The 57671-nt window shown below is 33.1% G+C and carries 51 protein-coding genes, 4 tRNA genes and 1 pseudogene (2 of these 56 cut by a window edge); 14 read left to right on the forward strand and 42 right to left on the reverse strand.

The window, feature by feature from the left end:
• From J3U09_RS02630 to J3U09_RS02645, 4 genes are all read right to left on the reverse strand, one after another.
• A protein-coding gene (locus J3U09_RS02630; RefSeq protein WP_267357019.1) for a UDP-2,3-diacylglucosamine diphosphatase crosses the window boundary here: on the reverse strand, positions 1–614 show its 5' portion. Its footprint begins 139 nt before the window's first position; 614 of the gene's 753 nt are visible here — the first part of the coding sequence; it begins with the start codon at positions 612–614; the stop codon falls past the left edge of the window.
• On the reverse strand, positions 607–1098 hold the full coding sequence (ppiB, locus tag J3U09_RS02635) for a peptidylprolyl isomerase B (protein ID WP_065562573.1): 492 nt from the start codon (positions 1096–1098) through the stop codon (positions 607–609). The genes J3U09_RS02630 and ppiB overlap by 8 nt, the downstream gene beginning before the upstream one ends.
• A 67-nt stretch (positions 1099–1165) precedes the next feature.
• On the reverse strand, positions 1166–2017 hold the full coding sequence (folD, locus tag J3U09_RS02640) for a bifunctional methylenetetrahydrofolate dehydrogenase/methenyltetrahydrofolate cyclohydrolase FolD (RefSeq protein WP_267331346.1): 852 nt from the start codon (positions 2015–2017) through the stop codon (positions 1166–1168).
• Between the two features lie 63 nt (positions 2018–2080).
• On the reverse strand, positions 2081–2773 hold the full coding sequence (locus J3U09_RS02645) for a DUF2884 family protein (RefSeq protein ID WP_267331345.1): 693 nt from the start codon (positions 2771–2773) through the stop codon (positions 2081–2083).
• A gap of 278 nt (positions 2774–3051) precedes the next feature.
• Here J3U09_RS02645 and J3U09_RS02650 point away from each other — a divergent pair, with 278 nt between their 5' ends.
• Positions 3052–3318, forward strand: coding sequence for a GrxA family glutaredoxin (locus J3U09_RS02650; RefSeq protein WP_065562576.1), 267 nt, complete (start codon positions 3052–3054; stop codon positions 3316–3318).
• 46 nt (positions 3319–3364) lie between these two features.
• Here the strand turns inward: J3U09_RS02650 and tsaB are convergent, their stop codons facing one another.
• The 3 genes from tsaB to rfaD all read right to left on the reverse strand — a co-directional run bounded on the left by tsaB (position 3365) and on the right by rfaD (position 7211).
• A complete protein-coding gene (gene tsaB / locus J3U09_RS02655; RefSeq protein WP_065734603.1) occupies positions 3365–4045 on the reverse strand; it encodes a tRNA (adenosine(37)-N6)-threonylcarbamoyltransferase complex dimerization subunit type 1 TsaB in 681 nt (226 codons plus the stop codon).
• On the reverse strand, positions 4042–5970 hold the full coding sequence (locus J3U09_RS02660; RefSeq protein WP_267357020.1) for an ATP-dependent DNA helicase: 1929 nt from the start codon (positions 5968–5970) through the stop codon (positions 4042–4044). Before J3U09_RS02660 ends, tsaB begins: the two co-directional genes overlap by 4 nt.
• A 314-nt stretch (positions 5971–6284) precedes the next feature.
• Positions 6285–7211, reverse strand: a complete 927-nt coding sequence (gene rfaD / locus J3U09_RS02665; protein WP_267357021.1) for an ADP-glyceromanno-heptose 6-epimerase — start codon at positions 7209–7211, stop codon at positions 6285–6287.
• 203 nt (positions 7212–7414) lie between these two features.
• Here rfaD and J3U09_RS02670 point away from each other — a divergent pair, with 203 nt between their 5' ends.
• Positions 7415–8503: a glycosyltransferase family 9 protein gene (locus J3U09_RS02670; RefSeq protein WP_267352701.1), complete on the forward strand. Its 1089-nt coding sequence runs from the start codon at positions 7415–7417 to the stop codon at positions 8501–8503.
• Between the two features lie 60 nt (positions 8504–8563).
• Here J3U09_RS02670 and J3U09_RS02675 read toward each other — a convergent pair whose 3' ends face one another.
• The 12 genes from J3U09_RS02675 to J3U09_RS02730 form a co-directional block, all read right to left on the reverse strand.
• Entirely contained in the window at positions 8564–9493 is a 930-nt protein-coding gene (locus J3U09_RS02675; RefSeq protein WP_267337497.1) for a hypothetical protein, read from the reverse strand.
• Positions 9480–10451 carry a glycosyltransferase family 8 protein gene (locus tag J3U09_RS02680; protein WP_267357022.1) on the reverse strand — a complete coding sequence of 324 codons (972 nt, stop codon included), beginning with the start codon at positions 10449–10451 and terminating at the stop codon, positions 9480–9482. Before J3U09_RS02680 ends, J3U09_RS02675 begins: the two co-directional genes overlap by 14 nt.
• A gap of 151 nt (positions 10452–10602) precedes the next feature.
• Complete coding sequence (gene msbA / locus J3U09_RS02685) at positions 10603–12372, reverse strand: lipid A ABC transporter ATP-binding protein/permease MsbA (protein WP_267357023.1); 1770 nt, start codon at positions 12370–12372, stop codon at positions 10603–10605.
• A 28-nt stretch (positions 12373–12400) separates the two neighbouring features.
• The gene (gene msbA / locus J3U09_RS02690; RefSeq protein WP_267357025.1) at positions 12401–14137 is read right to left on the reverse strand and encodes a lipid A export permease/ATP-binding protein MsbA; all 1737 of its coding nucleotides are present in this window, start codon (positions 14135–14137) and stop codon (positions 12401–12403) included.
• Positions 14138–14328: 191 nt separating this feature from the next.
• Positions 14329–15807, reverse strand: a complete 1479-nt coding sequence (rfaE1, locus tag J3U09_RS02695) for a D-glycero-beta-D-manno-heptose-7-phosphate kinase (protein WP_267357027.1) — start codon at positions 15805–15807, stop codon at positions 14329–14331.
• Positions 15808–15827: 20 nt separating this feature from the next.
• Positions 15828–17021 (reverse strand): glycosyltransferase family 9 protein, encoded by a 1194-nt coding sequence (locus J3U09_RS02700; RefSeq protein WP_267357029.1) that lies wholly within the window; start codon positions 17019–17021, stop codon positions 15828–15830.
• A gap of 250 nt (positions 17022–17271) precedes the next feature.
• The gene (locus tag J3U09_RS02705) at positions 17272–18465 is read right to left on the reverse strand and encodes a glycosyltransferase family 9 protein (RefSeq protein WP_267357031.1); all 1194 of its coding nucleotides are present in this window, start codon (positions 18463–18465) and stop codon (positions 17272–17274) included.
• Positions 18466–18930: 465 nt separating this feature from the next.
• Positions 18931–19950, reverse strand: a complete 1020-nt coding sequence (locus tag J3U09_RS02710) for a glycosyltransferase family 9 protein (protein ID WP_267357033.1) — start codon at positions 19948–19950, stop codon at positions 18931–18933.
• A 189-nt stretch (positions 19951–20139) separates the two neighbouring features.
• The gene (locus J3U09_RS02715) at positions 20140–21411 is read right to left on the reverse strand and encodes a sigma 54-interacting transcriptional regulator (RefSeq protein ID WP_267357035.1); all 1272 of its coding nucleotides are present in this window, start codon (positions 21409–21411) and stop codon (positions 20140–20142) included.
• Complete coding sequence (gene nagZ, locus J3U09_RS02720) at positions 21371–22417, reverse strand: beta-N-acetylhexosaminidase (protein WP_267357037.1); 1047 nt, start codon at positions 22415–22417, stop codon at positions 21371–21373. The genes J3U09_RS02715 and nagZ overlap by 41 nt, the downstream gene beginning before the upstream one ends.
• A complete protein-coding gene (locus J3U09_RS02725) occupies positions 22417–23022 on the reverse strand; it encodes a penicillin-binding protein activator LpoB (RefSeq protein WP_267357039.1) in 606 nt (201 codons plus the stop codon). Before J3U09_RS02725 ends, nagZ begins: the two co-directional genes overlap by 1 nt.
• Positions 23023–23027: 5 nt before the next feature.
• On the reverse strand, positions 23028–23375 hold the full coding sequence (locus J3U09_RS02730) for an HIT domain-containing protein (protein WP_267357041.1): 348 nt from the start codon (positions 23373–23375) through the stop codon (positions 23028–23030).
• A 358-nt stretch (positions 23376–23733) separates the two neighbouring features.
• On the opposite strand from J3U09_RS02730, the gene rpsF reads away from it, so the two are divergent.
• The 4 genes from rpsF to rplI are packed head-to-tail and all read left to right on the forward strand — an operon-like array spanning position 23734 to position 25116.
• The gene (gene rpsF / locus J3U09_RS02735) at positions 23734–24117 is read left to right on the forward strand and encodes a 30S ribosomal protein S6 (RefSeq protein ID WP_034882519.1); all 384 of its coding nucleotides are present in this window, start codon (positions 23734–23736) and stop codon (positions 24115–24117) included.
• Entirely contained in the window at positions 24101–24412 is a 312-nt protein-coding gene (gene priB / locus J3U09_RS02740) for a primosomal replication protein N (protein WP_065563076.1), read from the forward strand. The genes rpsF and priB overlap by 17 nt, the downstream gene beginning before the upstream one ends.
• 4 nt (positions 24413–24416) lie before the next feature.
• Positions 24417–24644 (forward strand): 30S ribosomal protein S18, encoded by a 228-nt coding sequence (gene rpsR, locus J3U09_RS02745; protein ID WP_025314965.1) that lies wholly within the window; start codon positions 24417–24419, stop codon positions 24642–24644.
• 22 nt (positions 24645–24666) lie between these two features.
• The gene (gene rplI, locus J3U09_RS02750) at positions 24667–25116 is read left to right on the forward strand and encodes a 50S ribosomal protein L9 (protein ID WP_065563077.1); all 450 of its coding nucleotides are present in this window, start codon (positions 24667–24669) and stop codon (positions 25114–25116) included.
• A 117-nt stretch (positions 25117–25233) separates the two neighbouring features.
• On the opposite strand, the gene celB is transcribed toward rplI, so the two are convergent.
• From celB to J3U09_RS02805, 11 genes and pseudogenes are all read right to left on the reverse strand, one after another.
• Positions 25234–26583 carry a PTS cellobiose transporter subunit IIC gene (gene celB / locus J3U09_RS02755; RefSeq protein WP_267337484.1) on the reverse strand — a complete coding sequence of 450 codons (1350 nt, stop codon included), beginning with the start codon at positions 26581–26583 and terminating at the stop codon, positions 25234–25236.
• A 14-nt stretch (positions 26584–26597) separates the two neighbouring features.
• Positions 26598–27095, reverse strand: a complete 498-nt coding sequence (locus J3U09_RS02760) for a hypothetical protein (protein ID WP_267357043.1) — start codon at positions 27093–27095, stop codon at positions 26598–26600.
• A gap of 11 nt (positions 27096–27106) precedes the next feature.
• On the reverse strand, positions 27107–27448 hold the full coding sequence (locus J3U09_RS02765) for a PTS cellobiose transporter subunit IIA (RefSeq protein WP_065563080.1): 342 nt from the start codon (positions 27446–27448) through the stop codon (positions 27107–27109).
• Positions 27449–27450: 2 nt separating this feature from the next.
• On the reverse strand, positions 27451–29454 hold the full coding sequence (locus tag J3U09_RS02770; RefSeq protein WP_267357045.1) for a BglG family transcription antiterminator: 2004 nt from the start codon (positions 29452–29454) through the stop codon (positions 27451–27453).
• A gap of 133 nt (positions 29455–29587) precedes the next feature.
• Positions 29588–29905 (reverse strand): PTS cellobiose transporter subunit IIB, encoded by a 318-nt coding sequence (locus J3U09_RS02775; RefSeq protein ID WP_065563107.1) that lies wholly within the window; start codon positions 29903–29905, stop codon positions 29588–29590.
• A 25-nt stretch (positions 29906–29930) separates the two neighbouring features.
• A complete protein-coding gene (locus J3U09_RS02780; protein WP_267357047.1) occupies positions 29931–31361 on the reverse strand; it encodes a 6-phospho-beta-glucosidase in 1431 nt (476 codons plus the stop codon).
• A gap of 176 nt (positions 31362–31537) precedes the next feature.
• A pseudogene (locus J3U09_RS10960) lies at positions 31538–31810 on the reverse strand (YciI family protein).
• Between the two features lie 122 nt (positions 31811–31932).
• A complete protein-coding gene (locus tag J3U09_RS02790) occupies positions 31933–32160 on the reverse strand; it encodes a ChaB family protein (protein WP_065563083.1) in 228 nt (75 codons plus the stop codon).
• Positions 32161–32580: 420 nt separating this feature from the next.
• Positions 32581–33576: an MDR family oxidoreductase gene (locus J3U09_RS02795; RefSeq protein ID WP_267357048.1), complete on the reverse strand. Its 996-nt coding sequence runs from the start codon at positions 33574–33576 to the stop codon at positions 32581–32583.
• Between the two features lie 157 nt (positions 33577–33733).
• Positions 33734–34966 (reverse strand): serine/threonine transporter SstT, encoded by a 1233-nt coding sequence (sstT, locus tag J3U09_RS02800; RefSeq protein ID WP_267357050.1) that lies wholly within the window; start codon positions 34964–34966, stop codon positions 33734–33736.
• A gap of 204 nt (positions 34967–35170) precedes the next feature.
• The gene (locus J3U09_RS02805; RefSeq protein ID WP_267357052.1) at positions 35171–39550 is read right to left on the reverse strand and encodes an autotransporter outer membrane beta-barrel domain-containing protein; all 4380 of its coding nucleotides are present in this window, start codon (positions 39548–39550) and stop codon (positions 35171–35173) included.
• 593 nt (positions 39551–40143) lie between these two features.
• On the opposite strand from J3U09_RS02805, the gene J3U09_RS02810 reads away from it, so the two are divergent.
• The 4 genes from J3U09_RS02810 (at position 40144) to J3U09_RS02825 (ending at position 47733) form a co-directional block, all read left to right on the forward strand.
• Positions 40144–43509: a DUF6138 family protein gene (locus tag J3U09_RS02810; protein WP_267357054.1), complete on the forward strand. Its 3366-nt coding sequence runs from the start codon at positions 40144–40146 to the stop codon at positions 43507–43509.
• Between the two features lie 251 nt (positions 43510–43760).
• On the forward strand, positions 43761–44912 hold the full coding sequence (locus J3U09_RS02815; RefSeq protein ID WP_267330167.1) for a hypothetical protein: 1152 nt from the start codon (positions 43761–43763) through the stop codon (positions 44910–44912).
• A complete protein-coding gene (locus tag J3U09_RS02820) occupies positions 44912–46282 on the forward strand; it encodes a DUF6384 family protein (RefSeq protein WP_267357056.1) in 1371 nt (456 codons plus the stop codon). Before J3U09_RS02815 ends, J3U09_RS02820 begins: the two co-directional genes overlap by 1 nt.
• On the forward strand, positions 46276–47733 hold the full coding sequence (locus J3U09_RS02825; protein WP_267357058.1) for a hypothetical protein: 1458 nt from the start codon (positions 46276–46278) through the stop codon (positions 47731–47733). The genes J3U09_RS02820 and J3U09_RS02825 overlap by 7 nt, the downstream gene beginning before the upstream one ends.
• A gap of 62 nt (positions 47734–47795) precedes the next feature.
• Here J3U09_RS02825 and J3U09_RS02830 read toward each other — a convergent pair.
• From J3U09_RS02830 to J3U09_RS02845, 4 genes are all read right to left on the reverse strand, one after another.
• Positions 47796–47871: transfer RNA gene (locus J3U09_RS02830), tRNA-Gly, on the reverse strand.
• A 71-nt stretch (positions 47872–47942) separates the two neighbouring features.
• Positions 47943–48200, reverse strand: coding sequence for a DUF1145 domain-containing protein (locus J3U09_RS02835; protein ID WP_065563094.1), 258 nt, complete (start codon positions 48198–48200; stop codon positions 47943–47945).
• Positions 48200–48757, reverse strand: a complete 558-nt coding sequence (gene rsmD / locus J3U09_RS02840) for a 16S rRNA (guanine(966)-N(2))-methyltransferase RsmD (protein WP_267357060.1) — start codon at positions 48755–48757, stop codon at positions 48200–48202. The genes J3U09_RS02835 and rsmD overlap by 1 nt, the downstream gene beginning before the upstream one ends.
• A 13-nt stretch (positions 48758–48770) precedes the next feature.
• Positions 48771–51311, reverse strand: a complete 2541-nt coding sequence (locus tag J3U09_RS02845) for a penicillin-binding protein 1A (RefSeq protein WP_220224982.1) — start codon at positions 51309–51311, stop codon at positions 48771–48773.
• A gap of 448 nt (positions 51312–51759) precedes the next feature.
• Between J3U09_RS02845 and J3U09_RS02850 the strand changes: the two genes are divergently transcribed.
• Positions 51760–52167: a protein YgfX gene (locus J3U09_RS02850; protein ID WP_267337469.1), complete on the forward strand. Its 408-nt coding sequence runs from the start codon at positions 51760–51762 to the stop codon at positions 52165–52167.
• Between the two features lie 28 nt (positions 52168–52195).
• Here the strand turns inward: J3U09_RS02850 and tusA are convergent, their stop codons facing one another.
• The 6 genes from tusA to J3U09_RS02880 form a co-directional block, all read right to left on the reverse strand.
• Positions 52196–52426, reverse strand: a complete 231-nt coding sequence (gene tusA, locus J3U09_RS02855; protein ID WP_065563097.1) for a sulfurtransferase TusA — start codon at positions 52424–52426, stop codon at positions 52196–52198.
• Positions 52427–52436: 10 nt separating this feature from the next.
• Complete coding sequence (locus tag J3U09_RS02860; protein WP_065734362.1) at positions 52437–53243, reverse strand: Cof-type HAD-IIB family hydrolase; 807 nt, start codon at positions 53241–53243, stop codon at positions 52437–52439.
• Between the two features lie 116 nt (positions 53244–53359).
• Entirely contained in the window at positions 53360–54664 is a 1305-nt protein-coding gene (locus J3U09_RS02865; RefSeq protein WP_267357062.1) for a secretin N-terminal domain-containing protein, read from the reverse strand.
• Positions 54665–54693: 29 nt separating this feature from the next.
• The gene (locus J3U09_RS02870; protein ID WP_267330162.1) at positions 54694–55047 is read right to left on the reverse strand and encodes a hypothetical protein; all 354 of its coding nucleotides are present in this window, start codon (positions 55045–55047) and stop codon (positions 54694–54696) included.
• The gene (locus tag J3U09_RS02875) at positions 55044–55517 is read right to left on the reverse strand and encodes a hypothetical protein (RefSeq protein ID WP_267330161.1); all 474 of its coding nucleotides are present in this window, start codon (positions 55515–55517) and stop codon (positions 55044–55046) included. Before J3U09_RS02875 ends, J3U09_RS02870 begins: the two co-directional genes overlap by 4 nt.
• On the reverse strand, positions 55510–56409 hold the full coding sequence (locus tag J3U09_RS02880; protein ID WP_267330160.1) for a PilN domain-containing protein: 900 nt from the start codon (positions 56407–56409) through the stop codon (positions 55510–55512). The genes J3U09_RS02875 and J3U09_RS02880 overlap by 8 nt, the downstream gene beginning before the upstream one ends.
• 194 nt (positions 56410–56603) lie before the next feature.
• Between J3U09_RS02880 and J3U09_RS02885 the strand changes: the two genes are divergently transcribed.
• From J3U09_RS02885 to J3U09_RS02895, 3 genes are all read left to right on the forward strand, one after another.
• Positions 56604–56679, forward strand: a tRNA-Val gene (locus J3U09_RS02885).
• A 33-nt stretch (positions 56680–56712) separates the two neighbouring features.
• Positions 56713–56788: transfer RNA gene (locus J3U09_RS02890), tRNA-Val, on the forward strand.
• Between the two features lie 17 nt (positions 56789–56805).
• Positions 56806–56881: transfer RNA gene (locus J3U09_RS02895), tRNA-Lys, on the forward strand.
• A 225-nt stretch (positions 56882–57106) separates the two neighbouring features.
• Here the strand turns inward: J3U09_RS02895 and J3U09_RS02900 are convergent.
• Together J3U09_RS02900 and J3U09_RS02905 are read right to left on the reverse strand one after the other, a co-directional pair.
• Entirely contained in the window at positions 57107–57307 is a 201-nt protein-coding gene (locus J3U09_RS02900) for a hypothetical protein (protein ID WP_267357064.1), read from the reverse strand.
• Positions 57308–57342: 35 nt separating this feature from the next.
• Positions 57343–57671, reverse strand: the 3' portion of a protein-coding gene (locus J3U09_RS02905; protein WP_416379869.1) for a LysE/ArgO family amino acid transporter. 295 nt of this gene lie beyond the right edge of the window; only the last 329 of its 624 coding nucleotides appear in the window; the start codon falls outside the window, past its right edge — the gene reads right to left on this strand; its stop codon occupies positions 57343–57345.

Here is a 57671-nt window from a genome sequence, read left to right on the forward strand (position 1 = left end):
TTATGAGTATGGCCATGAACCATTATATTGGCATTATTCTCAATCATCATATCAATCACTGCTTGTGGATTTACATCCATGATAGTTTCTGATTTTATTTGATTATGCTGACTACTCTCTTTTCGTAATTTCGCCGCAATTTTTAATCGAATAAATAATGGTAAGAATAAAAATAACTTTTGTAGCCACTTTTTATGCATGATTTTTCGGAATTTTTGGTATTGATGATCATCAATACAAAGCAGGTCGCCATGTAAAAAAACAATATTTTTATCCTGATTGACTAAACAATTAATATCGCCTAGTAAGGTCATATCACATCGCTTAGCATAGTCTTTACCAATCAGAAAATCACGATTACCGTGGACAAAAAACTTTTTAATTTGCTTTGAGGATAACTCATTTAAAGCATCCGAAATCTGTTTGTGTAGTGTTGAATCAACATCATCCCCCACCCAATAGTCAAACAAATCCCCTAGAATATAGAGTTCACAGCCATTAGGTAATTGTTTAAGAAATGACAAAAAGCCTGCTGTAATATCAAAATGATGTGCAGCAGGCTCGTTTTCACCGAGGTGAATATCTGCGATAAAAAAGCGAACAGGATTATTCAACCGTTACACTCTTAATCACGACATCTTCAACTGGCACATCAGAATGCATTCCATTACGGCCAGTTTTAACGGCTTTGATCTTATCGACAACATCCATGCCATCCACAACTTCTGCAAATACGCAGTAACCAAAACCATTAATATCAGAAGAACGATAATTTAAATAATCATTATCAACGACATTAATAAAGAATTGAGCCGTCGCGGAATGAGGATCACTTGTACGTGCCATAGCTAAAGTACCACGACTATTTTTTAGACCATTAGCAGCCTCATTTTTGATTGGAGCCTTAGTTTTTTTCTGTTTCATACCTGGTTCAAATCCACCACCTTGAATCATAAAATTATTAATCACTCGATGGAATATAGTGTTGTCATAGAAACCTTCTTTACAATATTCAACAAAATTTTTGACTGTTTCAGGAGCTTTATCATCAAAAGTATTGATCTTAATATCACCTAAAGAAGTATGAAATATAATCATAAGATGTCCTTATTTTCATTTTTTAATTCATAAAAATCATAATACAAATCTGTCTATTATCTTAGACTTACTCGCTTAATCTTTCACATGCCTCTAATGTATTACTCATTAGCATTGCAACCGTCATTGGCCCTACTCCACCAGGTACAGGTGTGATCCAACCGGCATGTTGGCTAGCAATATCGAATTCTACATCTCCAACAAGTTTGCCATCAGGTAAACGGTTAATTCCAACATCAATTACGATAGCACCAGGTTTGATCCATTCTCCCTTAACATAGTTAGGGATTCCAACACCCGCAACAACAATATCAGCATTACGAACATGCTTTTCTAAATCAATAGTTCTGCTATGAGTAATCGTTGTGGTACAACCTAATAACAATAATTCTAACGCCATAGGACGTCCAACAATGCTCGATGCACCTACAACTGTTGCGTTTAAGCCAGATAAATTAATGCCAGTTGATTCTAACATTTTAACAACACCATACGGCGTGCATGGGCGTAATATCGGATCGCGTTGTAATAAATGACCAATATTATAAGGATGAAAACCATCAACATCTTTACGAGGATCGATACGCTCTAACACTTTTGTCTTATCAATGTTATCTGGTAATGGAAGCTGAACTAAGATGCCATGAACATCAGCTCGTTGATTTAATTCATCGATCAACGCTAATAATGCCTCAGTGGTTGAAGATGGATAATCATAAGCAAAAGAAGCAAAGCCGACATCGTCACAAGCTTTTTGCTTATTTTTAACATAAATTTTAGAAGCGGGATCAGAGCCAACTTGTATAACAGCTAGCCCTGGAACAGATAAACCTTGTTCAGTCCGGGATTTTACCTTTTTGGCTATTTCGTTACGTATTTGCTGCGCTAACGCTTTACCATCAATTATTTTTGCAGTCATAAGCGATTACTTCTTTTACCCAATGAATGGGGTATTCTCGCAAAAGTTTTTATTATTGTCTATTCACTTATCGGTTGATTGACTAAGTTCTGTTAAAATCTGTTGATATTGTTTGTCTATATCAGTAATTACCGAACAAATATGTGAATCGAATGCTTTAAGTTTAGGTTTTTGAGCTTTCCATTCATTTTTTGAGATATCTTTGATGGCACCGAAGTTTTTAAAGAAGTTAAATTCTAAAATACTTCCCCCCACAACATTATAAAAAATACGTTCGCCGATATCTTGTCCATCTTTTTTTAATTTATTAAAGTTTTGGTAATAAAATTTTGTTGTTCCATTTTCAGTAATAATTGAACGATGTAGCAATTTAACTAATCGTTTATATAATTTATTTAATTCGCCATGTAGTTCTCGGTCATCACTTAATTTTCTTGTTATTGCTAGATCGAAAGCAACTTTTACTTCCAATAATAAATCTAATGATTGTTGTTCTAGTTGTGGTAATTGTGATCTTAGACTTTTTTGAAATTCATTGAGATTTTTACGTAATTGAGGGCTAGCTGATATTGTTTTCTTATTAAGTATTACTTTGCCATCATTCTTGATCGATAAATCATTCGACTTATTTACGATTTGGATGTTGTCTTTATTTATCACTATATCGTAATTGGGTTTTACAGCACACTCTTTTTGTGCCGCAAACACTGTTATTGATAAGGTTAATGAAAAAATAACTATTAATTTTTTTAGCATTTTGACATCCATTTAATGGTTGAAATTTAAATTATAGCGAGTAATATCAAATTAGCATCAATTTAAAGAATTAAAAAACCCCGTTCCTCAACTTTTTTAATAAAAAAAGCTATAAAATAATCAATTAATCATTTAAATGATTAAAACGTATACCTTACACGCTATGCGGATGTAATATCAATAGATATAATCTATTATATCAACTAGATTTATCTACTTTTTTTTATTCAAAACTAAAGTATAGTAATTTTATTCAATTTAACTCATAGAGGTGAAATATGTACGCTGTTATTTTTGGACGTCAAGGATGTCCATATTGTGTGCGAGCTAAAGAGCTTGCCGAGAAGTTATCTCAAGAACGTGATGATTTTTCATATCGATATGTAGATATAAATGCAGAAGGTATTACCAAGGAAGATCTTTCTAAAAGTGTTGGTAAACCGGTTGAAACCGTACCACAAATTTTTATTGATGAAAAACCAATTGGTGGCTGTACTGATTTTGAAGCATATGCCAAAGCTAATTTGGGATTATTTCAAGACTAAATACTTTTTCACATCAAATACAGATAAACCATTTCGGTGGTTTATCTTAACGCCCCGGCAATTTTTGCCATGTAACTTCATTACGCAAATAAGTTGGCTCGACATCTTCAACTTTAACCACTTCATTTCTTAACCATTTTTGATGAGCGATAACCACCAAATCTTGTGCTTCTGGTAAGAATACTTCACTAGGCTTAGTTCCTGTTAACATTTCAGGATAAGTTTGCCAACCCGTACCTGCTGAGTAATAATCATTGTGACTTTTTTGAATTTTATTTATTACATTTTCAGGTTTGACGACACATTCTGGAATGATCGTTTGCCAATTTTGGTTTTGATACTCATATTGTCCTAAATAGACTTCGCCCATTCTAGCATCTATCGCAGGTATGACTTTCTTTGCCTCTGTTTTCCTATAAGCGCCTTGCGCTAGGGTCATCAAAGTTGAGACACCTATCATCGGTTTATCAATTCCTAATGCTAATCCTTGAGCTACACCAATACCTATTCTTACTCCAGTAAAGCTACCAGGACCTTGAGCAAAAGCAATAGCATCAAGTTGTGAAAGCGTGCAACCTGATTGACTTAAAATTTTATCAACCATTGGTAAGATCTTTTTAGTATGATCACGTGCCGAAATCATAAAATCATGAGTGATTTCATTTTGAAAAAATAGAGCTACGGAACAAGCTTCTGTCGAAGTATCAATGGCTAAAATAGTACTCATTTGGTTTCCAGATTATCTGATTGGTTGTTAGATAATAAAAAATTGATTACCTTGTTAACATCTCGGGTTCTTGGCGATGGTGGTAAACTATTTATAAACGTTGCCCCATAAGGTCGCATAACTAATCTATTATCGCAAATAATAATTGCTCCTCGATCATTATGATGACGGATTAATCGCCCAACACCTTGTTTTAAGGTAATAACGGCTTCAGGTAATTGCACTTCATTAAAGGCATCGCCACCTTGCATTTGGCAATCTTCCATTCTCGCTTTCATTAAGGGATCATCTGGTGAGGTAAACGGTAATTTATCTATAATAACACAAGATAAAGTATCTCCCCTAACATCAATCCCTTCCCAAAAACTGCTCGTTGCGATTAATAGTGCATTACCACTTTCAATAAACTGTTCAAGAAGTTTTGATTTGCTTGTTTCACCTTGAACTAAAACCGGTAACTCGGTATGTAAGCGAAAATGTTCAGCTAATGCATTCATCATTGCATAAGATGTACAAAGGAAAAAACAACGCCCTTTGTTTGCCTCAATAACCGGTAATAAAATATTGACAAGTTTTTCAGCATTGCCTCTTTCATTTGGTGATGGTATATAACGTGGTACACACAAAATAGTCTGATTGATATAATCAAATGGGCTTTCTAAAATTAATGATTCTGCATTAGTTAAACCTAAACGTTTGGTAAAGTAATCTAATTGATTATCAACTGATAATGTTGCTGATGTGAAAATCCAGGCACCTTTACGCTGGATTAATAATTCCTCAAATTTTTCCGTTACCGACAATGGAGTTAATGCAAAGAGGAAAGAGCTGTATGAACTTTCATACCAATAACTGAAACCTGGTACATGAGTTTCGGACAATTTTTTTAATAATTGCTGGTATTGGTTAACTCGATCATAACAATTATCTAAAGTTGTGGATCGCCCTATCGCTAATAACAGAACTTCTTTGCAAAAATCAAGCGCATCAAATAAATAAGATAATTCTTGTTTAATATTGGTTTGATTAAATAGATAACGAAGATTTCCTTTATTATTTTGCTGGCTTATCAACAATCTTAAATCTTGGGTACATTTTTGTAGTTTATCAGCACACTGCTGGAGTTGTGACATGTCTTTGACTTCTGTTCGATAAGCCAAATTTATCTCTTTAGCTAAGTCGAACAGTTGTCGACTTGTTAACTGCTCACCAAAATAGTGACACGCAAGATCAGGAAGTTGATGCGCTTCATCAAATATCATCACATCAGCTTTAGGAATTAGTTCACCAAATCCGGTATCTTTCACAACAACATCAGCTAAAAATAGATGATGATTAACAACAACAATATCAGCGTTCATGGCTCTTTTACGAGCTTTAACCACATAACAATCGTTGTAATGTTCACAATCACTACCCAAACAATTATCATTTGTGCTAGTTAAAATTGGCCAAATTGGATTATCTTCGGTAACAGTTGTACATTTACTAATGTCACCATCTTTTGTTTTGATTGACCAATTTTTAACCCGAACCAGATCAGTTCGTAAATTCTTCTCTAAATCTACGGCAGCAGCATATTGATGATACATGCGCTCTAAACAGAGATAATTAGCTCGACCTTTAAGAAGTGAAATTTTACCAGTATAGTTTAAAGCTTTTTTGATAATGGGTAAGTCTTTACTATATAACTGTTCTTGTAAATTCTTGGAGCCTGTTGAGATTATTGCTTTTTTCTCACTGCGTAATGCAGGAACTAAATATGCAAAGGTTTTACCCGTTCCAGTACCCGCTTCGACCACCAATGACTTTTGAGCATTTATTGCTTCAGTGACCTTATTTGCCATATGTCTTTGTGGTTCTCTAGCAACAAAACCATCTATAGCTGTCGCAAGCAAACCATTTTCTGCAAAATCATTAATCACTTAAAATGCACCTAATTAGAAGATAAGCCCAATTTTTTATTCATACTTGAAAAATTATTTAGGAATAATTTGATATGAAGAAAATAGTATTTTCATAAAAAAGAGATGAATTTATTATATTGGAATTGAACAACCAGTAACTTAAATAATCGATATACTATAACAATTATTTACAAGCAGCACTAGATAATATTATAAACTTAAGAAAAATCGCTTCATCACCCCCTCCCTTAATGTTGTGACAATAAAAAGGTTTATTAAGGGAGGATGTTGTTAAAATGATTAAAAATGCTATGGCCCAAAAAGCATAAACTTTATTGGTTATTTAACCATTTCATGTATTCGGTAGTACCTTCAGTCACCGATTTGAATTGAATCGGACAACCTGAATTTCTAAATTTTGTTAAATCAGCTTGCGTAAAACGTTGGTAACGTCCTTCTAAATGTTCAGGGAAAGGTATATACTCAATTTCACCTTTTTTATGATAGTGAAGTACCGCATCGGCAACTGTTTGGAATGATTCTGCTTTGCCGGTTCCACAGTTATAAATGCCTGATACTTTATTTTCCCAAAACCATAAATTGACATCAACCACATCTTCCACATAAATAAAATCACGTTTGAAAGTATCACTTCCGGCGAATAATTTAAGTTTTTCGCCTTTGTGAAGCTGTTCATTAAGATGATATGCAACGCTTGCCATACTACCTTTGTGTGTTTCACGAGGCCCATAAACATTAAAATAGCGAAAACCACATACTTGTGATTTAGCCGTTGGTAATACTTGTCTTACGTATTGATCAAATAAAAATTTAGAATACCCATATACATTCAACGGTTTTTCATAAGCTCTATCTTCGATAAAGTTGTCGCTACGACCACCATAAGTTGCAGCAGAAGAAGCATATAAAAATGGTATATCAAGTTCTAAACAGTAGTGTAGTAGATCTTTAGAATATTGATAATTGTTTTCCATCATAAATTTGCCATCCCACTCAGTCGTTGAGGAACATGCACCTTGATGAAAAATGACATCAATATTTAAATTTTCATTGGATAAAATGGCGACAATAAAATCATCTTTATCCATATAGTCAGCAATATCGAGATCAACAAGATTAGAAAATTTTGTCCCATCCTTTAAGTCATCAACAACAAGGATATCTTTACATCCTTTTTTATTTAGACCTCTTACAATATTACTACCAATAAATCCTGCTCCACCGGTCACAACAATCATAATAATTACCTTTTTAATTAATGAATAAAGATATTATATTGTATAATATCGTTATTTTCGAGTGTTCTTATTCAATCAGATTTAAATATTCTTTATTTGTTTTTCATAATTTAAAAAACATTTTATCTTATTAATGGTTATGTTTTACTGATACAAATTTTGGTACAATAAAAAAAGTAAGACAAAACAATTAGACCTAGCCGATGCTTAAAAAAATTATCAATACAATTAGCAAATTAAACAGAAAACGAAATTATTTATTCAAAAATGTAAAACTTTTTATTTTGTCCTTTAAGCTGAAAAGGTCTCAATTAGATTTATCAAAAATAGATAAAGTCACCATTCAAGCATGTAAAAATGGACTTGGCGATGCTGTTATCATATCAGGACTGCCTAATATTCTCGCCACTCACGGTTTTGAAGTGACAGTGCTGACAAAAAAATCCAATGCTTTTTTATTTGAATCTAATCCTTATGTCAGTCAAGTTATTTGTCTTGACAGACCATTAACCAAATCACAGATTCGTGTTTTAAAATCTTTAGAATGCGATCTATTTATTGATCCAAACAATAGAACCAGTTATTCCAATTGGATTTTTAAGATCATTAAGAAAATAAAACCTAAACATACTATTGGCTTTAACTATCCCAATTGTTACCGTGTATATGACTCAATCATCACCTATACGGATTTTAGTGCACATTTTAGTCAAAGATTTAGATATATTTTAAATAGAATTAATATACAAACAAGCGAAAATGATTACAAATATGATCTTCATTATTCCAATGAATATGATTTACAAGTTGAAGAGCTTTTATCTAATTATCTATCTAAAAAAATCTGTATTTTTAATCCTTATGCATCCTCAGATCGCCGAAGTTTTTCAAGCAAACAGGCACAAGATATCATAGATCTTATGTCGAGTTACCCCAATATAGTAACCATTGTCGTTGGTTTGCCAGATAAAATCAGTAAATTACATCCATCACCAAATATAGTAATTAATCCACTCAATCATTTTTTTCATGCTGCGTCGTTAATTAAACATTGTGATTTTGTTATTTCAGTTGATACCTCTATTGTACATCTTGCCAATGCTTATAATAAACCTTTAATTAGTGTTTATAGTTCTGAGATTGATACTTTTGATCCCCGATATAAAAATAACGATGTGTATAAACCTAATTATGAAAATGCAATACAGATCATTGCACCCGAAAACTCAGCCCAAAATTTAGATATAATGAACTTAAAGCACTATATAGATCAGCTGACAATAAATCTTTAAATCAGATTTCACTTAAAAAATATTATTGTCATGAAGTTTATATAGCGTAAGCTTACTCATTTATAATGAATTAAAAACATCGTTATAAGCCTGTTTTTCGAAAATATCCGTATCAAGAGCACTATCTAAAGACATATTTTTAACCTCTACTTTTAACGCTTTCATGACAGAACTTGCGTGCTCAAAAGCAGGGAGAATATTTTTTTCAAAATCAGATGCTAATTGTGAATAGGTGATATTGTCTGGTGTTTCATAAAATCGAGGTAAATGGAAATTATTTAAATCAACACCAGCTAAATAAAGTTGGTTAAAACCTAAGTAAACGGCTATTTGAAGCGCCCAATAAACAACAGTTTTAGCCGGAAATACGCCATTGACAATATTTGTCTCAAAGGCTAACGGCTCATGTTCCCGATGATCATTATGATAGAAGTAAATACTTTTATTTCGGGTAGGATCTTTTTCAATTTCAGTCAATGTTTGGATCGGTTGATAAGTCAGTTTGAACGCATCTTCAATTAACGCTACTTTACAACAGATGGATTGGTTACCGAAAAGGTTTATGATTTTCACTAAACCATCCACTTGCAAAAATAAGAGAAGATCTGGGTTAGCAATAATTTGTTCTACAATCTCAGGTCGTTGAGAAAAAAAGTGAATATCCGTGATAACATAAAAATTAAAGTTTATCTTGTCCTTTAGACAATATGAGCCATTTACCCCTAAAGTCAAAACCGATGGAGAGTGTTTAAACGTTATTTGATTAATGGATGGTCCAGAAGCAACCATGACTAATTGACCAGTAAAGGCATGTTTTAATGATTTAAGATCGATGATAGGAATAGTGATCCCTTTATAAGCAAAATCGACTATTTGGCCACAGTCCCCACGACAGATTTTGACATGAGGCCAACGTTTACGGTTATGTTTATAACGCTTAGAATGCGTTAGTCGATAGATTACTTTAAACAATTCATCACTTAATTTCATTTTGATTAACTTTATTTTTGTTTTTAAGTTTAATATACATCAATGCATATTTTAAGGCTTTTAATGCATGTCCACTTTTAAAGAATTTTTTTGCATAGACTCGACAATCAGTGGGTCTCATTTTATCTTGATAGTTGTCTAAATCACTATCTCGCCAAGGTGTAAAATGTTTATAAAAAAGATACCAATTCTGGGCAGCACCCACATGCTCATGGTACCAAGGTTTTCTCGCTCCCGTAAAATGAATAAAGTAAGGTAAATTTTTTTCAGTTTCAAAAAACTTATCTTTATTTTTTTCGTTAATCCATGTGAATAAGTAGTTCCAACTAGGATCAACGATTAACACATCATTTTGTAATACCATGTTAAGCGCATCTTGATCAGGATAACGCAACTGACCTTTATGCGATAATAAAAGCGTATTTACTTTATCTTCGGTGTTAAAATCATTCCAATTTTTTACATTAATGTATAAAAAACCTGAATTAAAATAATGTGTAGTCGACAAGTTTAATCGTTGAATATTTTTAGAAATGTTTTCATTATTTAATGAATCAATACCGGCCGCACACACGACATTATCGATGTCTATATTATTTATTGCAGATATATCTTTGAAACAAAGGATGTCAGCATCTAAATAGATTAATTTATCCACTTTTCCATTTAATAACCGCGGGACAAGTAGTCGAATAAACATGGAACGATTAAGATGCTTTATCGCATGTTCGTTATCATATTTGTCCAAACATGCTTTAGGTATAGGATAGACGATAATATCTGAGCTTAAACGACTCAATTGATCAATATCGTCTTGTTCGACATCATAAAGAAAAACATGAAATTTTAACGCATTGTTCAAATTGTTAAAATAGATTGATTGAATAGCTATCGCTACATATTTTAAGTAATTTTTATCTGAGCAAAAAGCGATGTTAATCGTATTATGTTTATTCATCTAAATTATTTCCATGATGCACCATTTACTACAAATAATATTTTTAAATTAAATATCTTGCAATTATTCTTTTTACCCTCAAAAATCCAATAGTAGCGACTTTTCCGGTTTGACTAATACAGCTTTTGATTATAGTTTGCGTTCACTTAATTTATTGGAATTGTTTACCTGTATATAAATTAAAGTATATTCCTTTTTTCTCTAATAAAGCTGCGTGATTACCTTGCTCGATAATATGTCCATCATCAATGACTAGAATCTCATCGGCATTTTCAATCGTTGAGAGTCGATGTGCAATCACTAAAGATGTTCGGCCTTTTTGTAATTCATCCAATGCTTTTTGGATGGCACGTTCAGATTCCGTGTCTAATGCAGAAGTCGCTTCATCTAAGATTAAAATCGGGTTGTCACGCAATAATGCTCTTGCAATAGCAATACGCTGGCGTTGGCCGCCGGATAATAATACACCACTTTCTCCGACTTTGGTGTCAAAACCATTTTCAAAATTCATGATAAAATCATAAGCGAAAGCCTTTTTAGCTGCTGCTTCTATTTCAGCTTGGGAATACTGATCAAGTCGACCATACGCAATATTATTGGCAATGGTATCATTAAACAGAAAAACATTTTGCGAGACTAATCCAATTTGATTCCTTAAACAAAACAGGGTTAAGTCTTGAATGTTATGTCCGTCAATCAATATTTCGCCTTCAGAAATATCATAAAAACGTGTCAGTAAATTTGTGATCGTTGTTTTCCCTGAACCCGAACGCCCAACAAAAGCCACAGTTTTTCCTGCCGAAACAGTAAAGCTAATATCTTGGATCGCAAGTTGTTGTCGGGTTTCATAACCAAAACTGACATGTTTAAATTCGATATCCCCTTTTACACGCTCAATGTTGAGCTTACCCGAGTCTTTTTCGACAGGTTGTTCCAAAATAGAAAATAGTGTTTGACATGCCGCCATACCTTTTTGAAAACTCGCATTCACACTGGTCAAACTTTTAATAGGTTGCATAAGTGCAACTAAGGAAGAAAAAACAACCGTAAACTCACCCGCTGTGATATTTAAATCCGGATTACTTGCCGTTAATAAGACAAAAGCAATTGCAAATGAGATAACTAACTGAACAATTGGGGTAGAGAGCGCTGAAATAGAGACAAGTCTCATACCGTCACGACGAAACTTATTACTTATTTTAACAAAATTGTTCGACTCTTCATCTTGAGCACCAAATACAATGATCTCACGATGGCCTTTTAACATTTGTTCAACAGACATAGTGACATTACCCATTGAATTTTGCATGTTTTTAGCTAATCGTCGGAATTTCACAGAAATAAACGTAATTAAACCAATAACAATGGGAGTAATGATGATCAGTGACAATGATAATTGCCAACTGTTATAGAACATCGTATAAAATAATCCACAAATGAATGCCGATTCACGAATAATAATAATTAAAGCATCGGATGATGACGAGGCTACCTGATCGGTATCATAAGTTATACGAGACAATAATCGACCATTCGAATTTTGATCGTAATAACTAACCGGCGCATCGACAAAATGGTTAAATAACCTTTGTCTAATCCGCATGACAATTTTTCCAGAGATAAATGCTAACGAAACCGAATAGCCGTAGTTAGCGATACCTCGTAATAAAACCAACCCAAAAATATAGAGGGGAGCCATAAGTAAAAAACTTTTATCACCATCACTAAACCCTCTATCTAAAAGGGGTTTTAATATTGCAATGAGTGATGTATCGGCAAATGCACTTAAGAAAAGTAATAATACAGAGACAAATAAAATGAGTTTATGCTCAATAATATATGGCCACAGTTTCAAAAACGTTTGCCATGTTGATGAATCTTTATCGAGATCATGCTTTTCTTGTTGATGTTTTTTAGTCATATTGTTCTTCATAAATAAATTAATGATATTACGCATTAAATTGCATTTTATGCATTTGAGAATAAATACCATTAAGCGCTAAAAGTGATTCATGATCGCCATCTTCAACGATTTTTCCCTCATCAATAACTAAAATTCGATCTGCTTTTTCAATGGTTGATAATCGATGTGCAATAATGATAGATGTACGATTTTTTTGCAGAATTTCAATGGCTTCCTGTACCAATCGTTCGGATTCATTATCTAATGCTGAAGTCGCTTCATCTAAAATTAAAATCGGGTTATTACGTAACAGAACTCTGGCAATTGCAATCCGTTGTCGCTGTCCTCCTGATAGCAATACGCCGTTATCACCAATTTCAGTATTAATACCTTGTTCCAATTTATCAATAAACTCTAAAGCATTTGCTAATTTTGCAGCATGCGTAATGGCTTCTTGAGAATGTTTTCCTTTCTCTCCATAAGCAATATTGTCGGCTATTGTTCCATTGAATAAATGCACGCGTTGCGATACATATCCAATCTGGCTTCGTAACGATTTTAACGTGTAATCTTTTATATTAATCGAATCTAACAGAATTTCGCCATTTGTTACATCATAAAAACGTGGAATTAAACTAGCTATGGTGGATTTACCTGCTCCAGACCGTCCAACTAAAGCAACCGTTTGCCCTTCTTTTATCGTAAAACTGATATCATTGAGTGAGGGTGTATTTCGAGTAGGATAAGTATAGGTAACATGTCTAAACTCTATATTACCATTAACTTTATCTTTCTCAATTTTACCTTCATCTTCCTCTAATGGTGAATTTAAGATCCCAAATAACGATTCACAAGCTACCGCACCTTTTTGTAATTCAACATGTAAACTGGTTAATTCACGAAGTGGGCGCATAACCGCTACCATAGCAGAAAATACCACGGTAAAAGATCCGGGCGTGATATCCAAACTTTCACTGGCAACCAGATACAAGATGCCCCCTAAACCTAAAGTTGCAATCAACTGGATGATTGGCGTTGACAATCTTGAAACAAATTCAATTTTTAATACGCCACGTCGCACAGTATCAGTTATTTGGCTAAAATTACGTTTTTCGTAATTTTTGGCATTAAATATTAGCACCTCTTTATGCCCGTTTAACATTTCATCGGCAGCAGTGGTGATTTCACCCATCCCTTTTTGCATCGATTTAATGGTTTCTCTAAATTTTTTGGCAATAAATTGTGCGATAAAAATGATTATAGGAACAATGATAAATAGCACTAATGCTAATTTCCAACTACCATAAAACATGACACAACAAAGTCCGATGGCATAGGTAATTTCTCGAACCAAGATAATTAACGCATCGGATGACGCTTTGGATAAGAGTTGTGTATTAAATGTGATAACTGACACAAGATCACCCACAGAACTCTTATCATGGAAGCTAACGGGGCTTTTAACAAGATGATTGAAGATTAACTGCCTAAATTTGGTGACAACTTTGCCCGACAACCACGATAGACAGTAGGTCGATGCGTAGTTTGACAATCCTCTTAACAGTATTAAACCAATGATCGATCCGGCAATGATCATCAATAACGAATAATTTTTCCCCATTAAACCATGATCCAATAACGGTTTTGTAAGAGAAATTAGCGTAGCATCAGTAGCGGCATTTAATAGCAATCCAAACACGGCCGCAATTAATGCTTTTTTGTATGGTGCAACAAAAGGCCAAAGCAGTCTAAGTGTTTTCCAAGAGGTATATTTGTCCGACATAAAGTTAATTAAAAATTATCAAAATAATAGGTATTATACTACAAATAACGATGTCTCGTTAGTTTTATAAATGCTTAAAAGAGTCTTAATTATTCCTACAATTAAACTTTGTTAAGTTAAAATAAAATAGAATCTTCTCACAAAAAAAATGCATATCTGCTCGATATGCATTTTGATCACCTAATGGTCAATTATTTTTTACATTTAGCAACTAATTGAGAGGTTGAATAACCTTCTATACGCTCAAGAATAATGGCCTCGCCACCATAACTAATTACTTTTTGAGCTTCAGGCCAATTATCAATGGTGTAGCCTTCTTTCGCAATCACATCAGGTCGAAGCTCTTCAACAATATGACATGCATTATCTTCACTAAATACGATGACATAATCAACAAATTCGAGTGAAGCAAGTAAAGTGGCTCGAGTATTTTGATCTTGAATAGGTCTATCTGCACCTTTATATTTCTTTATGGAATCGTCGGAGTTCACCCCCACAATAAGAATATCACAAACATTTTTGGCTTGTTGCAAAGAACTTAAATGCCCTAAATGTAACAAATCAAAACAGCCATTTGTAAATCCAATTTTTTTACCTTGTTTTTTTAATTCATCAATAATTGGCTTAGCATCGGATAAACTGATAATTTTATTTGTTCGAGTACACTTAATTTCACATTTTTTTGTCGTTAATTTTGCTTTTAATTCATTAAAAGAAACTGTGGCTGTGCCTAATTTTCCAACCACAATTCCTGATGCAATATTGGCTAATTGCATCGCTTCGGCAATTGGTGCTTTTGCACCTAAAGCAATACCTAATGTGGCTAAAGAGGTATCTCCCGCACCAGAAACATCGAAAACTTCTTTAGCTTCTGTTGGTATTTTGACTATGAAATTTTTATTTTCACATGAAATATGAGCCATTCCATATTCACTTAAGGTCACAATAATATTTTTAATACCATATTGTTTTAAGAAAATATCAGCACCTTGTTTCAATTCATGATCAAATTGTGGACTATCAGGATTGAGTTTAATACCTGTTGCATCAAAAAATTCTTTGATATTTGGCTTAATTAATGTCGCACCACGATACTTAGAATAATCATTACCTTTGGGATCAACAATAACCGGAATATTAAACTTATTACAAAGATTAATAATCATCTGAGTAGTTTCTTGATTAAAAATACCTTTATTGTAATCCGACAACAAAACAATATCGGTCATCTTAATTGCTTGCTTAACTAATTTAGAAAATTTAGGAAGTAATTCAGGAACAAAAGGAAGTAGCTTTTCAGCATCCGCACGAAGTAAATGATTATGATTAGCTATAAATCTTGTTTTGATAATAGTTGGATGATTTTTTAATTGATAAAGATGACTATGGCTACCAGCTTTTTTTAAAAGTGAGGTAACAAGCTTACCGTTTGAGTCTAAACCAACGAATCCTAAAAAAGTAGGTTTACAGCCAAGAGACGCTAAATTAGCCGCCACATTTCCTGCTCCACCTAACATTATCTCTTCATAATCCAATCTGAAAATGGGTACAGGTGCTTCTGGAGAAATCCGTTCTACCGTTCCATACAAAAAACGATCCAACATAATATCCCCAATGACCGTTACTTTAGTATTTCTAAATCTAGAAAGGTAAGAATAAAATTGATTCATATTAATATTTCCAGTTTATGCTATTTTAAAATTTTTTTTATTTCTTCGAAAACCGAATTTGGTTTGATACTTTTCATACAGATATGATTATTGTTCTTATTGATACAATATGATACCCATTTATTATTTATCCATTCGCATGTTAAAGGACAAGCACTGGAAGAAATATTTACATTATTCGAATAACCATAGAAATCTGCAGAAGTAGGACCAAAAATCACAACTGAAATACCCCCTTGCAAAGACTTTCTTAAATGAACCATTCCACCTTCTCCGTCAATGTGTAACATGGAATTTTTCAAAATAGTTTTTAACTGATTTAAGGTCGTTTTTCCAACTAAATTTAAATCTGTGCCTTTAATTAACTGACACCTATCCGTCGAAACACCTAATTGAACAATTTTATAATCTTTAAAGTTAATTTTTATCTGCCTGACTAATTCATTATAGTATTCAAGCGGATATAATTTTGTGGATTCACTTTCAAGATTATTTCCATCAACACCTCGATTAAGCGTAATAAACTTTGTATCTGCTAACTTCAGATCTTTTAGATATTTTTTATCATCAGATACGACTGGTAAAAATTTATAATTGTTGCGTTCAATATTCAAAAAACCATAAATATCTGGCTGTTGCAATCTATTTTGATTATTTATTATTGAATACTGAATACTTAATGAGTCAATTTTAGGCGATCCTTTTACAATTTTATCATTTATTCGATAAAATTCTTCATACAATTTAACCAATTTTTTTAATTTCAAATTTACATTTGACGGGAGTAAAGCTAAATTATTTTTAAATATTAGTGGAAAACGATCTATTCTAAAATCAATTAAATAAGCTACTCGACCTTGATTCCACTCATCTTCATGATAGATATTAAAACATGATTCACCAATTAATTCTTTGACTAATTTAGTATTCTTAACAAAAATATCAATGGCTTTGATTTCATCTTTCAAATACTCTAATAAATAACTACAATAATTAAGACCAATCAAAATATCACCGATTCCCCCTGGAATGAAAACAGATAAACGATCTAAGCGATATTCAATTTCAGGATCAAATTTTTGCTTATTTGATTTAAAGTCAAAAAGTTTACACAAATTCCACCACAACAATTTAATTGCAGCTTTTTTATACTTATTGGAATAAAGTGATTTATATTTGTTAACTTTTTGCTGTAATTTATCAAAATAGTTCATAATTGATTTCTTATTTACTCATATAGTTTCAATATTAAAATATATTTATATTAACTTAACTTTTGGGCGGGATATTATACCCTAAAATAAAGGAAAATTTTTAGAAAAAATTTCTAATAATAAAATTATTTTTATAGCAAAAAAACTGAATAAATAAGTAATTATATTTATAACTAGAGTAAACAATCGTGTTATTTAACTATGCTAATTTAGTCTTTGACTTTTCGAATAAAGCGACCATTGATAATAATTAATTTATACTTTCATCATGGTTTAAAAATGTTTTGACTTGTTCAAAAACAAAATTTGTATCTATAGATTTCATGCAGATATGGTTGTTGAGACTATTAATGCAAGTTTTTGTCCATGTTTCATTTAACCATTCGCAACTGTATGGGCAAGTTTTAGATGCAATATTAATATTGTCAGCATACCCATAAAAATCGACAGAAGTAGGACCAAAAATCACGACAGATACTCCTCCATTCAAAGCCTTTCTTAAATGTACCATACCTCCTTCACCATCAATATGTAGTACAGAATGCTTAAGCAATACTTTAAGAGCGTCTAATGATGTTTCTCCAACCAAGTTAATATCAACATTATCAATCAGTTGACATCGATCGGTAGATGCGCCTAATTGAACAATTTTATAATTTGGATAATTAATTTTAATAAGGTTCACTAAAGCATTATAATTGTGTATACTCCACAGTTTAGTAGACTCAATCACATTACCTTGATTATCAACGCCCCTGTTGATAGTGATATATTTACCTGGCTTGAGCCTTAAATTATTTAATATTCGTTTTTCGTGAAATATTTTAGGGGTATACTTAAAATTACGACTAATATTTAATAAATTAGCTATATCAGGTTGTTGTAATCTTTTATGTCCATTGATAAGCGAAAACTGATTAGTCATGCCGTCCATAAAAGGTAAGTAATCAAAAAAACGGTGATTTTTGTTGTAAAAATCTTTGTAAACGTCAATAAGTTTAAGCAATTTTTTATTTTTGGAATGCTTTGAATAAATAAGATTATTTTCTAAAATTTGTGGATATCTAAGTAATGCTATTTTCAACAGATATTTATCATTTATTGGCTCTAAAACAGGGAAAATATTAAATTCAGTCCCACCGTCTAAAGATTTCACCATACCTGCATTATTAACAAAAATATCAATGATAATGTTGTTAGAATTTAAATATTCTCTTAAATAACAAGCATAGTTAAAGCCAATTAAAATATCACCAATACCCCCTGATAAAATTAAGGCTATTTTATTTAGATTTTTCTTAGATATTTTATCTTTACTGGTTTTTAAACTAATTATTTGAACAATGTTCCACCAAATTAATTTAAGCGCAATTTTCTTATTATTGAAAATATATTTTTTTTTATATTTATTAACTTTTCTCTGTAACTCTTTAAGATAACTCATAATTAATATTACCTCTTGTATTGATTTGAATATTATGACATTTTTATTCTACAGCCAACTATTTAAAACAAGATGCCTTTATTTCATTCATAATTTTTAATCCAACATTCTTTATTTATTTACACTAATTTTAGAGGTCTCAGTTTTTTAAAGATTTTTGGATTATTAGGCAACAAAGGGATTTTACTGAATATTAATACTTAAGTTACAATACAATTGTTATATTTAATAATCGATTACAGGTCAACATTATTTTTTTATAAAAAAGTTAACTAATATTTATAATCTCAATATTGGATAGCGACGAGTTTATACATTTAGTCACTGATTTAAAAATGAAAGTAGGTAAATAATGTTTTTTAAAGCTCGTTTGTACAAACAGAAGACTAAATTATTTAACAATTTTAACCCACATTACGTAAAATTATACAATTATCGATAGCGTATATTACGCTTAAACTTAAATTAAACTAAAGGTCTGAAATTATTTAATGTTTCTTTTATCTGTTCGATAATCAATTGGATATTTAATTCACCAATACGATCGCCTTCTTTTGTAATCTTGTTTTCTTGTGTAAATAAAAGTTTAGTATTCGTTCCAATAGGAGCCCAAACTTTATTTAGATTAAAACCGGCATTATAACGATTATTATAAACAGCGATCATTGGTTTGTTATAAGTTGATGCAACATGTACAATTGATGTATCTACACTGATGACTAAATGACATAGCGAAACAAGAGCTGATGCCACAATAAAAGATGGATTTCTATTAAGATGAATATTCGGTAATTCATCAATACCACAAATTTGCTTCTGCTCTCCGACAATAATGGTAGTACAATTTTTTTGTTGTGATAAAAAAGCATTAATTTTTGTTATTTGTTCATGCGAAAAACTTTTCGCTTCAGACGATCCAAACGGATTAAAAACAATAATAAATTTATCCGATCCATTACACACTTCATCAATAAACTTTTTGGCTGTTAATAATTCATCATGATAAATATTAAGATAATATTGAACACAATTATAACTAATTTTCAGAAGATCTAGAATCATACAGCTTCGTTTAGTGATATGAGCGTTCACCTCGTTAAAGTCAATTGAAGTATCATATTGTAAGAATTTATATTGATTAAACCCTATGGTATGCGTAGGGTTAAAAGATGAGATAAGTTCAACCCTTCTAAGACTATTATCACCTTCATCATAAAGATCAATAGCAAGATCTATCTTGATATTCTTTTCGGTTTTACAAAATTTTTTTATCTTTTTTTTATTAAAAAAGTAGGCGTTGTCGACTTCAATGAAACTATTAAATAAGAAGTTTAACCGTTCATCCACAACAACATTCACTTGATAATTATTCCGTCTTAACTCATTGATAAGAAAAGAAGCAACAATTGCATCACCGATACCAAAATCGCACATGACAATTAATATTGAGTGATAATTATCCGCATCAAATACAGTATTTTTCAACTTTCGTTTATTAAGTTGATTTGTTTTGAAATTATTCTTAATTTTTTTAATTAAAAAATTTCTATATCGATTAAGTTGTTTGAAGGAATTAATCATTCTTTATTATCTCGTCAATTTTCCATAATAAATGTTTCAGCAATTTCATCTTTTAAAACAAATCAATCATTATTCTTTTATTCTTTTTATAAATTAATCATCTATTCGATTAATGCCATAATTCCGTAACTTATTGGCTATTGATGTGTGTGAAACGCCTAAACGTTTCGCGAGTTTGCGCGAACTCGGATAGTTATAATACAACTGTAACAAAATCTTTTTTTCGAATTGTTTGGTCATTTCATCAAGTGTTTTATTTTCGATATCATTGATCCAAGAAACTTGGGTCGATGTTATCGTAGGTAGAACAATATCTTTTACTGTTAATTGTGATGAGGTCAATTGAGATAATGCGGAATAAAGTACATTTTTAAGCTGTCTTACATTACCTGGCCAAGAGTATAGCGTTAAGTAAGGGATAACATCCTGACTCACTTTTGGCGGGGTAATACCTTGCTTATTAGCAAATTCATCAATGAAAATATGAGTAAGTGGTTCTATGTCATCCTTGCGCTCTTTTAGTGAAGGTAAATTTAAAGACAATACATTCAAGCGATAATAAAGATCTTTCCTAAACTTTCCTTGTTCCACCAACTCAGCTAAATCAACTTTAGTCGCACAGATGATTCTAACATCAACGTAAACTTCGTTATCGTCACCTACTCTTCGAAAATATCCATCATTAATAAAACGTAATAATTTGGTTTGCATTTGGAATGACATCTCATCAATGCCATCAAGTAATACAGAACCACCATTTGCTTGCTCAAAAAAACCTTTTTTACTTTCAACGGCTCCGGGATAAGCGCCTGCTGCATGTCCATAAAGTTCACTTTCAACAACATCATCGGGCATTGCTGCACAATTTAAACCTAAAAAAGCTTTATCACCCCTAGGACTATATTGGTGACATGCGCTAGCTAATAAATCTTTACCAGTCCCAGTTTCACCAGTGATTAGTAATGGTTCTCGTTGCACCGAAAATGCTTTAGCTTGAGCAATCAACTTTTGCATAGCTTGACTTTGAACGGCGAAAATATCAAAAGCATGACTGCCAACAACATTGATTTTTGATAGTCGTCTTTTTAAATATTCAACCGGTTGTAAAACAAAAGTAATTTTGAATGATTCACGGACTTTTTGCAATAAAAAAAACTGCGAATTTAAAACAATAATAGCATCATCATGCTGAGCTAAATTGAACGCTGCATCCAAATTAAATACATTTTGATAATCAAATTTTTGATTTAAATTCAATAAATTAACAGGAAATAGCGCTTTTGCTACATTATTATAAGCCAACAGTTTTGAATTATTATCGATTTCAATGATGGCTGCTTGCATTACAATTTTCCCACTTTTCATTTAACTTCATTAAATTGTTATGACGAACTTGCCACTCATGGCTATTAATTAAGTCAACACAATTGATTTTAGTTATCGTCAATAACTGTTTTGCTTTATCAGTTAGTAATGATTGTTTTTTATTTAAATTAGTCAACGCATCTAAAATAGCTAATGTGCCATTGCGGTTATTACATGCCAATAATAAATCACAACCAGCATTAAGTGCAGCTTCTGCTCGTTGAGCATGATTACCTAAAATCGCTGCACCTTCCATTGATAAATCATCCGAAAATATAATGCCATTAAAATGTAATTGTTCACGTAATACAGTTTTAAGCCAAAATGCTGATCCGCTGGCTGGTTTATCATTAAATTCAGGATAAATGACGTGAGCAGGCATAATGGCATCAAGTTTCTTTTCTGCGATCAATTTTGCAAAGATCTGCATATCATTTTCAATAAGTGCTTTAGATCGATGATCAATTGGTGTTTCTTTATGAGAATCAGCAATCACATGACCATGACCGGGAAAATGTTTACCCGTTGTTTTCATCCCTGCACAATGCATACCATCAATCATAGATGATGCAATTTGATAAGCAATATTGATGTCTGAATGAAAGGATCGACTACCTATTGCTAAACACTCATGGCCTAAATCTAATACCGGCGCATAACTAAGATCGATATCATAGGCAATCAATTCTATAGCCAACAACCAGCCAGCATCGAAGGCCAATGATTTAGCCTGTTCGATATCATTAAGCAATGCGAATGATTGAGCAGGAGGAATATGGGTAAAACCTTTTTTAAAGCGTTGAACTCGCCCCCCCTCATGATCGACCGAAATTAATAAACGCTCAGATGTGGTAGCACGAATCTGTTTAATAAGTTCAGTTAATTGTTCTGGATCTTCGTAATTACGACTAAATAAGATGATACCTGCAACCAACGGATTTTGTAGAAGCTTTACATCATCATTAGTTAACGATGTTCCTTGCACATCAATCAATAAAGGCCCCATTACTCCGCAGCTCCTTGAACATTATCCGATGACACATCTTTTGATGTTACCCGTTGTAAAATTTCACCAGTTTGCGTTGAAAGTAATTCCATAGAAAGATTTGCATTATCATTTTCTGATGGAGATTTATAAAGTGTAGTAAAAAGCACATATCCAGCATTCATTGATTTTGCTAAACCTATCATTTTGCTTCGTGATACAAGTTTATCATCAGCCGAAATACCTAATGCTTGTTTGGCTCGGTTGATAGATTGCCTATCAGCGACAGTAAAAAGATTTTGTTTATTCATTAAGCTATGTAACGTTTCATCAACCTGATTTGTTGCTAAATAATCTCCACTGCGATTTTGAATATCACTAATCAACAAAACTTTATTGCCTTCAATTGAGGATGAAGATTGCATTATTTTATTTACAAGTGGTGATAAAATTGTATTCCAATCAATTGTCTTTGCAATCTGTGGAGGCGTATCTACTACACCTGGATCACTCGGTGTTTCAATTGGGGCTTTAACTTCAGTTTTTTGATTAGAACCTAAAAGTTGACAACCAGCCAAGCTTAAAGCCAGCATACTAATTAATGCGGTACGTTTAAACTGTTTCATATAAGTTAACCTATTAATCGCCCTAAATTTTTACCGCCCAATAAATGCATATGAATATGAAAGACTTCTTGTCCCGCATCCTTATTACAATTCATAATTAAACGGTAACCACTTTCATCAATACCTTCCTGCTTGGCAATTTTAGCTGCCACTACCACCATATGACCAAGCAAAGCTTCATCAGACGCTTCTATATGATTTATGGTTGGAATCAATTTATTGGGAATAACTAAGATATGTGTAGGAGCTTGAGGCGAAATATCTCGAAATGCAGTAACTTTATCATCTTGAAAGACAATATCAGAAGGAATTTCACGGCGAATAATCTTACTAAAAATGGTTTCTTCAGCCATATAAACACTCCCTAAAAAAATAGCTATTAATTTTAAATTTTTATTCTGTTAAGAATAGCATACTTTAATGACAAAAATGTATAGATATCGTTACATTTTTATATTTACGCTTCATATTTTGATAAAAAAAGTTGAGGAACGGGGTTTTTGAGGGAGCTAGTAGCCGTTTTTTTGATGATTAAGACTATATTTTGCTCGTAAATAGCTAAATCGTATTTTTATAACTTATTCATTTGTTAAAGAGATTAATTTGATATATAATGCGCCGTCGATTTCAACCGCTTAATTTTCATGTTCCTTGCTTTCAATGGGTTGCGGTTGCCCCGACAGAAAGCTGATTAATCCGTAGGGAGCGATAATGCGTCATTACGAAATTGTATTTATGGTTCACCCAGATCAAAGTGAACAAGTACCTGGTATGATTGAACGTTATACTGGTACATTAACCACTGATGGTGGAAAAATCCATCGTTTAGAAGATTGGGGTCGTCGCCAATTAGCCTATCCTATCGAAAAACTGCATAAAGCACACTATGTGTTAATGAATGTAGAAGCTACTCAAGAAGCAGTCAATGAACTTGAAGATAACTTCCGTTTCAATGATGCAGTAATTCGCAGTTTAATTATGCGCACAAAACACGCTGTAACTGAAACATCACCTATGCTAAAAGCTAAAGATGAACGTCGTAGTTCAGAAGAAGATTATAGCGATGTAAACATGGACGATGATTCAGAAGAATAATCGTTTAGTTTTGTCGGGCTTGGTTACCAAAACCCCGATAAAAAAAATGAGTCCCAGTGGGATTTTACACTGCCAGTTTTATTTAGAACACGTTTCTGAACAAATCGAAGCAGGATTCCCAAGACAAGCATGGTGCACAATGCCAGTTATTGTCAGTGGACAACAAGAGTTAAGTTACAGTATTAAAAAAGGCAGCAAAGTATTAGTAAGTGGCTTTATCAGCACACATACTAAACGAGATAAAACCAGTCAATTAGTTTTACATGCTGACCAAATTAAACTATTAGGAGAATAGCCAAATGGCACGTTATTTCCGTCGTCGCAAATTCTGCCGTTTTACAGCAGAAGGCGTTAAAGAAATTGATTATAAAGATGTTTCTTTATTAAAAAGCTATATCACAGAAAGTGGTAAAATTGTACCAAGCCGTATCACTGGTACTAGCGCAAAATATCAACGTCAATTAGCTCGCGCTATCAAACGCGCTCGTTACTTGGCATTATTACCATATACTGACAACCATCAGTAATTAGCAACAGAGGGAACATATAATGCAAATTATTCTACTCGATAAAGTTGCTAATTTAGGCAGCTTAGGTGATCAAGTTAATGTTAAAGCGGGTTATGCTCGTAACTTTTTAATTCCACAAGGTAAAGCAGTACCTGCGACTAAAAAGAATATTGAATTCTTTGAAGCGCGTCGTGCTGAATTAGAAGCAAAACTAGCAGAAACGTTAAAAGCCGCAGAAGAGCGCGTATCTGAAATCAATGCATTAGGTAAAGTAACTATTACTTCTAAAGCGGGTGATGAAGGTCGTCTATTCGGTTCAATTGGTACTCGTGATATCGCTGATGCAGTTAAAGCTCGTGGTATTCAAGTATCAAAAAGCGAAGTTCGCCTGCCAAATGGTGTATTACGTACTACTGGTGAACACGAAGTGTTATTCCAAGTACATAGCGAAGCTTTTGCTAAAATTATTGTTGAGATTATTCCTGAATAATCATCAGATAATAGCAATAAAAAAACCCGTTTACTATAACGGGTTTTTTATTATATCAATTTATTTTTCTATCTATTACTACCTTAACAAGAATAATTCATTAAACGATTTTGTGACTTATTCTTCAGTTTGAACTTCAGTTTCTGATTTTACTTGTTCTTCTTTATAAAGTTTATTGTCATACATTTTGACAAACGGCAAATAAATCACCAAAGCTAATATTGCTGAAAGTATCGCAACAAACATAGCACGATAATCACCACCGGTACCAATAAATGCCCCTAATCCCATTGGTGATGGCCACGGCACTAGCGCAATAATAGGATTCATAAAACCACTACTTATAGCAAAATAACCTAAAGTACCACAAGCCATTGGCGCTAATAAAAATGGTATGGCAAGATATGGGTTATAAACTATCGGCATACCAAAAATAATTGGCTCATTGATATTAAAGATTGCAGGAACCGCTGAGGCTCGACCTAAAATTTTCAATTGACTCGACTTAGCACAAAAAGCAATAAAGAATGTCATAAGAAGTGTAGAACCTGAACCACCTAAAATAACCAAAGAATTGTTAAACTCTCCCGCAAATGGAATATGAGCACCACCAACGTTTTCATTCATATTAGCCAGCATTATTGGTGTTATAAAAGCACCAATGATACTTGCACCATGAATACCTACAACCCAAAGCGCATGAATTAAAAATAAAATTACCATAATACCAAGCCAGCTTTTAGTCAAATTGGTTACAAAGGTAAATGGAACACCAATAATATCGAAAATATCAGTACCAAAGAAAATTAAAATACCGTTTAAAATAATAACTGTAAAAGCAATAACAAAGGTTGGAATTAGTGCAGTAAATGAGCGTGATACACCTAATGGAACGGTTTCAGGCATTTTAACCACCCAATTACGACGTACACAGAGGAAATAAAGTTGAGTTGCCACAATAGCCATTACTATTGCAATAAAAATACCCGAAGTACCTAATCGGAAAACAAATGGTTGTAATCGTAATCCATTGAAGACTTCACTTTGGTCACTAAGTAATACCATAGAACCATTTTGTAGAACTAATTCCGGTAAAGTCATAACAAAAGCAAATACTGATAACATAGCACCATTAAGCGCATTCACTTTTAAACCGGTTTCTTCTTCCTCAATTTTGGTTAATTCATAACCAACTACAATGTTAAAATAAAGCGCCAATATTCCCATTGTCGCTGTGTTCGCAATCATATAAAGATCGCTTACTTTGAAAATGGTATTTTGGAAAAGAGTTTCTAATCCAGTAAATGTCATTGGTAATGTATTAAACACTAAAAACATTGACCCAACGATACAAAAAGGAACTGATGCCATCCCCGCTGCCATTACTGCCCTTACAATCTTAAACTGCGATATTTTAGCCATCGGAGTCATTAGATATTTTTGTAGCAACACAAATCCGGTATTCATTTTGTTTTCCTCATTTAATTAATGATTTCTTGATAAGCTTGAATTTTTTTAAAATGTTTATCCTCATTACGTTCGATTTTTTTCAATTTTATTAATATAAGAATTGTAAAAACTAAACTTGTTAACATTATTCCCAATAGTATGTTTATAGCCTCTTGTGAATTTTTTAAGAATGGAAAGAAAAAGTGAAATAATGGAGTGAATATCGAAACAATTAACGCAATGATAGATATCAACATTATTTGATAAAATAAACTTGCATAGCGTAGATGGTTTTTATGATTTCGATAAAGTTTAATTTGCTCAAAACTGGTTAGCGTAGCAAGTATTATGAGCATAATAGGTAGCACGATAGCTATAGATAAACTTCCCATAAAAAAAACTGCCCAATAGAGATTTATAAACAAAAAAAATGCTGTAGCATAACGAACCGCTAAAAAGCGATTAAAATAGAGGTTAGTCAAACTAACTTTTTTATGTAATTTAAGTTGGCTTTCTAGTGGTGTATTCATCTCAAACCTCTTTATTGATTTGATAACTTATATGTTTGTTGATATAGATGGGACATCTCAATAGCAATTTCTCTCAATGTCATTGTCGTCATCAAATGATCTTGAGCATGAACCATAATGATTTCCATCTCAATTTTAGTGCCACTTGCATAAGATTGAAGCAATTCAGTTTGAGATTTATGTGCTTCTAAAATCTCATGATTGGCTTCTTCAAGTAACTGAGTTGCTTGTTCGAAATTAGCCTCTCTCATCGCTTTAAATGCAAGGTGAATTTTGGTTTTGGCATTACCACTATGCAAAATAATATTGAAAGCAGTAATTTGAATATCCTCCGAGCTCATTATGTCAGTCATTGCTACGCTCCTTTTTCAATTAATTGGATAAAGTAAGATTTGAATTGATTAAAATCGGTAATTTTTAACATTGCATCTTGCATAGCTAAATCATCAATTAAATTGACAATCGCCTTGGTCATCATAGCTAAGTTGGAATTTTGGTATATTGATGGAGAAATCATAAAAATAAACTTAACATCTTGATAATTTATATCCCAACTCACACCTTGAGGAATAACAGCAATCGCTATTTTGGCTATCTTACCTACTGGAATAGCTGGATGAGGAACCACTATGGTTGGACTAAAGATTATTTCACCTAACGCCATCCTTTTTTCCATCTGTTTTTTCATCTCTTGCTTAAAGTTCTTTGATTCATTGATAGATAATAAATCAAGCAAATGATCCAACAGGGCTTGTTTAGATGGTTTATTGGGACACAAATAAAAATAATCAGCAGCAATTTCATCAAATACTTGAGCTATATATTTTGAATGATTCTGTTTTTTATCATCAATTGGTAAGAAATTTTTGGGTAATGAATTGGGGGCTTGTCTATGAGAAAGATATCGACGAATTGCTTGAACATCTTCCTCACAAAAAAATACAGAAACATGAAATACTGGTACTTTAAATACTTTGGATGATAAATCGACAGAAGAAATAATAAAATCGATATCATTTAACATCTCTTGTTCTATTTCATAATAACCACGTGTTGCTATAATTTTTACTCGCTCATCAAATTCACTTTCTACTCGATTTTTAAGTAATTGTGCACTACCAAGCCCCGTTGCGCAGATAATTAATACTTTAGCTTTCTGTTCATTTTTTAATTTTTCCAGTGATGCCAGAAAATGAAGTGCTAAATACCCCCACTCATCATCAATAACATTATATTTATTTAAATTGGGTAATTGATTGAAGTAACGCTTAACTAACCCAAAAACTTCACCATATTGGCTTTTAATTTCATCTATTAGAGGATTTTCTAATTTTATATTCTGCGCTAAACGTACAAGCATTGGTTTTAAATGCTGAATTAACCCATTTTTCAACTGTTCATCATGCCAAAAAGGATAGCCTGTTTCTTGTTCAATTTTTAAAAGTAAATTAGTTAATAAAGAACCAAGTTCTTCATCAAGATCGTCTTGGATTAAATTTGATTTACTCATCAAATGTAGCGTAAGGTACATCTGCTCTTCTTTAGGAAAATGAAAACCAATTATCGATTCAATACGAGCGATGATTCGATTAGCAACTTGATATTCAATAGCTGAATCATCTGAAACAAGTAAATCAAGATTTTGGATTGTAAGCCCCGACTGCAAACGTTTAATACTTAACGACAAATGTAGGACTATATTTTGAATCATTACATCAGATAATTTGATATTCGCTTCACGACACTCATCTAAAATAATGATAGTTAAGGTATCAAAGCTAATTGCTTCACATGCTTGATTAAAATAGGATAAATGGTGTAAAAAATTGATTGAATCCTCATGAAAAAAGTAACTCATAATAAAATGACGTTTAGCTTTTTCTTCACCATCAACATAAATTAAAGAATGGCTTTTTTTAAGCGTGAGTTCATAAGGTTGTAATTGGGACTTAATTTCCGCAATATCTTTATTCAATTGGGATGAGCTAATAAATAGCTGTTCAGATAATGCTTCAACATCAATTTTTTGGCTTTCAAGTAATAATAAATTAAGGATATAGTGCTTTCGTTCACTTGCCTCCCGGCATTGGGATTTCTCAATATTTTTATCTAATAAATGATATTCAATCAAAAATAAATTAAATACAGTTCGATCTAATATTTCAAGTTGAAAACCATAGCCTTGTTTACTAACTATATTACCGCCATTGCGTTCTATTAATGTTTTTAAATCTTTAAGATAGGTACGTACAGTACGATCTGATAACGATAATTCCTCCGCGAGTTCTTGACTACTTTTAAATCCATTTTTAGAACGAATTAATAAACTAATAAGTTCTCGTTGTTTTTGTTTTATCATTATCTACTATACCTTAACTATTAATGAGAATTATCCTAAAAGATCAAGTCATTAAAATATAAGCTACTTCTATGATGCGATTATTAAACTAAACAATCGCATCAAGAACGGTAGAACTCAGATTTGCCTAAATTTAATTAATATTGTCCTCAACTAATTTAGCTAGTTGTTCAATACCAGATTGAATTGGAATATAAGCCTGAAAAGGAATACTCACAACAGGTTTACCCACTTCATCACCTAATGCTTTTAATTTATCAAACATCATCATTGTTTGCGGACTAATTAAAAACAGTGAAAAATCACTATTTTTAATTTTATTACTACCTTCAGTTGCAGATACCGCATCAAGTTCAATAGGTACATTTTTACTAGCAAAAAATTCAGTTACCTTTTTGGCCATAAGCGATGATGACATACCAGCTGCACAAATAATTAACGCTTTTTTCATAACTTCTCCTAATGAATTTAAATCGTTATAAGGTTTCACCATTTGACTCAATGACTTTTTTATACCAAGCAAATGAATCTTTACGGCTACGTTTTAAGGTTCCATTACCTTTATTGTCTTTATCAACATAAATAAAGCCGTAACGTTTTTCCATTTCACCGGTTCCAGCTGACACTAAATCAATACAACCCCATGGAGTATATCCCATCAAATCTACACCATCTTCTTCAACCGCTAACTTCATTTGTTTAATATGTTCTCTAAGATATTCAATACGATAACTATCATGAATACTCCCATCAGCTTCAACTTTATCATATGCACCAAATCCATTTTCCACAATGAAAAGCGGTAAATGATACATATCAGTTAGCCAATTTAATGTGTAGCGCAAACCTTCCGGATCGATCTGCCAACCCCAATCAGATTTTTTAACGTATTGATTACCAATTAAATCGGTTTTTTCGTTATATTCATAGTTATCTGATTTTTTTCTAATCGCATTAGACATGTAATAACTAAAACCAATGTAATCAACTGTACCGTTTTCTAATACTTCGAGATCTTGGCTTGTCACGTCTAATTTAAAGCCTTTGCGTTGCCAGTATTTGATAATATGATTAGGATATTGACCATGAACATGAACATCAGTAAAGAAATACTTACGCTCCATGACTTTTTGAGCCATTAAGATATCACCTGGTTTACAGGTTTCCGGATAGATTGGCACAACGGCAATCATACAACCAATTTGAAAATCAGGATTGATAGCATGACCTATTTGCACCGCTTTTGCGCTTGCAACTAATTCATAATGTGCAGCTAGATACATGATTTCTTCTCTGTTATCACCTGCTTTGTAATAAATACCTGAGTTAGTGAAAGGCGCAAAATCCTCATTAAAATTAGCTTGGTTATTGATCTCATTAAAGGTCATCCAATATTTCACTTTATTTTTATAACGATCAAAACAGACCTCAGCAAAGCGAACAAAGAAATCAATTAATTTACGATTACGGAAGCCACCATATTCGGTAACTAGATAATAAGGTAATTCAAAGTGCGAAAGGGTAACAACCGGCTCAATATTATATTTTAAACATTCATCGAAAAGACCATCATAAAACTTCAACCCTTCTTCATTTGGTGCAAGCTCATCACCTTTCGGGAAGATTCGAGTCCAAGCAATCGAAGTTCGAAAACATTTAAACCCCATTTCAGCGAAGAGTTTAATATCATCTTTATAATGATGATAAAAGTCGATAGCCTCGTGATTAGGATAATACTCGCCAGGAATGATTCCTTCGGTAATTTTTCGATAACTTTTAGGCGATCCAACAGTCATCACATCGGCAACACTAGGACCCTTACCACCAGCTTGCCAAGCACCCTCTAATTGATGAGCAGCAACAGCGCCTCCCCATAAAAAACCTTTTGGTAAACCTTTATTATTCATGATCAAATACCTGTATTAAATGAGAGATTAAATACAGTATAAAAGGAAAAAATTTGAATTACTAACCAACTTTTTCCGTATTGATCAGGAAAATATACGCAAAGAAAATAGATGTAAAAACGTGATGATTAAAAAAATTAAATTGCGCTTACCGTGATCATTAACTAAATAAATTGTTAAAAACCAGCGGCATATTTGGACGGTACAAATTCGATAATATCGTACTGGGCAATTTGCTGAATATAAAACGGATCTTTTTGGATTATAGTTAATGCTTGTTCTTTATTCTCAGCACGACAAAGTATCACACCGCCAGTACGTGGCACTTTTCGGCCTGAAGCAATAAAATGTCCCTATCGATAATTATCTTCAAGGTAATCGATATGCTGCTGTAAAAATTTTTCAACTTCACTAATGGGTTTAATATAAGTTAGGGTGAATATAAACATAATAATTCTCCATATAAAAAACCAGCTTAATAGCTAGTTTTTATTGACTATACATATTGATAATAAACCCATATCTATAATAACTTAGTTGTGGACTTGATAGCATTTATAGTATTGAGTTTTTACTTGCGTTCCCATTGACCATTTTCATTTTTGCGGTAAACCTTTTCTACAGCTGACCACGCCACTCTAAATGCGATTTGCTCTGGCGAACTTTTATCTCGTCTTTTTTTGGGATCTTGGTACTCTTTTATGGCATTGTTAAAAGCTTCTTTAAAAATATCTTGAGCATGTTCGGGTAAAACATGGCGTACAGATTCGGGTAAATCATCTCGTGTTTGATATGGCATATAACATTTCCTCAATAAATTAATCATACATGAATGAAAATTTAAAAACGGTAAAAGTTTAAGCTGCTACAAAATCAAAATACGTTTAAAATTTAGTCTCTTTTTGGCAAGAATACAAGTTTTAATTTGCTTTGATTAATCACCCTATTTTTTCTTTTATCAGCTAGCTCACCATTGCGGTATTTTGGCTAAAAATAAGATCCAAATAGCTAACCTTTAGTGTAATTAACAAAACTATCCAATTGAATAGTTGAAAATGACCAACACATGCAAAGTAGCTAACTACTTGACAGTAAATAATTTAGCTACTTGCATAGGTGACGATTTTGCTAATCATAGAAAACCAACAAATCTAAATAAAAAATGAATTGCGTTCAATAACACAACAAAAATCTGTATTAAATTCAATATAAAGTTATTTTATTTGTTCACATCTACCACAAAACGACCTTTTGTTTGTCCTGCTATCATGTTCTGCGCAATATCAACACACTCATCTAAACAAATAGTATTGCCTATATGAGCCAAAATTTTATCATCTAAATACTGAGCTAATAAGTTCCATGCGGCAATACGATTATCATAACTTGCTATTACGCTGTCGATACCTGCCAATGTTACCCCGCGCAAAATAAAAGGTGCGACAGTTGCCGGGAAATCCATTCCTTGTGCTAGCCCACAACAAGCTACAATGCCACCATACTGAGTTTGGGCACATACATTAGCTAAGGTATGAGAACCAACCACATCGACAACGGCTGACCACTGTTCTTTTTGTAAAGGTTTACCAGCCTCTTTCAACTGTTTACTATCAATAATATTGCTTGCACCAAGTTTGTTTAAATATTCTTTGTCAGTTAATTTACCTGTTGATGCAGTAACTTGATAACCCAATTTGCTTAATAAAGCTACCGCAACTGAGCCAACTCCGCCACTCGCCCCTGTCACCAGTACTGTTCCGCTTTGTGGTTTTATCCCAAAATCAACAATACGTTTTACACACAATGCAGCAGTATATCCAGCGGTGCCAATAATCATCGATTGATAGGGTGTGATATTTTGGGGTAATGGAATTAACCAATCTGATTTTAAGTAAGCATATTGCGCCAGACACCCCCAATGGGTTTCACCACATCCCCAACCATTTAAAATAACAGTATCCCCAGCTTGATAACGATCACTGCTAGATTCAATAACTGTACCAACACCATCAATACCCGGCACCATAGGCCATTGCCTAACAACAGGACTTTTATTAGTTAACGCTAATGCATCTTTATAATTGATGCTTGAATAGTGAATTTGAACTAGAGTATCACCCTGTTGTTGCAGCAACTGTTGTTTAGTGATGGTTTTTAATGAATGTGAAAACCCATTAATCTCAACTTTTTCTAAAATAATGGCGTTGAATGACATGATAATTCCTTAATACCTACAGCAATAAAATCATAATAAATAGTCAAATAACCAAATGCAATAATTTGATGAGTAAAAGCACTATCCAATTAATTTAAAAGCCTGATAGTTATCAGGCTTAATAATAAATATTGGTTAACTTAAGATTAAGATATCATTATCTAGTTTTTCCACGATTTACTTTTTCTGATACTGCACCAATAAATACAACATCACTTGATGAATTGAGCGCAGTTTCAACCGAATCTTGAATAACACCAATAGCTATACCGATACCAATGACTTTAGCTGAAATTTCGTTAGGTATTCCAAACATACTACAAGCGACAGGAATAAGCAGTAATGAACCACCTGCGATTCCTGATGCACCACAAGCACATATACTCGTCACAATACAAAGTAATACTGCAGAAAGAATATCAACGTCTATATGCAAAGAATTTACGGTAGCTAACGTTAAAATAGTGATAGTAATTGCCGCTCCTGACATATTAATTGCTGCGCCCAGTGGTACGGCGACAGAATAAGTATCTTCATCCATTTTTAATTTTTTACAAATTTCGATATTAACTGGAATATTTGCTGCTGAGCTACGAGTAAAGAAAGCAGGAATAGCACTATCTTTTAATGAGGTAAAAACCAATGGATACGGATTTTTACACATTACAATATAAGCTAATAATGGATTAATAATCAATGCCACAATTAACATACAAGACACTAATACAACTAATAGATGAGCATACTTAAGTAATTCACCAAATCCTGTTTCTGCAAGTGTTGAAGCAACCAAACCAAAAACCCCTAATGGAGCAAAACGAATAATGATTTTTACAATGAATGAAATTGCTAAAGAAAGATCGCTCATCATCGTTTTGGTTGTTTCACTTGAGTGTCTTAATGCAATCCCAATTCCGACTCCCCAAACAATGAGCCCAATATAGTTAGCATTAACAAGCGCATTAACTGGATTGTCTATCATTTTATTTAGCAGAGTTTTTAATACTTCAATAATACTACCTGGAGGTGTTAATTTACTCTGATCAGCAGCATCACCTAATGAAATATCAGAAGGGAAGATGAAACTAGCAATAGTTGCTAACAAAGCGGCCAACATCATCCCCGAAAAATATAGGGCAAAAAGTTTACCCATATTAGCGCGTTTACCACGTTGGTGATTAGATATTGACGCAATAACTAAAATAAGTACCAAAATTGGCGCGACTGATTTTAAGGCATTAATAAAAAGCGAGCCAATAAAAGACATATTTAACGCAACTTCTTGAGAAATTGCTGCTAATGTTATACCAAAGAGCAAACCCAAAACAATTTGAGGAATAAGCCCTACTTTAAAATAAAAACGCACCAAAGGATTGGTTGAATGAGTCATGGAACTTCCTTATATAGCAAAACAATGCAAAAACATTACCATAAATAAATCTTAAAACTATAAAAAAATTATTATGATAACTATTTTTTATATGACTTAGATTAATTATTAAGATTAATTATTTTAAATGAATAAAGAAAAAAACCGATACTTTCTATTAAAAGTATCGGTCAGGAAGATAAACAACTTAGTTTATTACTCGTGTTACCAATTAGCTCTTATTCCTAAAGAGCCATTAATTGGCGACTTAACGTTTGCATCTCCACTATTGGACCAAGTATGACCAATCTCAGTATAAGCACTAACTTGATTATTAAATTCATAACTACCACCGATAGCTAATTCCGTGCTTGTATAACCAGCACCACTATTAAATTTAGTTGAAGCTCTGGAACAATCAAATCTTATACGATCTGAACCATCGGGCGAATAGTATAAATTTAAACGAGTATAAGGACGAAACGTTCCTAACTCTGACTGGAAATGATTTTCAAGTCTAGCACCCACTCGGAAAAGCCATGAATCATCATAACTTTGTTTGACGGTGGTATTACCACTTATATGACTATTATTAAGATTTATCCATTGGTGAATAATTTGAAACTGAGGTTCAATTCGCCAATCATAATAATTTAAATCAAATGGTTTACCGACTTCCGCGGAAGCACTTAATCCTCTTCCTTTTTGTTTACTATTTTTATTATAATTTGGTTTAATGTCTACTTTATGACGCCCCCCTTGGAACACCAAATCTAAGTAAGCCCCATTCTCATCCATATAGTTACCATAGAGACCTAAGAAATAACTATTTGAGCGATTTTTTCCTACATATCCTTTCATACTACTGGCAAAACCATCAACATCTAAACTACCATGTAAAGAACCGAAGTAACCACCTACACGCCAATAGCTATCTTCTTCTTTCCAGATATCGCTACCTATTTGGAAACCAGTATAATTCCCTTTGCTATGTATATCAGCTATGCCATTTTGTTTTATATCTGTGCGCTCAGCGATTATTCGTCCCCAACTAATTTTTGAGTCTGGTAGTAAAGTATTACCAATACGTTGATGCATATTTGCTTGCATAATTAAATCAGCCTGGCGTAATTGTGCCGCTACCCCAGCAAACATTGGTACTTCTTTACGATAAGCAACCTTATTCGGAGACACTGGATTAACAGGTTGCTCTGGGTTTGTTGGGTTTGTTGGGTTTGTTGGATTCGTTGGATTCGTTGGATTAGTTGGTTCAGTAGGTTTACTAGAACGTAAGTACCAGTTATTATTTTGTTGATTAATATCGCCTTTATGTAAATAGTATTCATAAGCGCCCACATCTAAATGTGATCCTTCTAAATTAAATGCATCGTTCGAACTTACACCATTGACATTGACAATTTCAATACCATTCGTTTTGCCAGTATCTGCACCTAATCCACCAATATTGGTTATTTTAACCAATGTATTTCCGGAAGCATTCCCTCCAATAAACAACTTATCAGTTGAGCTACTACTATCTTGCAATACTGTATCAAGCAAAAGCTGACCATTATTACCAATATAATTACCGGTTATAGTTAGATGATCTCCAGTAAAATTATTATTCAGCGCAATAGTACCACTATTATAAACATCGCCACTTACCGAAGCTTGATGTATCCTTGGAACAAAATCTAAAATAGCATTTGAATTTAGAGTAAGCTTATCGGTATTTAAGTTACCAGTTAATGATAACCTTCCGTTTGAACCAACATTGATATTTTCCCAGTTAAGAATCGCTACATCACCACGAATACCTACTGAATCAGAAGATCCAACTAGATGGGTACTAAAATTAAGAACATCCATTTCATTCGATGAACTAGCTCGAATATTTTTACGTCCACCATCAATCATGGTTAAATCTGAAATATCAGAGCCTTGATTGATATTAAGCGTATCATCACCTGTTCCTAGTAATATTTTACCACTTACTTTAGAACCACTATTTAAATTAACAATAGAATTGGTCACATCATTTCTTATTGCAGTACCAAGAACAGAATAAACATTAGCACCATCATTAAGGTTAATATTAGTTGTTGTGTCTGATTTACCCGTTGTATAGATACCCGCATCTAAATTATTGTTTACATCGGTCCCATTCGCATAAACCGTATCATAGATATCAATAACCGTTGAGCCAGTACCACTGTTATTGATTGTTATTCCATTATTTTTACCAAAAATTGTTCCAGAATTTTGTTTAACATTAACATCAGTGCTTGTACCACGATTATTAATAACTATACCAGCTTGTTGTTCACCACTAACCGTTCCATAAGTAGTAATAGTTGTAGAACCAGATCCTGTATTCTCTAATTCTATGCCATTTCTTAAACCATTAAGGCTACTGGTTGCTAATTGTTGAACAGTCAAGTTAGTAGCATTATTTTCATTTATAGCATAAATAGCATCATCTTGATCAGCTTCAATGTTGCCATTTAAGAGAATTTTTGTTTCACCATTTCCTTTATTTGTTAAATTGAGTCCTTTATTATGGCCCTTAACAAAACCTGAGTCGTTCAAAGAAACAATTAAGTTCTGTGCCGCAACATCATTAAGCACAAAAATGCCATCAGAATTATTACCAAAAACCTTACCTGCAATTTTTATTTCAGTCGTTCCACTTCCTTTATTGGTTACATTAAGTCCATTATAATTACCTGTAATCGTACCTCCAAATTGTTCAATATTAAGATTATTGGCTGTACTATTATTTAAAACGAACAAACCATGTTGTTGAACACTCTCTAAATCGCCTGAAGTTTTGACACTTGTTGAACCGACACCATTGTTAACTAAATTAACCGCATTTAATAAACCTTTGATTTTTCCTGCTATCTGAATTAAATTTAAGTGACTTGATTGTGTACCATTTTGAACTACAACGCCTTCATTAATATCGCCTGTTACTGAGCCACTAAGATTAACATTTGTATTCCCTTTTCCATTATTGGTTAAATTAATGCCACGAAGTTTGCCAGCAATACTACCTGCTGATTGGATTATCGTTAAATCACTTGATGTATTACCGTTAGTAACCACAATACCATCATTTTGATCACCAATAATATTTTTAGCTGTTTGAATTGACGTATAGCCCTGTCCATTATTCGTTACATTTATGCCATTAAGATTTCCATGAATTGTGCCATTTGACTGAATAACGCTCATATTAGAGGTTGTCGAATTGTTATTGATTGCCCTAATTCCATCGTTTTGAGCACCTTCAACAACACCAGAAGTTGAAATGATCGTCGACTTTTTACCATTATTAGTGATATTTATGCCATTATTATGACCTTTAATCGTACCTGATATCTGATTTAATTTTATATTACTAGAACTAGTTCCATTTACAACTACAATACCATCTTGTTGATCACCCTGAATATTATTTTTAGTTGAGATAGTGGTATCACCATTACCATTATTCAATAAATTCACACCATTCACATGACCATAAATACTACCGCCTAACTGTCTCAAAGACATAGCAGTTGATGTATCTGAAAGATTTTTAGCAACAATACCATCAATTTGCTCACCTGTTACCGAACCAGAAATGATTAAATCACTAAATCCATTACCATTATTAAGAATATTAATACCGTTATTATGACCTTTAATTTGAGAATCAGCCATTTGCGTTAAAAAGACATCTGATGTTGTACTTGACGACTCTGAATAAATTGCATCATTATTACGACCTTCAACATAACCAGCAATGGTGATATCAGTTTGTTCCTTACCATTATTATAAGCAGCCAAACCATAACTTTGCCCACTAACCGTACTACCATCATATTGATTAATTGTAATATTCTTGCTATTAGTGCTATTTTTTACAAATATACCTTCACTACTCAATCCATTCACATTACCGGAAACAATGATTTCAGAGATACCATTACCTTGATTTTCAGCACTTATTCCACGATTATGCCCTTCAATACTGCCTCTTGATTGATTAATAGTTAAATCGGTAGATTGAGTCCCATTGAGCACTGATATACCGTTATCCTGATTACCAGAGATTATTCCAGCTGTATTAATAATGGTTAAACCTTTACCATTATTAGTAGCCTCTATGCCCGATTTACTCCCTCTCGTTTCACCACTCACTAATTGTGTTATTTTGATATCTTGTGAATTGCTACTATTTTGAGTATTAATTCCATCCCCTCCGTTACCAAAAACTTTCGCTAATGTATTGATGCTCAAAATACCATTGCCATGGTAATTAATTTCTACCCCATTTTTACTACCTGTAATGGATCCATCAGATTGGACAAATGAGAAAATATCAGAAGAATTTGTATTTTCATACCCATTACCGTTGGGATTATTTACATCACCGGTACAAGCCTGATTATTTGGATCGCTAGTAATACACTGAGCAAAGCTTGGATTTGTCATTGCTAAAGTTATGCTCGTTGTAGTAATAAATTTGATTAGAGATGCTTTACCTTTAAATTTTCCTTTCCTTGAATTACTAACAGCATATTGTGAATTCAAAATTAACTTATTTATTTTATTCATATTTTATCTCACTAAATCTTTTATTGGTTATAATCCAATTTTTAATTTAAAAACATGAAAAACTTAATTAATGAAACTCTTGAATAATGTGATCCTTACATTTCAAAATAAATACTGGATTTATTTTTTAAATAACTTGGATAACATGTTGATAGATAAAACAATTATTACTTTATTGAAAAACAAAGCTCAAAATCATTTTTAAATATTTAAGATGGAAAAAAGAAAAGTATTGATAGTTCAGAAATATTAAGGAATTAACCTTTCAAAAAAATGAACTATCAATTGCTAGTTGTACCATATACCATTAAAAACAACAATAAAATTATAAAAATTTACATATAATAATGTAAAGTTTCTTATAAAACTGCTAAGCAATATTCTAATTCGAAAGCAATTATAGAAAATTATTGTTAAAAATTAGTCAATAACATCATTTATAGTAATAAAATTATTCATCTCGGTTTTACTAAATCAACACACTCATAATGGTCGTTTTTATAATCAAAATTTTATAAACTAAAAAGTTATATTAATTACTTTTCAATTTATTTATAAGAACTGACATAGAATTATAATTAGGAATATAGGAAATGAAGTATTATCTGGAGTTTAAGGATACATTATCGAATAAATTTTGGTATATCACCCAACAAGACGAATCCCTAACAATCGTATTTGGTAAGATAGGAACAAAAGGACAAACACAAGTTAAAACGTTTTCATCGCCTGCCGATGCGGAAAAAGAAGCCAACAAACTGATCAGATCGAAAATCAAAAAAGGCTATCAGGAAAAAGCGATCCCACCAGCGCTTGAACAATCAACCTGTACAGAAAAAACAATCATCAAAATGCCCGATGCCCCAAAACCGAAAAACCACCCCAAACCCACACCACCCAAAGATGTGATTGATGACGGTAAAGAAAAACCATGGTTTTACCTCGACGAATGGGTTGGTGAAGGTCAACCTAACCCATTTGATTTTGAAGAGTTACGTAAGGTTCCACCTAAAAAAGTTGCTCCAGTTAAACAACCACCAAAACAAAGTAATACTCCGATTAAAAAAGAGACAGTCACCAAAACACCACAAGAACAAGAATTTGATAACTTAAAAGTTTTGTTACGGAAATATATAAAGCAAGGTGAGCAGTTCGATATTGAAGCTAAGTTCGAACAATTAAAAGCGTTAAGTCCAAACAATAAGGAATTTCAAATTTTCATCAAAGATATGCTTCAAATGATATTTTCAAAATTTATGAAGAAAATATCACCGATTCACTTTGATTGCATTCCTTATCTTTTAAGAATCAGAGATCCAGAAATTCTTTTCCAAGAAATCTTTGCGCAAGGTGTGATGAAATATATTTATGACCGTTATCAGACTCATTCCGAATCAATCCATTATCTGGCTGAACAATATCTTACCGATTATCCGGTACAAATGGTGGATAAAATAGTTAACGCATTACAGAGTATTTTTGAAACTACCCAGACAGAAGGTGAAAAAAATATTTCAGTTAACAAATTCCCTGAAAATGTTTGTGGCTTTAATATTACCTTTGATTATAAAACGCTGGAAATATATGCTTTATTTAATGAACGAAATTCCAAACGCTATTATTCAGAAAGTCTAAATGAGCTAGAATATGATGGGACTAGTTATGGCGTTGAGATAAATAATCAATATTTTGTTCCACTACTTACCGAAAAACTTCAAAAAATGCTGGATGATGGTTTTTTTGGTGGTATGACTGATAAATATTTCAGAATTGCCCTTTTCCAAACAGATAATATTCTTATTGAAATACCAATAGAACAAACCTTCCGACAAACAAGGATATTTGAGCTTGAAAGAGACCTAAAATATCTGGAGCAATCGGAAGAATATTATGCAGATTTGCTAACTGACACGATTGACGAATATTTTGCCCTTAATGGCGTTATTGAGCAATACGATACCGATAGAATTTTAGCATTAATAAAAAAATATCTTTATTCAGGTGAAAAAGAGGCTGAATCGAAAGGAACTTCTCTGTTAAGGAAATACAAAGATTTTGATTATAACAAATGGAGTTTAGTTTATTTACAGTTTGAATGGGAAAATTTTAGTTATAAATATGCTTATAACGGTGTTGAATGCTTAGTTGATAAAGGATATGAACCAGCAGTTATACAAAAACAAGCATGGTATAAACTGGGCATTATTGATAACAAGCCTGATAGCAAGCCAGAAAAAAAAGACGATCCAGACGATCAATCTGAAACCGAACGTTTTTATGATACTTTTACTGAAACTGATGTATTTTGTGAAACTGACACGATTATCGCCAGAGCGATGCCAAGTGATGGAGAAATTTATTTACGCTTTAAACAAGAAAGTGAACAGGCATATTCCGATGCGCTTGATTATTTAAATAGCTTAATGGCAAAAGGTTATTCAAAAATATTTGAGGGTTATTGGCTTAATGTTTATTTTGTTGCCAAGCCTGAATACTATCCTGAATTTTCTCGCATTATCAAACAATACCCTGGGCTGGCAAGTAATTCACATGCCTTTTTCCGCAAAGCAGCCATGTATGAAAGCTTACATGATAAAATTCGAGAGTTTGTTGAATTAACTATGTATCAATATCACTACAGTTTAGATTTACAGGATGAAGAATCATCGGTGGCGGGAGCATTTGCCGCCATTTCACTTGCCATGACCGATGTGAAATATATGGATGTGGCAATCAAATATGCTAATGAAACTGACGGTGAACATGAATTTTTAGCAAGCCGTTTTAGCAATATTCTTGCAAAACACTGGGGTATAACACCAGAAACAGCGGTCGCAATTGCCTTGTTAAAATTGAGTTTTGACTGGTTATCTGGTGGTTTATCAAGTCAATATTATAAAGTACCACAGAATCTTGCTGCATTAACTGAATTTTTCCAACATGGTTCAATGTATCATAATAGTAATAAGATTATAGAGATTGCCAGCCGTTTATTTTGGTTTGGCTTTGAAGATGATACGGATATAAAAAGTATAAAAGCTTTAAGAAAAATTAAAGAGTTATTTAATTCTGCTAGCGATTTCGACGAAAAACTAATTTATGCTGATTTTCATGATCTGGTTTGGGATGCATTGAATGAAAAAAATAAAGCGGTGGGTAATAAAATTGAATTTACACCACCTAAACCAGAAAGCGATTCCGAGCCGCTAATCATTAATGAGCAAGATTTTATTGAAAATCCACCTTGTGTCATTACACCATTGCAAGCTAAAAAACGCGGTTTTGATCTCGATGAATTATATACTTATGATTCCTCATGGAGAGCAATTATTTTTGCACCATTAACGATAACCAATCCTTACATTTTCGACGCTATTATCCAATTTTATAAAGTGCAGAATAAAATAAATCCCGACTCTACTATTATTTGGGGTGCAGAACAGGCGTATTGCTTTGGAAAAAAAATCGTGATTGATTTCAGTGGCACCCCTTATCAGGTGGGTATGGGTATTTATGGTAAAAACCAAGCTCAGCTAATTTATGGAGTAATGGATTTTGCTAAGATTGCAGATGCAATGAACAAACAAGCGCCCGATAAAGAGAAATTATTCGCACTGCGAAAACAATACTATTACTTCGATAGTCCAAAAGGAAGCCCAAACATTGATTACTCCAAGCCCGGTATGATGTATTTGGATGAAGCTATAGCCGCCGGAGTTTTGAAGGATGATAATTATCGGGCAATCAAACAGCTTGAAAAAATCACCCCGGATATGGGCGAAGCCTATGATGCCTCACTACTGTTTAGGGCATATATGCAGCAGAAAAAACTAGATTATGCATTGGAGAGAATGGAAAGAAAACTCGATACTACTGAACTAAAACAGGTGTACCAAACTGCACAAAAACGCCTGCCACAATATCAAGAATACTGGCAGGAAAAGTTAGCAAAATTATAAAAAAGATGCAAATGAAATTAAAATGGACCTCCTTCTAGGCCTATAGAACTAAGAGGAAGTCAAATCTAGGTATATTCAATAATTTGGATATTATTACCTTGTTCATCTTTAGCTTAGTTTTTTATCACAGTTTAATTAAAATTTATATTTCACAACTAATTAATCCTAATTTGTGATAACTTTTTTAGTGATATATAATCTTTTTAGTTTTCTTAATTAACTAAGGAACAATAGTTAAAGGAATATTAAACATGTCTAGTCAAATAGTTTCATATGTAGATAGAGCAGTACAGTTGTTGAATAAAATCGGCATCATGGTTAAACCTCAGGCTGATGCGCCAATTTTAAAGTTATTGGATAATGTTGCTGAAATTGATAAAAATCGTATTATCGCCATTGCTCACACTTTGCAACAACAAAGCGCATTTAATGAAGTAGTCCGGGAACAAATTGATGGCGTACATGTTTCTGATCGCTATTCTAATATTGTCAAGCATTTTGATAGTATCCGTACCGATATGGAAAAAATGCTTGGTTGGTTAGATGACGGAAAGTTAGATCTTTTGGAAAAAATTAAAATGGGTTGGATGACATTTCAACGTGGTTCTATTCCTGATCGTTTTAGTTTAATAAAAAAAACCTATTTAGATGTTTCAAAAGAAACAAGTAATCAAGTCGAGCGTGAACATATTATTTTAAACGCCTACCAAGATTTCCGTTTTGGACTAAAACAAGCTCAAATCGTTGCTGAAGAAGTACTGCAAATTGCGACAGATCGTCTTGAAGAACGCAAACAAAAATTAACCGACGCTATTGCTCAAGTTGATAATTTTACAGGTGATGATCATGTCGCTCGAGGACGATTAGAACTTGCTAGAGACGAAGCTCTACGCAATGTACAACAAGAAGATAGCCGTTATCAAATCATCTTAGATCTCGCCAATAATTTAACCGTTTCTTATAATTCTGCCGAAGCAGTATTTGCAAGATTGCAACAAACAACCTCCATAAAAGAGCGTGTCTACCAACAAAGTGTAAGCTTTTTTTCAACCAACGAAATTGTATTTACTGCATTAAGCGCTTCTATAACTTCATTGACAGGTTTGAGTGAAAGCACTAAAACACTAGAAGCAATGAAAGATGGTATGAATAAAGGCATTGAAAGTATTGCTACTTCAGCTAATAAGCAACTTGAAGAAGGTTTAAGAGCTGGTTATGGTTCGACGATTAAAGCTGATTCTTTACGTGCATTAGTTGAAGCCATTGTCAATTATCAAGAATCAAGCCAACAATTAATTACAGAGCTAAGAAATGAATCGATTGATAATGCTAAAGAAATCGATCGTATAGTGGAAGATGGAAAACAGCGCTTTAATAATATTATCTTGAAGGTTGATGGTTAATGCAGGATGTTAAACTTAGTGACCAACTAGGTGCAATGGCAATAATTGATGAATTATATCAAAAACAACAATTACTACTTGAGCACCTTGACCGCGAAGGATTACGAGCTAATTTAAAAGAAAACATTAAAACCTTCTATGAAGCCAAAGGTCAAATTGTGGACGATAAAATCGTTGATGAAGGAATCGATCTTTGGTTTGATAATCGGTTACGGTTTGTTGCACCTAAACGTCCTTGGTTTCAACATTTTCTAGTTCGTTGTTATATCAAAAGAAAGTTAATATTTAGCCTTTTTAGCATATTCTTATTTATTTTAGCCTTAATCTTTTTTAATAATTTAATCTATACAAGAGACGTTAGACAAGAAATTGATAGTTACTATAGTCAAATATTAGCGTCGGAAGATTCATTAGCAGAATTACGCAACGAGTTTAAGCAAATTGATAAAACTTCTGTTCATTATGCGCAGATTCCAGTAAAAAATTTAAAGACCTCAATTTCTAATCTACTTAGCCAGAAAATTATTCCCACAGTCACCAAGCCAACCATTAACGGGGCTTTTATTACAGATGATGAAAATAGTTTAGTTAAACAATTTAAGCAAATTAATGACTCAGTAACCACTAAATTGTCGGATATTAGAACTCAATTAAATATATTAAAAAAATTATTGGAAGATGATAAACGGCTAGCTAATTTAATAGATGATGATGAGTTTATAAAAACAAGCAAAGAGTATCACGTACTACAAAATGCAGTCGATACCGTTCTTGATAATCTTAATCAAGGACAAAGAGTTATCGATTTCAATCAAATTGAAACACTTTACAATTCCACAGAACGAGCAAAAACCATTATAAATAAAATTCAGATTGATAATCAGAAATTATTAGCCCTAAAAGTTCCGAAGTCGGATATGGTACCTGTTATTGCTTTACAAAGTGATTTACAAGCTGACCTAAAAAATCTCAACTTTGATAAGTTTGAAAATTATCAACAAATGATGTCTTATTATTTCAATCTAGCTCAAACTAATTTGACACTTACTATTGTCGACAAACCTAATTATAAATCAGGAGTTGAGCGCACCCACGAAAAAACAAACGGTAAATCTTGGTATGTGATTGTCACACCAACAACATCATCCGGAATAGCAACACCGCTATGGGTAACCAGTATTGAAACAGGTGAAACGAAACTCGTAGATATGTTTGGTCAGCAGGTTTCTCAAAAAGAATTTAATAAGGTTAAAAAAGATAAAATTGCCGATGGGCATATTGATGAAAATAAATTATGTAAAAAACCAATTGGTCGTCTAGAATTTAACTGTCCTAATACAGTTAAAACAGGTAGGATTTTAGAGTGGTAAATATGCAATCTAGCAATATTGAACGAAGTATTGAAATAAAACTTCAGGAAATCTTTAGTGCAATCGAGAAAACTAATAACGAGGTGCAAAACTCTCGTCAAAAAATCCTTGATTTGACAAATAAACAAGTAGAGATTTATCAAAAGATAGCGACTATTTATCTATTAGAATCTCCCCAAAATAACGATTTGGAAATTCAGAAAATCATTAAACAGTTAAAGGATTTAAACTGTAATTTAAAAAATAAATCCAGTAATTTAGATCATTTTATTGCTGATTCCCAACAAAAAATGGATGAAACATTATTAAAATTAGATGAATTAACCGCGGAAAAGATTCGACAACTTGAAAGTGATGCAGATTATCTATCACTATTAAATAATTATAACATTACTAAAGACGAGCTAACCAAAGAAACAAAAAACTTCAAAAGTTCACAACAAGAATTTTCAACCAAATTGAAACAATATCAACAAAATTACTATTACAATTATTTAATTAATCGTCGCTTTGGAGAGAAAAATTATAAAGCCTTCAAAATATTTCGTTATTTAGACTCATGGGTAGCAAGGTTTATCAATTTTTCAGAAAATTTCAAAAATCATAAAATGCTTAAAGATTTATATAAAGAATCTCAGTTACGGTTTAATAATAAAAAACGAGCATATGAGCAAGCATTAAAAGCAAAAGAGCGGAAAGAACGCGAGGTTGATATTAACCTAAATTTATCTAAATTGAAAAAAACAATAGCGCTAACTGAGCAAGATTTAGCACATTATAAAAAACAGAAACAAGATACAGAAAATACCTTACAAGAACTTCAAAAAGGCAATAATTCGCAGTTTAAACTAATTTCAAATCAATTAGTTAAACTGTTACAAAAACAATCTTTAAGTCAACTTAATGATTTAACATTACAAACTAAATCAACAGAAGATGATAAATTATTAGAAAAAATTGTCGCGATAAATAAACAAATACTTGATATTGATGCATATCTGGCCTCGTTATTAAAAACGCTTAACGAATTAGACAATGTTTATAATCGTTTTGAACAAACATTCTATTTATTTAGGGAAAACAATATTCCTAGCTCAATTTATGAATATAACATACCATCGTTCAAGCTTAATGATTTATTAGACCAGCTATTTAGCAATCAAATTTTTCCAGAAACAGTTGTTCAAACCCTTTTTGGGTATAGAGCAATAAGGAGAGAATTAAAATCATCTAATCATAATTCAGGATGGTCGCGTGACGATTCATCATCAAGGAGATCTTCTTCTTTCTCTTCATCCTCTTCACGCTCATCATCATCATCTTCCTATTCGAGCTCATCATCCTCTTCGGATTCTTCCTCCTCGTCATCTTATAGTTCATCAAGTGACAGTGGGTTTTCATCCAGCTCATCAACAGGTGGCGGAGGTTTTAAAACGACTGATAGTTTCTAATCAGGACAAAAATAATCGTGTTGGAACTAAGTTAACAGCTAAACTTTGTATAGAGATGAAATTGGAGCGGGAAACGAGGTTCGAACTCGCGACCTCAACCTTGGCAAGGTTGCGCTCTACCAACTGAGCTATTCCCGCATATTGAACGCTTCGAAAGAAGTGGTGAGCATTATACAAAAATATTTATATCTGACAACCTATTTTATTCTTTATTTTTTGTTTTTCCAGCTAAGTGCTTCAAAAACACCAAAAATAAAAAATCTAAGTGCTTTAAATTTATCCTGTTCTTTTTCTTGATTAACCATTGTTGATTGTAATATCCATGCTTGTAATCCATGAATAAGTGTAAAAGCAACCAATCCAATATAAGCGAGAATATTTGCTGGTTTAGGAAACGGATGAACAAGATTAAATAATAAAAATAACCATATAAATAAATAGACTAGTTTACCCAAAAGTATGAACATTATCTCTCTTCTCGTATAAATAAATAGCTATGAACTTGCCCTGCTGTCTTCTCTCGATGCAAATACCAATTTGATGGAATATTAAAATCATGCCCCAGCTCAGATTCAATATAAATATAAGCAGATGGGCTTAGCCAATGGTTATTCTCAAGAAGCTCTAGTGTTTTCTCGATTAAAGAATAATGAAAAGGCGGATCGATAAATACAATATCAAATTGTCTTTGGGCTGGTCTATCAAGCCATTGAAAAGTATCTGTCGAATAAATTTCGACATTATCACATGCAATCAACTGCTTATTTTTCTTAAGCTGATTGGCAACTTGTTTATCTTTCTCTAATAATGTGACATTTTGAGCACCGCGTGATGCGGCTTCAAAACCTAATGATCCACTACCAGAAAAACAATCCAAACAAACACTATTTTGTATAACTGGCATTAGCCAGTTATACAAAGTCTCTTTTATTCTATCTGTGGTTGGTCGCAAGCCTTGTTTATCAAGCACTGACAACTTTCTTCCGCGCCATTTTCCACCAATAATTCTTATAGAACCATTCATATAAAAACCTTACTTAGAATAGTTCTTGCGTATTACCCTGTGAATCCTTCACGCTGGTACCAACTTCTTGCGATCCATAGGTAGTTGGCTCGGTTCCCTTGATAAAGTATTCTGACATCGTTCTCGCTCCAGAACCTGGTAACATACCGGTTCGCTGATCGATAGTAACAGAAATAACATTATCTGGTTTTACATCTTGTTTTTCAGGTACATCTTTAAGAGCAACTTTCATATAGTCAACCCAAATAGGGTTAGCGGTAACTGCACCGGCTTCAGCGCGGAAAGTTCGACCTAAAGCACGTCGGTGGTCATCAAACCCCATCCAGACCGAGGTAACAATGTTACCGCCGAAACCAGAAAACCAAACGTCTTTCGATTGGTTAGTAGTACCCGTTTTACCACCAACATCCTTACGACCTAATGCTTTTACACGCCAAGCAGTACCTTGCCAATCCGAACCGCCAAAAACAATTGTTCTTAGTCCATCTTTCATAATATATGCAATACCACTATCAACGGTGTGTGGTGCATATTTAGGTGTAACATCAGTGGTTTTATTGTCTTTATTAATATTAGGTAAGATTAAATTATCTTCTGTTTTAAGATTTGCCTCTTCAGGCTCTTCACTACCCGTCTCATTTGATTCGTTTTCAACATTATCTAACGATACTGAAACAGAATCAAATTTTACCACTTCATCTTTACAGTTATGACAAGCAATCAATGGTTGATGCTGATAAATTACGCCACTATCATTGTCATATTCAATTTTTTCGATCAAGTAAGGCGTAATTAAATACCCACCATTAACAATAACGGAATAAGCACGTGCAACCTGCAATGGCGTAAATGAAGCTGAACCTAAAGCAAGTGATTCATTATGTGAAATATTCTCTTTTGGGAATCCAAAACGTTCTAAATACGTGGCAGCATAATCGATACCGATTGCGCGTAATGCACGTACCATCATCACATTTTTAGACATCCCTAAACCAATTCGCATTCTTAATGGACCAGCATAAGTAGGCGGTGAATTTTTTGGACGCCAAGTCACACTACCTGTTGTACGAACGATCGGCGCATCATTAAGTAGCGTCGCCATCGTTAGCCCTTTCTCTAACGTAGCCGTATACACAAATGGTTTTATATTAGAACCTAGTTGACGTAAAGCTTGTGTTGCACGATTAAATTTACTTAAATTGAAATCATAACCACCAACAATCGCCTTAATTGCACCATTATCAGAATCAAGAGAAACCAGTGCAGCGTTAACTGCTGGAATTTGCGCTAATGCCCAATTCTCACCAGATTTTTTAACCCAAATCAGCTGACCTGGTTTTAAAGTATCATTAACCTTTCTCGGCGAGGCACCTTGTTGATTATCACTGATAAATTTTCGCGCCCATTTCATATCTTGAAAGGCAATAGTAATATTACTTTTATCGGATAATACTGCTTTTGCTTCCTTATCAGATGATTCTAGAACCACGGCTGGGCACATCCCGCTATAGCAAATATATTTATGTAAAGCTTCTTGAATTTTCTCGTCACTCAGTGCCGGCTCATTATTTTGCCATAACACTTTTTCAGGCCCACGATAACCATGTCGCATATCATAATCAATAATATGCTTTTGTATTGATTCTGTTGCTGCCACCTGATCTGTCTTAGATATGGTGGTATAAACTTTATAGCCATCGGTATAAGCGTTCTCACCAAATTTATCGAACATAAACTGTCTTGCCATTTCAGCAACATATGGCGCAGAAAATTCAATTTTTGGCGTATGATAACTTGCATTTAAAGGCTTCTTAGTCGCTTCATCATATTGCGCTTGAGTAATATAATTTTGATCTAGCATACGACCTAAAACCCAATTACGTCTTGTTAATGCTTTTTCTGGGTGGGAAATTGGATTATAGGCAGAAGGCGCATTGGGTAAACCAGCTAGTAGTGCCGCTTCATCGATAGTTAACTGATCTGGCGTTTTACCAAAGAAAGTATATGAAGCAGCAGCCACACCATAAGCACGCGAACCAAAGTTGATCATATTAAGATATAACGCCATTATCTCGTCTTTAGATAATTCTCGCTCCATACGAATTGCAATAATCATCTCTTTTACTTTACGAGAAATACTTTTTTCTGGTGTTAAAAAGAAGTTTTTCGCCACTTGTTGAGTGATAGTACTACCACCTTGTGAAAAGCTCTTATCCTTCAACCCGATATACATAGCACGCACAATACCGATAGGATCAATCCCAAAATGCTCATGGAAACGTGCATCTTCGGTAGCTATAACAGCATTAACGACAATCGGTGGGATTTCATCATATTTTAGAGGAATTCGGCGACGTTCACCAAAAATAGCGATTAGTTCACCATCTTTACTTAATACTTGCATTGGGGTTTGCAAGCGAACATCTTTTAAAGTCGCTACATCTGGCAGATCTTTAGAATAATAACTGTAGCCAGCGATACCTATCACTAAGCCACAAAGTACTAAACCGATTATAAGTTTAAGGCAAAATTTTAATATTTTTAATATTATCACAAATCATTCCTATCCAATTGATTTTAAATCAAAGAAAGATAATAAAACTGTATTAATTGATCTCAATCCATTTTAGCCGATGAGTATACTACTTACTCGAAAAGACTCAAAATAAAAAGCGACGCTAACCCATGCTTAAAAAATTGTTTAAATCCATTAAACAATTATTAACATATTAAATTAAAAAAGAAATTTACCTTTAATATATTTTCACTTTCATATTCCATTACTTATTAGTTTATAACTTAATTTTTTAGCAGAACTTAATAGATCAGATATTAAATACCACATAGGTTTGCTACAGGTTAAACAACTAATTGATAGGTTCTCAAAAGTTAGTAAATTTTCAAATTATTTTGTATATTATCTCACAATATTTTTATATTTTTAAATAAAACTGATAAAACGAATAGATAATTGTGATTTTATCAATTTAAACAATATTAATATGTGGAGCACAAAACTTACCCCTTCGTTAGTACAATTTTTGAGTGCAACCTGCTTTTATCTTATTTTGATTATTCTTTGCTTATTGCAATTAGCGCATACTTCATTAAATAGTTATACTTTTGTTTTAATATTAATCTTAATAATCGAATGGTGGCGTAGTATTTGCTATTTCAAAACTATAAAAGGTGAATTTGCGCTATTTGAATATATACACCAAATTTATTGGTACAAACAGCGTTGGTATTTAACGCGAAAACCACTACTACTACGTTATATAATCATTATTAATTTAAAATCACGGCGAAATGGTAAAAGAAGAACTCTTTTTTTAATGATTGATAACCTTGCGCCTAATGACTGGCGCACACTTCGTTATCATTTCAAAAAAATTGATTTATCAAAATAGGTAATAAAAAATAGCTTAACACACTATATTAATGTGATTTTTTAATCCAATATTCAAATGGTATGGATTCAACTTGTGAGTTAACTAATTGGTGATCCATATGCCGGCAAAAGCTCGGGATATCACGCGTTGTGGCCAAATCATCAGCAACAACGTGCAGTATTTGACCAACAGCTAATTCCCTAATCGCTTTACGCACTAGCATAATCGGCTCAGGACAACGCAAACCTAATGTATTTAATTCTTTATCAATAATCATAATTAATAGATTAAAGTAAAAGATTAGCTAAATAATGGGGAACAGCATCATCAGCATTAGATCCAATAACTTCCAACTCAGGAAGCAGTGCTTTAAGTTCAGGACTCGCATCTTGCATAATACAGCCCTTACCTGCCATTTTTAACATCTCGTAATCATTCATACCATCACCAAAAGCGATGCTGTCTTTGAGTTGATAGCCTAAGCTTTCAACCACTAACTTTAATGCACTGCCTTTAGTCACATTTTCCGCCATAACTTCAAGACAGTTTGGCGTTGAAAACGCGATGCTAACTTTATTACCATATTGCTTTTCAATTTTGTCCTTCAACTCCACCAAATAATGGTTATGGCTAATATCAGAGGTCGTAAAATAAATTTTGGCAATATCATCAGTCTCAAAATTAGTTGGATCAAAAAATTGATATTTAAATTTTGTATCAACAAAAAAGCTAAGCGAATAGGCATCAGGTTTATTAATTAGCCAATCATCGCCACGGTAAACATGGGTATAAATATATGGACTGTCTTTACAAATTACCGCCAACTCTTTAGCTAAATTAGGATCAAAACTACGGCTAAAAACTAAATTACCATTACTATCGTGAACTCTTGCCCCATTTGATGTAATCATAAAAGCATCGATTTCCATATTTTCACGCATTTGAGTAACATCAATATGGTGTCGGCCTGTTGCAAAAGCAAAATGAATACCCATTTCCCGTAATGCCTGAAGAATTTTTTTTGTAAACGGCGATAAACTATGTTCGGTATTTAACAAAGTACCATCTAGATCAGAAGCAACAAAATGAAACATGATATTCTCAACTTTTATAATAATTGGTGATTAGAATAACGACACTTTGCAGAGAATCAACTAACTCAATACAAAGTCATAAATTATAGTAGAGTATGATACAACTCCATCGCTATTTACTCAACTAATTGCGGAGTAATAAAAATCACTAATTCCCTTTTTTGATTTTTTTTAGCATTATATTTAAAGGCATTCCCAATAATTGGCACTTGAGCAAGACCAGGTACTTTCTTTTTCCCATTACTATTAACTTGCTGAAAAATTCCACCCAAAACCACGGTTTCACCATCTTTAACTTTCACTTGAGTTTTAATTTCTTGCGTTTCAATGGCTAAAGCTTCTCCCCCATCACGGCGCTTAATCGAACGACCCGTAGTATTTTGTGTGATATATAAATCCAAAATCATTTGTTTATCAGCAACAATTTTAGGCGTAACTTCTAAACCTAATACCGCTTGTTTAAATTCAATGGATGTCGAACCATTCCCCCCCGTTGACACTTCGTACGGAATCTCTGTTCCCTGCTTAATCGATGCCATATTTTGATTTGCAGTTAATAAATTCGGACTAGCAATAATTTCTAACTGATTTTCTGATTCTAATGCTGAAAGTTCCAAATTCAACAAACTACCAGAAAGTTTAGCTAAATTAAAACCCGCAGAAGAAGAAGGATTAACGACCCCAAGGTCAACATCCAGCTGATTAAAAAATTGTGAAGATTTACCCAAATATCCCCATTTAATCCCTAACTCCTCCATACTCTCATCGCTCATAGTGACAATATGGGCCGAGATATGGACTTGTGGAATGGGTTGATCCAAAGCCTTAACTAACTTCTTAATATCCGCAAATTGTTTGGTCATATCAGTAATAAGCACTGAATTGGTTCGCTTATCAACTATCGCCTTACCGCGTTCAGATAATAATCCTTGTTGCTGGATGGTCTCTACTAAATTATTAGGATCGCCATGTTTAATCGGAATGGTTAACAAGGTTAACGGCTGATTTAACTCCTGTTCCTTCTGCTCTAATAACTCTCTTTGCGCAAGCACCTCCGGCTCAATAGATTTTGAGACAAACAAAATATTGTCCTCAATTTCGGCCTGTAAATTTGCTGAATTTAACACCACCTTTAAAGCTTTTTGCCAATCAACATTCTTAAGTTTGAGGGTTTGTTTAGTTGATATATCATCTATCATCACTAAATTCATCTGCTTATTATCAGCCAGCGCTTGCAAAATAATTGCGACATCCGTTTGATAAAAATTCATTGAAATAAGAGCATTTGATTCTTTCTCTGCTGAAATGGAAGGCTCAGCCAAACATGGAATTGATAAAAGCATAAGCAAAATCGTCAATTGCCTTAAATTCTTTGCTAATTGACTAACTAATTGACTAAATAGTTGGCTGGCTTGATTCATTAATTACCACCTCAAATATCGATCTCATCTTATTTAGTTAACGGCATTGTCCAAAGCACTTTATCGTTACAATACTCAGGTAAACTTGCTTGCCATAAAATTTTATCGCTTAACACAGCTTCAATTTCCCACGGAAACAAAACATGAGGAACATTATTATCAGTAATAGCTAACCAATCATTATCTGACGAAAGCCATAATTGCTGATAATTAACGCGTTGAATAGATCCTCTAAATTGCCAAGCCTGAATCTGCATATTTAAAAGATCAGTTTGTTCTTGGCAACCTAGCTCGATCTTTTGCAAAAAAGGATCGCGATGACCATCAGCATTCACTATGAAACAACACATCATCAATGCAAAAACAAATAAATAGCGACTCATTGCATACCCTTCTTAAACAACAAACTAAATCTAATCCGCAAATAATTATCTTGCTTACCGATTGATAACTGTTGAAAGTTCAAATAGTAGAAATTTTCGTTAAAATCGCCAATAAATTTCATAAAATCAAAAAATTGCCCATTTAATTCAACATCCCAATAAGTTGCTGAATCATTTTGTTCCAGTTTGAACGACATCAACTTCAAATGATGACGATCAATAGCGTTAGCAAGTTCATGCTCGGTTATCAAAGTTAGCGAACTATTTTTAGCAGCATGATAACGTTCAATTCTTGCTTGAAGCATTTCAATTTCAACTTGCTTTTCTTGATACAACGCCATTTGCTGATCAGCTTGTTGCTTTAAGTCCTGAATAAAAAATTGATAACCAATAAAAAACAGTGTTAACGGTAATAAAATACAAACTAAGTATTGTTGCCAAATCGGCCTCTCTAGAAAGTCGTTATTCATTCAACTCAATATCCATTTGAAACAACAAACTATCCTGACTTTTCTCAATATTTTTTACCTGACTTTTCGTCACATTTGCAGAAAGTTGCTGATTAAAATTGATAATATCCACATAATTGACACTACGACCGGTAATTTTAATTTTTTCAGGCTCATATTCGTACAGATTTAACCAAATCGTTGCTGGTAGTTTGTTAGAAAGCATTTGTAGCGACTGTTGGATCTGTTTTTGACTTGGTGAAGGATTAGGAATATAAGATTCAGCCAACAACTCTTGTTGCAACACTTGTTGAGCAGATAGTTGTTGAGAATAGTGTTCGATGTCTGACTGTGTGTTCATCAAAAGATAAAAAAAATAACAGGTCAACACCCCGATAAAATTAACAACAAAAAGAAGTAACTTGAATTGGTGCTGTTTTGCCTTTTGTTTTCGCCATGGTAGAAAGTTAAATGAACTATTTTCAAAATGACTACCGACAAATGTTACTCCATATTTTTGGAACAAATCTAACCAGTCATTAACCGTTTTACGCTCACAAATAGCAATCATTAAAGTTTTAGGTGAAATGGATACATAATCAAAAAAAAGCTGATTGCCAGATTGTTGGAAAAGTTTGTATAGGGATGCTTCAACATAACTAGTCAATTCGCTTACCGTCAGTTTAACATCGGGATAAGTGGTTTTTTGATACTGTACAAAATCATCACTTAAATTTAATTCAATTGACGTTAATCTTGGTAGTTTTAGATTATGCATAAACTGATCGATATCAGCCAAATCTTGATAAACGATAAAATCCTCATTCACCTTACCGCTTGATTCGACTAACTGATAGTGCAGTTTTGTGGGTTCGATATAAATTACTACGCGACTTTTATTAAAAACCATCATACTAAATAGATTGAAAAACAATATCGCCCAATCTTAATCACAATTATCTAGATTCAAACCTACAAAATCCATTTTTGCGAAGTATCATCCAAAAAATGACTAAAATTACACCGAACAGGGCTAAATTTTAGGAAAAGTAAAAAAAAAGGTTGACTGAAATAAGACACGCCTTATAATGCACATCCACACGGTAAGGGTGATTAGCTCAGTTGGGAGAGCACCTCCCTTACAAGGAGGGGGTCACTGGTTCGAACCCGGTATCACCCACCAATTCTTACCGTGAAGTTTTCGAAAGAAACATTGGGGTGATTAGCTCAGTTGGGAGAGCACCTCCCTTACAAGGAGGGGGTCACTGGTTCGAACCCGGTATCACCCACCACTTACTACTTATTTTATGGGTTGTTAGCTCAGTCGGTAGAGCAGCGGACTTTTAATCCGTTTGTCGAGCGTTCGAATCGCTCACGACCCACCATTTTTTCTCTCTTGTCAAAACATCATTAATTAAACGCATCATTCAATATATTTATTATTTTCCTCAAAAAATTTCGCTCAAGTGTCCCTTTAAAAGAAAAATAAAAGAAATAAGTGAGAACTCTTAATTAAAGATAAAATTGATAGAGAAAATGATGTAACGCAAAACAGCTATTGCCCTTAGGCAATAGCATTGAATAAAACGACATTAAAAAGGTCCAAACGACTAACGGGTTACTCCATAACCTAACGGATAGAGCGCTTTCATACTGTTTGGTAAATCAGAAGATTGTTTGATAACACTATCCATTGAATCTGGTAATGCAATTGGCAATTTAGCATTATAAGGTTTGCTATCAAATAAACGTTTAAATAGCACCTCATCTTTAACGCCAAAATTTGCAACGATAGCAATGAGAAAAAACAAACAGATTAAAAAAGTGTAACGCCAAAAGCGTCACATTATTGACCACAAATCACATAAACAATAAGTCGATAAGCAATATAAAACATCACCAGCCCAACAACTGAATCCAATATGACCCACATTCTTTTTTGTCTAAATAGAGGCGTAAGCAACCTAGCGCCATACCCAATACCAAAAAACCAAATAAATGACACACAAACTGCACCAATTAAAAACGCCCATTTTTGCTCAGTAGAAAAAGTACCGGCAATCCCACCAACAATTACCACTGTATCCAAATAAACATGAGGATTAAGTAAAGTCACCGCAATTGTCGACAAAATCACTTTTGTTAAAGAACTCTTTCGTTGCTCGGCAGAATCAA

The organism is Gilliamella sp. B2889 (genome assembly GCF_026536885.1).
In the GTDB taxonomy this organism is placed as follows: Bacteria; Pseudomonadota; Gammaproteobacteria; order Enterobacterales; family Orbaceae; genus Gilliamella; species Gilliamella apicola_E.

Coding starts and splice junctions, on each gene's coding strand:
- J3U09_RS02645 (WP_267331345.1), bottom strand. CDS start 2,773: ATGCTAAAAAAATTAATAGTTATTTTTTCATTAACCTTATCAATAACA.
- J3U09_RS02795 (WP_267357048.1), bottom strand. CDS start 33,576: ATGTCATTCAACGCCATTATTTTAGAAAAAGTTGAGATTAATGGGTTT.
- tsaB (WP_065734603.1), bottom strand. CDS start 4,045: ATGAGTACTATTTTAGCCATTGATACTTCGACAGAAGCTTGTTCCGTA.
- J3U09_RS02835 (WP_065563094.1), bottom strand. CDS start 48,200: ATGTTCATACTTTTGGGTAAACTAGTCTATTTATTTATATGGTTATTT.
- rpsF (WP_034882519.1), top strand. CDS start 23,734: ATGCGTCATTACGAAATTGTATTTATGGTTCACCCAGATCAAAGTGAA.
- msbA (WP_267357023.1), bottom strand. CDS start 12,372: ATGACTAAAAAACATCAACAAGAAAAGCATGATCTCGATAAAGATTCA.
- J3U09_RS02880 (WP_267330160.1), bottom strand. CDS start 56,409: ATGATGGTTTTTAATAAAAGTCGCGTAGTAATTTATATCGAACCCACA.
- J3U09_RS02770 (WP_267357045.1), bottom strand. CDS start 29,454: ATGATAAAACAAAAACAACGAGAACTTATTAGTTTATTAATTCGTTCT.
- tusA (WP_065563097.1), bottom strand. CDS start 52,426: ATGATTATTGATAAAGAATTAAATACATTAGGTTTGCGTTGTCCTGAG.
- J3U09_RS02865 (WP_267357062.1), bottom strand. CDS start 54,664: ATGAATCAAGCCAGCCAACTATTTAGTCAATTAGTTAGTCAATTAGCA.
- J3U09_RS02860 (WP_065734362.1), bottom strand. CDS start 53,243: ATGTTTCATTTTGTTGCTTCTGATCTAGATGGTACTTTGTTAAATACC.
- J3U09_RS02805 (WP_267357052.1), bottom strand. CDS start 39,550: ATGAATAAAATAAATAAGTTAATTTTGAATTCACAATATGCTGTTAGT.
- J3U09_RS02870 (WP_267330162.1), bottom strand. CDS start 55,047: ATGAGTCGCTATTTATTTGTTTTTGCATTGATGATGTGTTGTTTCATA.
- ppiB (WP_065562573.1), bottom strand. CDS start 1,098: ATGATTATATTTCATACTTCTTTAGGTGATATTAAGATCAATACTTTT.
- J3U09_RS02700 (WP_267357029.1), bottom strand. CDS start 17,021: ATGAACTATTTTGATAAATTACAGCAAAAAGTTAACAAATATAAATCA.
- rfaD (WP_267357021.1), bottom strand. CDS start 7,211: ATGATTGTTGTGACCGGTGGAGCAGGATTTATTGGTAGTAATATTGTA.
- folD (WP_267331346.1), bottom strand. CDS start 2,017: ATGACTGCAAAAATAATTGATGGTAAAGCGTTAGCGCAGCAAATACGT.
- J3U09_RS02775 (WP_065563107.1), bottom strand. CDS start 29,905: ATGAAAAAAGCGTTAATTATTTGTGCAGCTGGTATGTCATCATCGCTT.
- J3U09_RS02725 (WP_267357039.1), bottom strand. CDS start 23,022: ATGAAACAGTTTAAACGTACCGCATTAATTAGTATGCTGGCTTTAAGC.
- celB (WP_267337484.1), bottom strand. CDS start 26,583: ATGAATACCGGATTTGTGTTGCTACAAAAATATCTAATGACTCCGATG.
- J3U09_RS02850 (WP_267337469.1), top strand. CDS start 51,760: ATGTGGAGCACAAAACTTACCCCTTCGTTAGTACAATTTTTGAGTGCA.
- nagZ (WP_267357037.1), bottom strand. CDS start 22,417: ATGGGGCCTTTATTGATTGATGTGCAAGGAACATCGTTAACTAATGAT.
- J3U09_RS02650 (WP_065562576.1), top strand. CDS start 3,052: ATGTACGCTGTTATTTTTGGACGTCAAGGATGTCCATATTGTGTGCGA.
- rplI (WP_065563077.1), top strand. CDS start 24,667: ATGCAAATTATTCTACTCGATAAAGTTGCTAATTTAGGCAGCTTAGGT.
- J3U09_RS02760 (WP_267357043.1), bottom strand. CDS start 27,095: ATGAATACACCACTAGAAAGCCAACTTAAATTACATAAAAAAGTTAGT.
- J3U09_RS02765 (WP_065563080.1), bottom strand. CDS start 27,448: ATGACTGACATAATGAGCTCGGAGGATATTCAAATTACTGCTTTCAAT.
- J3U09_RS02875 (WP_267330161.1), bottom strand. CDS start 55,517: ATGAATAACGACTTTCTAGAGAGGCCGATTTGGCAACAATACTTAGTT.
- J3U09_RS02715 (WP_267357035.1), bottom strand. CDS start 21,411: ATGAAAAGTGGGAAAATTGTAATGCAAGCAGCCATCATTGAAATCGAT.
- J3U09_RS02810 (WP_267357054.1), top strand. CDS start 40,144: ATGAAGTATTATCTGGAGTTTAAGGATACATTATCGAATAAATTTTGG.
- rsmD (WP_267357060.1), bottom strand. CDS start 48,757: ATGAATGGTTCTATAAGAATTATTGGTGGAAAATGGCGCGGAAGAAAG.
- J3U09_RS02815 (WP_267330167.1), top strand. CDS start 43,761: ATGTCTAGTCAAATAGTTTCATATGTAGATAGAGCAGTACAGTTGTTG.
- rfaE1 (WP_267357027.1), bottom strand. CDS start 15,807: ATGAATCAATTTTATTCTTACCTTTCTAGATTTAGAAATACTAAAGTA.
- J3U09_RS02730 (WP_267357041.1), bottom strand. CDS start 23,375: ATGGCTGAAGAAACCATTTTTAGTAAGATTATTCGCCGTGAAATTCCT.
- msbA (WP_267357025.1), bottom strand. CDS start 14,137: ATGTCGGACAAATATACCTCTTGGAAAACACTTAGACTGCTTTGGCCT.
- J3U09_RS02820 (WP_267357056.1), top strand. CDS start 44,912: ATGCAGGATGTTAAACTTAGTGACCAACTAGGTGCAATGGCAATAATT.
- J3U09_RS02705 (WP_267357031.1), bottom strand. CDS start 18,465: ATGAGTTATCTTAAAGAGTTACAGAGAAAAGTTAATAAATATAAAAAA.
- priB (WP_065563076.1), top strand. CDS start 24,101: ATGATTCAGAAGAATAATCGTTTAGTTTTGTCGGGCTTGGTTACCAAA.
- J3U09_RS02780 (WP_267357047.1), bottom strand. CDS start 31,361: ATGAATAATAAAGGTTTACCAAAAGGTTTTTTATGGGGAGGCGCTGTT.
- J3U09_RS02675 (WP_267337497.1), bottom strand. CDS start 9,493: ATGAAATTAAGTGATGAATTGTTTAAAGTAATCTATCGACTAACGCAT.
- J3U09_RS02680 (WP_267357022.1), bottom strand. CDS start 10,451: ATGAATAAACATAATACGATTAACATCGCTTTTTGCTCAGATAAAAAT.
- rpsR (WP_025314965.1), top strand. CDS start 24,417: ATGGCACGTTATTTCCGTCGTCGCAAATTCTGCCGTTTTACAGCAGAA.
- J3U09_RS02790 (WP_065563083.1), bottom strand. CDS start 32,160: ATGCCATATCAAACACGAGATGATTTACCCGAATCTGTACGCCATGTT.
- J3U09_RS02670 (WP_267352701.1), top strand. CDS start 7,415: ATGCTTAAAAAAATTATCAATACAATTAGCAAATTAAACAGAAAACGA.
- sstT (WP_267357050.1), bottom strand. CDS start 34,966: ATGACTCATTCAACCAATCCTTTGGTGCGTTTTTATTTTAAAGTAGGG.